Source organism: Pseudomonas sp. GW821-FHT10C09, from assembly GCF_059415465.1.
In genome coordinates this window covers 1-57,363 of the sequence record NZ_JBWKNG010000011.1, presented here as the reverse complement: position 1 = coordinate 57,363, position 57,363 = coordinate 1, and the positions used below count along the sequence as shown (strand labels likewise).

Below are 57,363 nucleotides of genomic sequence, written 5' to 3'. Positions count from 1 at the left end.
TGATCGGCAATCGTGGCCAGGTTAACTACAGTGCTTCCAAGGCCGGTCTGATCGGCGCGGCCAAGGCGCTGGCGATTGAATTGGGCAAACGCAAAATCACCGTCAACTGTGTCGCGCCCGGCCTGATCGACACCGCCATGCTCGACGAAAACGTGCCCGTGGAAGAACTGATGAAAATGATCCCCGCACAACGCATGGGCACTCCTGAAGAGGTGGCCGGCGCGGTGAATTTCCTGATGTCGGCGGAAGCGTCGTACATCACACGGCAGGTTCTGGCCGTCAATGGAGGCCTGTGCTGATGAAGCGCGTTGTCGTCACCGGCATGGCCGGCATCACGTCCCTTGGCAGCGACTGGGCCACCATCGCCAGCCACTTCGCGGCCAACCGCAGCGGCATTCGGCGCATGGACGAGTGGGATCGCTTTACCGAACTCAACACGCGCCTGGCCGGCCCCATCGATGACTTCAAGGTCCCGAGCCACTGGACCCGCAAGCAACTGCGCAGCATGGGCCGGGTGTCACGGCTTGCGGTGGGCGCTGCCGAGCAAGCGCTGGCCGATGCCGGACTGCTGGGCGACGAGTCGATCAAGGACGGGCGCATGGGTGTCGCGTGTGGCTCGTCCACCGGCAGCACCGACGAGATCAAGGCATTTGGCAACATGCTGCTCAACTCGGTAGCCGAAGGCCTGAACGCCAACTCCTACGTGCGGATGATGCCGCACACCACTGCCGCGAATATCAGTATCTTCTTCGGCCTTACCGGTCGTTTAATCCCGACGTCGAGTGCCTGCACCAGCGGCAGCCAGGGCATCGGTTACGCCTACGAATCGATCAAGTTCGGCCGTCTGCCGCTGATGCTGGCGGGCGGCGCCGAAGAGCTGTGCCCGACCGAAGCGATGGTCTTCGACGCGCTCTACGCCACCAGCCTGAAAAACGACGCCCCGCAATCCACCCCTCGCCCTTATGACAAGGGCCGCGATGGCCTAGTGATCGGTGAAGGCGGCGGCATGCTGGTGCTCGAAGAGCTGGAACACGCACTGGCTCGCGGCGCGCGCATCCACGCCGAACTCGTCGGCTTCGGCAGCAACGCCGACGGCCAGCACACCACGCGCCCCGAACAACTGACCATGCGCCGCGCCATGGAGCTCGCGCTGGAAGACGCCGGGCTGCAACCATCGGACATCGGCTACGTAAACGGTCACGGCACCGCTACAGAACAGGGCGACATTGCCGAAACACTGGCAACGAGTGCGTTGTTCGGCGAACACATGCCAATCAGTTCGCAGAAAAGCTTCCTCGGCCACACCCTGGGCGCCTGCGGTGCACTGGAATCCTGGTTCAGCATCGAAATGATGAACCGCGATCTGTATGCACACACGTTGAACCTCGACGAAGTCGATCCGCATTGCGGCAAGCTCGACTACTTGCGCGGCGAGTTTCGGCAGATGAGCAATGAATACGTGATGAACAACAATTTCGCGTTTGGTGGCGTCAACACCTCGTTGATCTTCCGTCGCTGGCACTGACCTGAACTACGTTTGGAGTAAAAGGAATGACTCTGTATCAGCGCATCGGCGCGTTGTTCACCGTGGCCGCTGCGCTGAGCGGTTGCACCGGTAACCCGGTGTACACCGCCAAGGAAACCTTTCCGGCCGACAAGGACCTCACCAACGACCGGATGAGCCGCGCTATCGTCACCTCGCTGATTGAACGCGAATGGACCGTGCAGTCGGCGCAGCCCGGCCTGATCAAAGCGGCCATCACCGTGCGCGGCGAACACCACGCCGAAATCGACATTCCTTACACATCGAATTCATTTGAAATCGATTACCGCGACAGCCGTGGGCTGAATTACAAGGACGGCCGGATCCACGGAACCTACAACCGCTGGATCGGCTATCTGCGTGATGACGTGATCCAGCAACTGGCCACCGACCCGGACCGCGACCAGCTCGTCGCCCTGCAAAATGCCTACGAACCCACCTTCCAGAACTTCCGTGAAGGCGTGAAACGCGCCACCGAAATCGGCTTGCTGGACGGCAGCGTCAAGTTCTACCTGGCCGGAGAAGCGCTGCCGGCCAACGTCAGCAAACTGAGCGCGGTGAGCAGCAGCCGAATTACCCGGAACGAAGAAGTCTCGGACGAAGACGCCTGCTTCCGGGCACTGCAATCGACACTGGCGACGTTGCAGAGCAAGGCGAAAAAGGCCGGGGCCAATGCGGTGATTAATATTGCAGGGGCTGGCAAACGCGATTTGAGGAGCGACAGCGGGAGCTATCAGTGTTTGCCGAAGGTTGAAGTGTCTGGGGTGGCGTTGCGTGGGGAGTTGGTGCGGGTTGAGTGAGGTGGAGAAAGGGCTCAACACACCTCCATTCCGAGAATAGGAATGAAATAAAGGGAAGCCGGAATACATCATTTCGGAAACGTCCGACAACCAGAATTGAGGCTTTGCGCTAGGTTCAATGCCCCGTGATATGTCGGGGCATCACAAGGATGAACGAACCATGACTACAAAAGCCGTTATCGTTTTCAGCGGTGGGCAGGACTCCACCACCTGCTTGATCCACGCGTTGCCGCGCTACGATGAAATCCACTGCATTACGTTCGACTATGGCCAGCGCCACCGCGCAGAAATCGAGGTCGCGCAGCAGCTGTCGAAAGAGCTTGGCGTGACCGTGCACAAGGTGCTGGACACTACCTTGTTGAATGAACTGGCTATCAGTAGTTTGACGCGTGACAACATTCCAGTACCTGGCGTGGGTAGTTCTGGAGATAGCCTGCCAAGCACTTTCGTACCCGGTAGAAATATTCTGTTTTTAACCTTGGCCTCTATTTATGCCTATCAAGTTCGGGCCGAGGCCGTCATCACAGGTGTTTGCGAGACGGATTTCTCTGGCTACCCGGATTGCCGCGACGAATTTGTCAGGGCTCTACATATAGCCATTGAACTGGGCATGGACTACAAGCTGCGCATTGAAACGCCGCTCATGTGGTTGAACAAGGCGGAAACATGGGCTCTCGCGGAGCAGCATGGAAAGCTTGAATTGATTCAGCACCAGACACTGACCTGCTACAACGGAATAATTGGCACTGGATGCGCGAATTGCGACGCGTGCAATCTTCGAGCGAAAGGGCTGAATGAGTTTTTGGAGAACAAGGCTAAGATATTGGAAAGCCTGGAAAACAAACAAAAGATCAAATGGTAAACGTCCAGGGGAAGCCGTGGCACTTCCCCTTTTTCAAGTCTCAGACGTTAACCACATACCTTTTAAATAGGGATCTTGCTCCATAGGCTGGCAAAATATTAAAGACCGCGAAACACATTTTTATAGCAATCTGGACATAAACGATATTAAGTATTTCGGCATTAGTCATTGCTCCGTAAAATGCTATAAAACAAAAAATAAAACTGTCTATTATCACCGCAAAAAACGTACTTAAGAAAACCCGCAAGAATAAAAACCTAGAGCTTGTAAGCTGCTTTATTTTATTCAACAAGTAAGAATTTACATATTCAGAAAAAATAAAGGAAATGGAAGACGCCACCAACACAGACGACACATGAGTCATGACCTCGCTATATGGTTCATCAAGTTTCCAGCCTGACAAACCCGGAAGAAAGCTGGTAGTGCTTAACAAAACAGTAATCAAAGCATTACTCGCAAAAGCAAAAAATATGGCTTTCCTCGCAAGCCTAAGCCCATAAAACTCATTCAACATATCAACTATTAAAAACGTTAACGGATAAATAAAAACCCCTGGAGTGACAACGATATCAAGCCACTGTATGTATACCAGCTTCGTTGCGGCAACATTCGTGAAGATATACAGAGCAAAAAGCAACAAATTAAGAGCGACATAAGTCATCCACGACTTCTCTTGTCGATCATTTATTTCGTACGCTGTCAATGCCGCACCACCTGAATAAAACTTCCTGTACACAGACTTTATTTCTGCTCTGCTTAAATTATCCACTACATCACTTTTCAATAAATCATCCAGCTTGATTTTTATGACCTTCCCCGTTGAAACGATCATGATAACGGCAAGGCCTTTACTATTTTCAAATCCTAGTAATTTGTAGCTACTGTTTTCCAAATGGTTATCCATTGAACCTTTCCTCCACTATCTCTCCTATTACAAGAACATCATCAGAACAACAGCAAGGCTCTCTGGTAATAAATAGATTCTTTGTTATTTTGTCATATGCAAGTTTTTCTTTGTCGCCACTAGAAAAACCTTTCTTCACTATCAATAAGTCCCCCGACTCATTCACGCCGCTGATTTCGCCTTCTAGAAGAACACCAATTAAATTGCAGGCTGTACCGAAAAAATAGGTCAAAGGATGGGTTACTACCAACTCACCAATCCTCTTATCAAGACTTTGCACAAGCAAACTTTCTTTAATTACAGGAACCGCTGCAGGATTCATATTACCCAGCAAAGAAACGCTACTTTCTATCACTTCCATCTCTTCAAAATTTACCGTTTCTATTTCCTTATAGGACACACCAAAAAAATCAGAAATTTTACGAATGGTAGACTGCTGAACATTAACAACCCGCCCCTCCAGAATGTTGTAAATAGTAGTCCTGGTCAACCCAACCGAGTTACACAACGATATCTGTGTTTCTCCTCGACTTTTAATAAGGTATTTAATGTTTTTCTTTAAGTTTTCCGTCTTCTCTATCTTATGCATTAAATATCTTCCAGCCACCCGCAATAAATTCGATCACTTCTAGCAAGTATGTCTATTTGCTTTTGTGATTATCATTCGGTCGCCTGCTTGACGCACAAGCAGACGCATCCAGACTGATTATACATTCATAAAATAGCGTTTATTTCGACGTTTACTTCCACACGCTGTGCAGTAGACGAATCCCACAGAACAAAATGAACTTACTTACAGACGTTTCTAACGAATCATTTAATTACACAAATGTTCACTTATTTGAATAATAAATAGGACGTTTTTAGTTATAAATCTATCGGTATCGCCAGCCCATATATCGCTGCCGATCAATCATGAATAGCTGGAAGGGATACCGCTGTTCTTTTTAAAAACAAGGGAGTTCCACAATGAAAAAAATCAATCCCGATCGTCCGCAATCGCCAGACCAGAAAGAAGCTGACACCCCCGATCTAGCCAAACTCTCCGAAAACACCGAGCGCACCGTCAGCGCCCGCCTGCGCAATCCAAACCGCCCCGACCCCGTCAGCCATGTGTTCAGCATCAACCCGAACGTCGATACGGAGTCCTTGCTCTGTCACGCCACTGAAACCCTTGCCTCGCTGAATGTGATGACCACTGACCTCGCCTGCGAGCTCGAAGGCTCGCTCCGCAACGAGGCATTGGCCATTCAGCAACTGGTCGTGCTGGCCGAGCTGATGGTCAACCGGGCCCTGGATATTCTTGACCCTCCCAGCGGGTTGTCTATGGCGTCATCCAACAGTCACCAATAAGTAATCGCGCTCTCTTACGCAATGGAGGTTTTTTGTCATGGATAGATACATGCCTATCACAGGTATCGATTGCACCATCGCTTCGCTGGTGATCGACACCGAAGCACCGCTGGACGTGTTGCACGAAACAGCGGCTTACCGCATCCGCACTGCGACTCAGCTGCTTGAGAGTTTTGCGTTTGGTGAGGGCGTTTACAGTGAGCTGGCGCGGGTGTTGGTGACGTCATTGCGTGATGGTTGTGATTTGCTGGATGTCGTCGGGCGACGATTGCAGGAGCAAGTTTCGGCGCAGCACAGCAAATCAAGACCAGCGCCGGCCGAGTCGTAACGGCGTTAGCGGTGTGGACGGACGGGTTTCCAACACGTGTGAAAACGGCCCCGGCGCTTGGCGCAGAGGCCGTTCCAACACTTACTGAGCCTGGATCAACTTGCTTTCAGCAACGCCAGCACGACCGGTGTGGTCATCAACCACTTGCAGGCTGTTGCGTGCCTTGATGAAGCCCACTTTCACTTCCTGCCAGACAAAGTAGTTTTTGCCGGCTTCTGCGGTGAGTTTCAGTTCGGAATCGTTTTCCGCCGAGGACACCAGAGTCTGCTGACCGGCCGGAACGGCCAACATCAGGTACGACTTGGCGACGGTCTGGCCGACCGGTTTACCGTTGAGCGTCACCGGCATTTTCACCCCGGCGCCCATGCTCTCGTTGCGATAGACGTAAATATTGGCTTTGTCCGGGGCGACCTGGAAGGTCTTCGCTTGAGCGTCCTGAGTGTCATCCGCCATCTTTACCGAAGCACAACCACCGGTGAGTGCGGCCACGGCCAGCAAAGCGGTGAGGGTTAGCTGCTTGAACATCCTGTATCTCCATTGTTTGTGACGAGTCCGAAACAGTTATCGGCTGATCAGAAAAAAGGCGAAGGGATGTATCAAAAAAACATGGCAAGCCCCAAGGCGTGATTTTGCGCACCACCAGAAATGCTAAAAGCATTAGGGTTCGAAATGGTACTGCGTAGGGATCGGGTACTGTTTGACGGAGGCAGGACAGGCTAAAACGACAAAGGGCGCCTTTCGGCGCCCCTTCACAAACAGGCCGGCTTGTCATCGCCCTGTACCTGTCTGGCTCTGCGATGGCTGGTTGCCCAGGATCCTCAGAGTCTCACAAGCCCCTTTCGGGAACGGGGCGAGTATTGCGCGAAACAGAACTCAGGGCAACGACTGGCCATTCGCCTGACTGCGCCACTTTCGATGCCATCACACGCCCAAAGCACTGCGTACCGCGACTTTGATCGAGTAAAACTCATCTGTTTCCAGTTGTGAAATAACATAAATACGCTTCCCTTGACGGTCTCGACTTCTGATCCGGTCCAGTCTGGAGAGGCTTACTGTCGCAACCATATCGCATTTCGCCCAGCAAACCGCACTGGCACCCTGGAGATGACTTTGCAGCTCCAGATGGTGATCAAGTATGCGATCAGGGGCGGTGGTACTTAGCGGCACAACCGTCACCAGCATGCTGTTGGACTTGTGTTTGCGTATCACAACAACGGGCCTGACCTTGATCATTTCGGGAACTTCGTACCCCCTGAAATCACAAATCAATACGCTACCTTCCTTGGGTTGATATAGAAGCGGCATCCTTGGCACTCATCGAAAGAAATCGATTCTGCTCAATAACCGGGTGAATCCCTAAAGCGGATCCGTTACGCGAAATGTCTTTGCTCTCAAGCCCCTTCAACCTTACGCGTCAACAACTCAACAAACGCCTTGGCCATCGGCGACTTCTGATCCTTGCGCTGCACCAGCCACACCGCTGACACCGCCGCCGGGTCCAGCAATGGTCGATATACCACGCCATCGATGCGCATCCGCTGATACGACGCCGGCAGCACCGACACGCCCAACCCCGCCGCGACCAACCCGATAATGGTCATCGCCTCGCCCGCCTCTTGCGCAAAGTGCGGACTGAAACCGGCATCGCGGGCCAGGCTGAGCAATTGTGCGTAGAGACCGCTGCCGTAGCTGCGAGGGAAGAACACGAAAGGTTCAAGAGCCAGCGCCGACAGGAACAGTCCGTCTTCACTGTCGTTGACCAAGGGATGCTTGGAGCTGAGCACCGCCACCAGTGGTTCGCGCATCAGCTCCACGACGCTGAGCGAGTCCGGCAACCCCAGCGGCCGCATGATGCCGACCTCGATCGACTCGTCGACCAGCGCGTCGGCGACCTGGGTGCTGCTCATCTCCCGCAAATTCAGGTGCACCGCCGGGAAGCGCTGGCGGAACGAAAAAATTGCTTGGGGAATGGTCGAGTTGAACGGTGCCGAGGACGTGAAGCCGATCTTCAATTCACCGAGCTCACCCAGTTGCGCACGGCGCGCCACGTCGGCAGCTTTGTCGACTTGCGCCAGCACCAATCGCGCCTCTTGCAGAAACAAGCGACCGGCTTCGCTGAGTTCGACCCGACGATTGGTTCGCTCGAACAAGCGTGCGCCCACCTCGGCCTCCAGTGCCTGAATCTGTTGGCTTAGCGGCGGCTGAGAGATGCCTAGCACCTGAGCGGCGCGGCCGAAGTGCAGTTCTTCGGCGACGGCGATGAAGTAGCGCAGGTGACGCAATTCCATGAAAACCCCATTAGGTCGTAAAAGCTCTCAAACAGGTCGAACAATATATTGGATTGAATCATTAGGCAGCTATATGATTTTTTCATTGCCTGCCAGGCTGCGCCCCTCCGAGGTCCATCGTGAAAACTGCTGTCGCTCCACTCGCCCATGAAGTTCCGCCTGCTGCGGCGGACGATGTCGTCGCCGAGCTGAAGGAAATTTACATCGAAAAAGGCACGCCGATGTTCATGCGCACGGTGCTGGCGCTGTTCTCCGGCGGCTTCGCGACCTTCGCGTTGCTCTACTGCGTACAACCGATGATGCCGTTACTGTCCCACGAATACTCGATCAACGCGGCGCAGAGCAGCCTGATCCTGTCGGTGGCGACCGGCATGCTCGCCATTGGCCTGCTGATCACCGGCCCGATTTCCGACAGGGTCGGCCGCAAACCGGTGATGGTTGCCGCATTGTTCGCCGCCGCGCTGTGCACCATGGCCAGCGCGATGATGCCGAGCTGGGAAGGCGTGTTGATCATGCGCGCACTGATCGGCTTGTCGTTGAGCGGCCTGGCAGCGGTCGCCATGACGTACCTGAGCGAAGAGATCCACCCACAGCACATCGGCCTGGCCATGGGTTTGTACATCGGCGGCAACGCGATTGGCGGGATGTGCGGACGCTTGATCACCGGCGTGCTGATCGACTTCGTCAGCTGGCACACGGCGATGCTGGTGATCGGCGGCCTGGCCCTGATCGCCGCAGCGGTGTTCTGGAAAATCCTTCCGGAGTCGCGCAACTTCCGCGCCCGCTCGCTGCACCCGCGCAGCTTGCTCGACGGCTTCACCATGCACTTTCGCGATGCCGGTTTACCGCTGTTGTTCCTTGAAGCCTTTGTGCTGATGGGCGCGTTCGTCACGCTGTTCAACTACATCGGTTACCGCTTGCTGGCCGAGCCGTATCACATGGAACAAGCCTTCGTCGGACTGCTCTCGGTGGTGTACCTGTCGGGGATCTACAGCTCGGCGAAGATCGGTTCGCTGGCTGACAAGCTGGGGCGCCGTAAAGTGCTCTGGGCGACGATTGTGCTGATGCTCGCCGGCCTGGCCCTGACCATGTTCACGCCACTGCCGGTGGTGATCATCGGCATGTTGATCTTTACTTTCGGCTTCTTTGCCGCGCACTCCGTGGCCAGCAGCTGGATCGGCCGCCGGGCGATCAAGGCCAAGGGGCAGGCTTCATCGTTGTACCTGTTCAGCTATTACGCCGGATCGAGCATTGCCGGGACGGCGGGCGGGGTGTTCTGGCACTTGGGCGGGTGGAACGGGATTGGGCTGTTTATTGGCGCGTTGCTGGTGATTGCGTTGCTGGTGGCGTTGAAGCTTGCGAAGTTGCCGCCGTTGGGCGGTGTAAAGGCTTAAACACAAATATCCAGTCAGCCATGAACAACTGTGGGAGCGAGTTTGCTCGCGAAGGGGCCGGCACATCCAACAGAGTCGTTGGCTGACAGACCGCCTTCGCGAGCAGGCTCGCTCCCACAGAAAAGCCTAGCGTTTTATCAGTTCACGATCACTCGTGATACTGCGCCGACAACTCATGAACCGCGCGCAGGAAGGCGCCAGCATGTTCCGGATCGACTTCCGGGGTGATGCCATGACCCAGGTTGAACACGTGGCCGCTGCCTTTGCCGTAGCTGGCGAGAATGCGGCCGACTTCGGTGCGGATGGCTTCCGGTTTGGCGTACAACACGGTCGGGTCCATGTTGCCTTGCAGCGCAACTTTGCTGCCGACGCGATCGCGGGCACTGCCGATGTCGCAGGTCCAGTCCAGGCCCAATGCATCAGCGCCAGCGTCGGCGATACTTTCCAGCCACAGGCCACCGTTCTTGGTGAACAGGATGACCGGCACTTTGCGGCCTTCGTGCTCGCGGATCAGGCCGCTGACGATTTTCTTCATGTAGGCCAGGGAGAATTCCTGGTACGCCGCCGCCGAGAGGCTGCCACCCCAGCTGTCGAAGATCTGCACCGCTTGCGCGCCGGCCATAATCTGGCCGTTAAGGTAGCTGGTGACCGTCTGCGCGAGCTTGTCCAGCAGCAGGTGCAAGGCTTGCGGGTTGTCGTAGAGCATGGTTTTGGTCTTGCGGTAGTCTTTCGACGAGCCGCCTTCGACCATGTAGGTGGCCAGGGTCCATGGGCTGCCGGCAAAGCCGATCAGTGGCACGCGGCCGTTCAGTTCGCGGCGGATGGTGCTGACTGCGTCCATGACGTAGCCGAGGTCTTTGTGCGGATCAGGAATCGGCAGCGCTTCGATGTCGGCCATGGTGCTGACGACTTTCTTGAAGCGCGGGCCTTCACCGGTTTCGAAGTACAGGCCCTGGCCCATGGCATCCGGGATGGTCAGGATGTCGGAGAACAGGATCGCTGCGTCCAGTTGCGGATAGCGGTCGAGCGGTTGCATCGTGACTTCGCAAGCGAACTCCGGGTTCATGCACAGGCTCATGAAGTCACCGGCCTTGGCACGGCTGGCGCGGTATTCAGGCAGGTAGCGACCGGCCTGACGCATCATCCACACAGGGGTGACGTCTACGGGTTGCTTGAGCAGGGCGCGAAGGAAACGGTCGTTCTTCAGGGCAGTCATGTCGGCATCCGGAAAAAAAGTGCGGGCATTTTCTCAGAGCGCGACGCAAAAGGCACGGTTGCAGGTCAGCCTTTTGTCTATCGGGTCAATTTGTCGCGGGGGAATGCGCCATTTAGCAACACCCTGAAACCAATGTGGGAGCGAGCCTGCTCGCGAAGAGGGCTTCGCAGTCAACATCTCTGTTGGCTGATCCACCGCTTTCGCGAGCAGGCTCGCTCCCACATTTTGATCGCATTCCAATGTTGGAAAGCGATCAGACCTCCAGGTAATCCAGGATCCCTTCAGCCGCATTGCGGCCTTCGAAGATCGCCGTCACCACCAGGTCAGAACCGCGAACCATGTCGCCACCGGCGAAGATTTTCGGGTTGCTGGTCTGGTGCTTGAACTTGCCTTGTTCCGGAGCCACAACGCGGCCCTGGCTGTCGGTCTGGATGTCGAACTGTTCGAACCACGGCGCCGGGCTTGGACGGAAGCCGAAGGCGATGACCACGGCGTCGGCCGGGATGATCTCTTCGGAGCCCGGGATCGGCTCAGGGCTGCGACGGCCACGGGCGTCCGGTGCGCCGAGACGGGTCTCGACCACTTTCACGCCTTCGACGCGGTCTTCACCGACGATCGCAATTGGCTGGCGGTTGTAGAGGAATTTCACCCCTTCTTCCTTGGCGTTTTTCACTTCCTTACGCGAGCCCGGCATGTTCGCTTCGTCACGACGGTACGCACAGGTCACCGACTTGGCGCCCTGGCGAATCGAAGTACGGTTGCAGTCCATCGCCGTGTCGCCACCGCCGAGTACCACGACCTTCTTGCCTTTCATGTCGACGAAATCTTCCGGCGACTTTTCAAAGCCCAGGTTGCGGTTGACGTTGGCGATCAGGAAGTCGAGCGCGTCGTGCACGCCCGGCAGGTCCTCACCGGCAAAGCCGCCCTTCATGTAGGTGTAGGTGCCCATGCCCATGAACACGGCATCGTATTCTTCGAGCAGTTGCTCGACGGTCACGTCCTTGCCCACTTCGGTGTTCAGGCGGAACTCGATGCCCATGCCGGTGAAGACTTCGCGACGATTGCTCAGCACGGTCTTTTCCAGCTTGAACTCGGGGATGCCGAAGGTCAGCAAGCCACCGATTTCCGGGTTCTTGTCGAACACCACCGGGGACACGCCGCCACGTACCAGCACGTCGGCACAGCCCAGGCCAGCCGGGCCGGCACCGATGATCGCGACACGCTTGCCGGTCGGCTTGACCTTGGACATGTCCGGACGCCAGCCCATGGCGAACGCGGTGTCGGTGATGTACTTCTCGACCGAACCGATAGTCACCGCGCCGAAGCCGTCGTTGAGGGTGCAGGCACCTTCGCACAGACGATCCTGCGGGCACACCCGGCCGCACACTTCCGGCAGGGTGTTGGTTTGGTGCGACAGCTCGGCGGCCTGGAGGATGTTGCCCTCGGCCACCAGCTTCAGCCAGTTCGGAATGAAGTTGTGCACCGGGCACTTCCATTCGCAATACGGGTTACCGCAACCCAGGCAGCGGTGGGCCTGATCGGCCGAATGCTGGGGTTTGAAGGGTTCGTAGATCTCCACGAACTCTTTTTTGCGTTGACGCAACAGTTTCTTCTTCGGATCTTTGCGCCCGACATCGATGAACTGGAAGTCGTTATTCAGACGTTCAGCCATTGTTAAAACCTCATCAAACTCTTCAGGCGCATATCACTGCGGGTTGGCACGGGTGCTGGAAAGCAACGATTTCAGGTTGGCAGCCTTGGGCTTGACCAGCCAGAAACGACGCAGATAGTCATCGAGGTTTTCAGCGAGGTTACGACCCCATTCGCTGTCGGTTTCCTCGACGTATTCGTTCAGCACGCGTTGCAAGTGGCTGCGATAGGCTTCCATCGCCTCACCGCTGATCCGCTGGATTTCCACCAGTTCGTGGTTGACCCGGTCAACGAAGGTGTTGTCCTGGTCGAGCACGTAGGCGAAACCGCCGGTCATGCCTGAGCCGAAGTTGTAACCGGTCTTGCCCAATACACAGACGAAACCACCGGTCATGTACTCGCAGCAGTGATCGCCAGTGCCTTCCACAACCGTGTGGGCACCGGAGTTACGCACGGCAAAACGCTCGCCCGCGGTGCCGGCGGCGAACAGCTTGCCGCCCGTGGCGCCGTACAGGCAGGTGTTGCCGATGATGGCACTGTCCTGAGTCTTGTAGACGCTGCCCTTCGGCGGAACGATGACCAGTTTGCCGCCGGTCATGCCTTTGCCGACGTAGTCGTTGGCGTCGCCTTCCAGGTACATGTTCAGGCCGCCGGCGTTCCACACACCGAAGCTCTGACCGGCCGTCCCTTTGAAGCGGAAGGTGATCGGCGCATTCGCCATGCCTTGGTTGCCGTGCTTGCGCGCGATTTCACCGGAGATCCGAGCGCCGATCGAACGGTCGCAGTTGCAGATGTCCAGGGCGAAATCGGCGCCGCTCATGTCGTTGATGGCCGAGGTGGCCAGGTCGACCATTTTCTCGGCCAGCAGGCCTTTGTCAAACGGCGGGTTGCGGTCCACCTGGCAGAATTGAGGCTTGTCTGCCGGAATGTGATCGCTGCCCAGCAACGGCGTCAGGTCCAGGTGTTGCTGCTTGGCGGTCTGGCCTTCGAGGACTTCCAGCAGATCGGTACGACCGATCAGCTCTTCGAGGGAGCGCACGCCCAGCTTGGCCAGCCACTCACGGGTTTCTTCGGCGACGTAGGTGAAGAAATTCACCACCATGTCGACGGTCCCGATGTAGTGATCCTTGCGCAGCTTCTCGTTCTGAGTCGCGACGCCGGTGGCGCAGTTGTTCAGGTGGCAGATACGCAGGTATTTGCAGCCCAGCGCGATCATTGGCGCGGTGCCGAAGCCGAAGCTTTCAGCGCCGAGGATCGCAGCCTTGATCACGTCGAGGCCGGTTTTCAGGCCGCCGTCGGTTTGTACCCGCACTTTGCCGCGCAGGTCGTTGCCGCGCAGAGTCTGGTGGGTTTCGGCCAGGCCGAGCTCCCACGGAGCGCCCGCGTATTTGATCGAGGTCAGCGGCGATGCGCCGGTGCCGCCGTCGTAGCCGGAGATGGTGATCAAGTCTGCATAGGCTTTGGCCACACCGGCGGCGATGGTGCCGACGCCCGCTTCTGCTACCAGCTTCACCGAGACCAGGGCCTTCGGGTTGACTTGTTTCAGGTCGAAGATCAGCTGCGACAAGTCTTCGATCGAATAGATGTCGTGGTGCGGTGGCGGCGAAATCAGGGTCACGCCCGGCACTGCGTAACGCAGCTTGGCGATCAGACCGTTGACCTTGCCACCTGGCAGTTGACCACCTTCGCCGGGCTTGGCGCCCTGAGCGACTTTGATCTGCAGCACTTCAGCGTTGACCAGGTATTCCGGAGTCACACCAAAGCGGCCAGTCGCAACCTGCTTGATTTTCGAGCTCTTGATGGTGCCGTAACGCGCCGGGTCTTCGCCGCCTTCGCCGGAGTTGGAACGCGCGCCGAGGCGGTTCATGGCTTCGGCCAAGGCTTCGTGGGCTTCCGGCGACAGGGCGCCCAGCGAGATACCGGCGGAGTCAAAGCGCTTGAGCACCGATTCCAGCGGTTCGATTTCGCTGATGTCCAGCGGCGTGTCCAGGGTCTTCACCTTGAACATGTCGCGGATCATCGACACCGGACGGTTGTCCACCAGCGCCGTGTATTCCTTGAACTTGCTGTAGTCGCCCTGCTGCACAGCGGCTTGCAGGGTGTTGACCACATCCGGGTTGTAGGCGTGATATTCGCCACCGTGGACGAACTTCAGCAGGCCGCCTTGCTGGATCGGCTTGCGCGGGCTCCAGGCTTCGGCGGCGAGGGCTTTCTGCTCGGCTTCGATGTCGACGAAACGCGCGCCCTTGATGCGGCTAGGCACACCACGGAAGCTCAGCTCGCAAACTTCTTCGGACAGGCCGATGGCTTCGAACAACTGCGCACCACGGTACGACGTGATGGTCGAAATGCCCATCTTCGACAGGATTTTCAGCAGGCCTTTGGTGATGCCTTTGCGGTAGTTCTTGAACACCTCATAGAGGTCGCCCAGCACTTCACCGGTACGGATCAGGTCGCCCAGCACTTCGTAAGCCAGGAACGGATAAACGGCGGAGGCGCCGAAACCGATCAACACGGCGAAGTGATGCGGGTCGCGAGCGGTCGCGGTTTCCACGAGGATGTTGGAGTCGCAACGCAGGCCTTTTTCGGTCAGGCGGTGGTGTACCGCGCCGGTGGCGAGCGAAGCGTGGATCGGCAACTTGCCCGGGGCAATGTGACGGTCACTCAACACAACCTGGGTACGACCGGCGCGCACGGCTTCTTCAGCCTGATCGGCGACGTTGCGGATTGCCGCTTCGAGGCCGACGCTTTCGTCGTAGTTCAGATCGATGATCGCGCGCTCGAAGCCCGGACGATCGAGGTTCATCAGCGAACGCCACTTGGCCGGGGAAATGACCGGCGAGCTGAGGATCACGCGCGAGGCGTGCTCCGGCGACTCCTGGAAGATGTTGCGCTCGGCACCGAGGCAGATCTCCAGCGACATGACGATGGCTTCACGCAGCGGGTCGATCGGCGGGTTGGTGACCTGCGCGAACTGCTGGCGGAAATAGTCGTACGGCGTGCGCACGCGCTGGGACAGCACGGCCATCGGCGTATCGTCGCCCATCGAGCCGACGGCTTCGTAGCCTTGCTCGCCGAGCGGACGCAGCACCTGATCACGTTCTTCAAAAGTGACCTGGTACATCTTCATGTATTGCTTGAGCTGATCGACGTCGTAGAACGCCGAACCGTGGTCGTTGTCTTCCATGGTCGCCTGGATGCGCAGGGCATTCTTGCGCAGCCATTGCTTGTACGGATGGCGGGACTTCAAGCGGTTGTCGATGGCATCGGTGTCGAGGATCTGACCGGTTTCGGTGTCCACGGCAAAGATCTGGCCCGGGCCAACGCGGCCCTTGGCGATCACGTCTTCAGGCTGGTAGTTCCAGACACCGATTTCGGAGGCCAGGGTAATGAAACCGTTTTTGGTGGTGACCCAACGCGCCGGGCGCAGACCGTTACGGTCGAGCAGGCACACCGCGTAGCGACCATCGGTCATTACCACGCCGGCCGGGCCGTCCCACGGTTCCATGTGCATCGAGTTGTATTCGTAGAACGCACGCAGGTCCGGGTCCATGGTTTCGACGTTCTGCCACGCAGGCGGAATGATCATCCGCACGCCACGGAACAGGTCGATGCCACCGGTCACCATCAGCTCGAGCATGTTGTCCATGCTCGAAGAGTCGGAACCAACGCGGTTGACCAGCGGGCCAAGCTCTTCCAGATCCATCAGATCGTTGGTGAACTTGGTGCGACGGGCCACGGCCCAGTTGCGGTTGCCGGTGATGGTGTTGATCTCGCCGTTGTGCGCCAGGAAGCGGAACGGTTGGGCCAGCGGCCATTTCGGCAGGGTGTTGGTGGAGAAGCGCTGATGGAACACGCAAATCGAGGTTTGCAGGCGCTCATCGCTCAGGTCTGGATAGAAGGCGGTCAAGTCCGCCGGCATCATCAGGCCTTTATAAATGATGGTCTTGTGCGAAAAGCTGCAGACGTAGTGGTCGGCATCGGCGGCGTTGGCCACGGACGAGCGACGACGGGACGTGAACAGTTTGACGGCCATGTCCTGATCGCTCAGGCCTTCACCGCCGATGAACACTTGTTCGATCTGCGGCAGGCGCTCAAGGGCCAGACGGCCGAGGACGCTGGTGTCGATCGGCACTTTGCGCCAGCCGACGAGGGTCAGGCCGGCCGCCAGGATTTCGCGGTTCATGTTCTCGCGAGCGGCTTCGGCTTTCACCAGGTCCTGGTTGAAGAAGACCATGCCCACGGCATATTGCTTGGGCAGTGCGACGCCGAAGGTTTCCTGGGCGATGGCACGCAGGAACACGTCCGGCTTTTGAATCAGCAGACCGCAACCGTCACCGGTCTTGCCGTCGGCATTAATCCCACCGCGGTGGGTCATGCAGGTCAGGGCCTCGATGGCCGTTTGCAAAAGGGTATGACTGGGCTCGCCCTGCATATGGGCTATCAGGCCGAAACCGCAGTTATCCTTGAATTCATCTGGTTGGTACAGACCTGCTTTCATAGACACTTTCTCACCAGGCTGCCCCTTGTCGAGGCAAATTTCTTTTCAATTCAATCAGTTACCTTCCGCGCCGAACGTATGCCGGCTTTGCGGGGGCAAAAGGGAGGTCATTGTACACACCGACACTTACGCTCACAAATTTGACGACGAACTGTCGCAAATCTATGTCGCATTTGTGAAAGGTTTAAAGCGATCTGCTGTGCTAGTCAAAACTTTTTTTAATTTTGACTGCAACGACTCAAAGACTACTGTGACGCAGACACCACAAGGCACGCGGCCTGTAGAGGCGGCATGCACTTGTAGAAATTTTGAGGTGCCGGGAGAGGCGGCCTGGGTAAGGCCGCCGAATCTTCAGCGAGTTGTTGCCAGTTCCTGTTGGACGCTGGCGACAGTGCGAGGCCAAGGTTTACCAGCCTGAACCTTCGCTGGCAAGGCCTTGATGGCGGTAACGGCTGCATCGCGGTTGGCGAAGTTACCGTAGGTGATGACGTAAAGCGGCTTGCCGTTGAGGACTTTCTTGAAATAACGGTACTCGCCGCCCTGCTCTTTCACGAAGTTTTGTGCAGTCGTTTCGGAGCTGGTACCGAGGATCTGCACCACGTAGTTGCTGGTCGGTTGACCGGCGTACCACGTGCCGCCAGCGGCCTTGGCGGCAGGCGCTGGCTTCTCGGCAGGCTTGGCAGCAGCCACAGCGGCTGGCTTGGCTGGCGCGGGAGCCGGCTTCACGGCAGGCGCAGCCGGGGCAGGCTTGGCGGTGGCTACCTGAGTCGGTGCTGGAACCGGTTTAGCGGCTGGCGTCGGCGCAGGGCCTGGCTGAATGCCGGCAGGCGGTGCGACGGTGGTCACGGTTGGCGGTGTCGCGCTGGAACCCTCGACCGGCACGCCATCGTCGCCTTCGGTGATGCCACCGGCCGCTTCAGCCAACGGACCGCGCATGACCGGTTGCGAATTGCCGACCAACGGCAATGGCATCGGCTGCGAGTTGCCGGCGAATTCGACGGAGGGTGCACCGCCGTTAGGCTGTGGCGAACCCTGGCCGAGCGGCAGTTGTGCCTGTTCATTGGCAGGTGCGCCGGTGGTCGGTGCTTTGCTGCGACCCGGCATCAACCAGGCGGCGGCTACCGCGACCACGACTACGGCGGAAATCGCCAATACGTGTTTCTTCGGCATGTTAAACCCCATACTTGGACGCTTCACCGCTGAGCGGCTGGCAATCATGGCTTCGATCATTGCATCGCGGGCGACCTGGTTGATGTTGCCAGGCCAGCCGTCGGAGCTTTCGTGAATATCAGAGATCTGATCCGCGGTGAAAAGTTCGATACCCCGACCGGCGCCTTCGAGGCGCTGATCCAGATATTCGCGGGTTTCTTCTTCGGTGTAAGGCTGCAGTTCGATCACGTGGAAGCGCTCTTCCTCAAGGCTCAGCGCCTCAAGCTGAGCGATCAGCGACGACTCGCCAAACAGGAACACGTGCGGACGACCTTCCGGTGCGCCGGCCGCCAGGGCCATCAGGGCTTCCAGCGCGGACTCGTCGAGTTGCTCGGCGTCATCCACCAGCAAATAGACTTCCTGACCGGTCAGCGCGAGTTGCACCACTTGCGCCAGAATCGCGCCGATCTCAGCCTGTTCGACGTTCAGCGATTGAGCGACCTGGCGCAAGATGCCGGCCGAATCGCCCGCGCCGCGAGCGGATACCACCACGCTCTGCACCGACTGCTTGTTGGTGCTGGCCACCAGAGCCTGGCGCAACAGGGTCTTGCCACTGCCTTGCGGGCCCGTGACCACCAGCAACAACTGGCTATAGCGCGCCAGGTGATGCAGTTGCCCCAGCACCGGTTTGCGCTGGGCCGGGAAAAATTTGAAGCCAGGTACCCGTGGAGCAAAAGGGTCATGACTTAACTGGTAATGGCCGAGGAAAGCCTCGTCGGCATGCAAACTAGTCATCGGGATCTTATTAACCTTTCAGCTGAGCCAGGGCGCGGTAATCCGCTCCCAGCGTGGCCTGTAAAATCTCTTTTGGATAATCGTCGGTCACCACCGCTTCGCCCATGTGGCGCAGCAGCACCAGGCGCAAACGACCGTCGATCACTTTCTTGTCAATTGCCATGTGTTCAAGGAAATCGGCTTCGGTCATCTCTTCAGGCGGGATGACTGGCAGGCCGGCACGCTGGAACAGGCGAATACCGCGATCACGCTCTTGCTCGCTGATCCAGCCCAGGCGCGCCGACATCTCCAAAGCCATTACGGTGCCAGCAGCAACCGCTTCACCATGAAGCCAGACACCATAGCCCATGTGGGTTTCGATGGCGTGGCCGAACGTATGACCGAGGTTCAATGTGGCACGTACACCGGTCTCTTTTTCGTCGGCGCCGACCACTGCAGCCTTGGCGGCGCAGGAGCGTTCGATGGCGTAGGTCAGGGCGACCTGGTCCAGGGCGCGCAGGCGATCAACGTTCTCTTCGAGCCAGGTCAGAAACGGCTCGTCGCAGATCAGTCCGTACTTGATGACTTCAGCCAGGCCAGCGGACAGTTCGCGGGCCGGCAAGGTATTGAGGGTCGCGGTATCGATCAGCACCACGTTCGGCTGATAGAACGCGCCGACCATGTTCTTGCCCATCGGATGGTTGATACCGGTCTTGCCGCCCACCGAAGAGTCGACTTGCGACAGCAACGTGGTCGGCACTTGAATGAAATCAACGCCGCGCTGGTAGCAAGCGGCGGCAAAACCGGCCATGTCACCAATCACGCCGCCACCGAGGGCGATCACGGTGGTGCGGCGGTCGTGCCGTGCGGTCAGCAGGCCGTCGAAAATCAGTTGCAGGGTTTCCCAGGTCTTGAAGGCCTCGCCGTCAGGCAACACCACGGAAATCACCGAGAACTGCGCCAGGCTGCGGGTCAGACGTTCGAGGTAGAGCGGTGCAACGGTCTCGTTGGAGATGATCGCTACTTGCCGTCCGCGAATATGCGGGGCCAGCAGCTCAGGCTGATCCAACAAACCTTCGCCAATGTGAATCGGGTAGCTGCGCTCGCCTAGATCGACCTTGAGTGTCTGCATGTGTCCCCACAGTGAAGATGAATCAGGCGTCCTGCCTTGAGTTATCGAATGTCCACGGCGTCTGCTGGTGTGACGTCGTTCGGTAGCCATCTGCCATAACCTTGAGCGGTCATGACCGGACGCCGAGGATAGCGCATTTCGCGCTGCGCATTAACGGGGCGGTAGCTGCTGCAAGCGTTCGAGGATGTCGAGCACTACCATTCGCGGCGGCCGCTCATCGGTTTCAACCACCAGGTCGGCGATTTCCCGATACAGCGGATCGCGGATCGCCAATAGATCCCGCAGGGTCTTGGCCGGATCGGCGGTGCGCAACAGGGGTCGATTGCGGTCACGGGCAGTTCGGCCCACTTGTTGCTCGACAGAAGCATGCAAGTAGACCACCCGACCACCGGCATGCAGTGCCCGACGATTGGCTTCGCGCATGACTGCGCCGCCACCGGTCGCCAACACCACGCCATCGCAGCCACACAGCTCGGCAATCATCGCCTGCTCGCGGTCACGAAAGCCCGGTTCGCCTTCTTTATCGAAAATCCACGGGATATTGGCGCCCGTGCGCAATTCAATTTCCTTATCGGAATCTTTGAACGGCAGGCGCAGCTCTTTGGCCAGCAACCGGCCGATGGTGCTTTTACCAGCGCCCATCGGTCCAACAAGAATCAAATTTCGCACAGAATCAATGACTCACAGCAATCGCCTGGTTGTTCATGATACGCGGAGTGAGAAATACCAGCAGCTCGGATTTTTTCTCCGAAACCACGTCACGCCGGAAAAGGCGGCCAAGATACGGCACATCGCCGAGAAATGGCACCTTATCTACAACCTTGCTCTGAGTATTTGAGAAAACCCCGCCAATGACGATGGTCTCGCCATCGTTGACCAGGACCTTGGCATTGACCTCGTTTTTCTTGATCGGCGGCACATCCTGCACCTTGTTCAGGTAGTCCGGTTCGTCCTTGGTGACCTTGACCTCCATGATGATCCGGTTGTCCGGGGTGATCTGCGGTGTCACTTCCAGCGACAGCGAGGCTTCCTTGAAAGACACCGACGTCGCGCCACTGGAACTGGCTTCCTGGTAGGGAATCTCCGTGCCCTTGAGAATCTTTGCGGTTTCCTTGTCGGACGTGACCACCTTGGGCTGCGAGACGATTTCGCCGTTGCCGGTTTTCTCCATCGCCGTCAGTTCCAGATCCAGCAACACGTTGTCGGTGATGAAGGCGATGCCGATGCCCGAGGTGCTGCCCGCTGCGCCCATGTCGACAAACGACGAGTTGGTACTGGTGCTTTCCGGTGTGCCGATGGTCCTCCCATCGCTGGCCCCGGACGTATTCCAGTTGCCCTTGTTGCGCACCGAACCGCCCCAGCGCACGCCGAGGCTTTTGTCGTAGTCGACGTTGGCTTCGACGATTCGCGCTTCGATCATCACCTGGCGAACCGGGATGTCCAGTTGCGTGACAATGCGCCGAAGCTCATCGAGGCGATCCTGAGTCTGGTAGGCAATGATGTTGTTGGTACGATCATCCACCGTGATCGACCCCCGCTCGTCGGCTTTCGCCTCGGCGCTGGTCACTGAAGTGAACAGCTTGGCAATGTCCGCAGCCTTGGCGTAGTTGACCTGCAACAGTTCGCGCCGCAGTGGTGCCAGTTCGGAGATCTGCTTCTGCGATTCCAGTTCCTGGCGTTCCCGGGCAGCGATTTCATCGGCCGGCGCCACCAACAGCACGTTGCCGATCTTGCGTTTGTCCAGGCCCTTGGTTTTCAGCACCAGGTCCAGCGCCTGATCCCACGGCACGTTCTGCAACCGCAACGTGATGCCGCCCTGCACGGTGTCGCTGGCCACCAGATTGAGGTTGGTGAAATCGGCGATCAGTTGCAGCACCGAGCGCACGTCGATGTCCTGGAAATTCAGCGAGAGTTTTTCGCCGGTGTAGGCGAAGCGCTCTGCGTTGCGCTTTTGCAGATCGTCGACCGTCATCGGTCGGATACTGACGGTCAGCTTGTTGTCGGTCTGATAGGTCGAATAGTCGAAGGCGCCGCCGGGCTCGATGGTGATGGTTGCCCGGTCACCGGTGGCGACGGCGTTGACGAATTGCACCGGGGTGGCGAAATCCTTGACGTCGAGGCGCACGCGCAACTTTTCGGGCAATTGGGTCCTGGCGAAACCGAGGATGATCTTGCCTTCGTGTTCCTGGATGTCCGGTGCGATGGAAGGATCCGACAGGTCGATGACCACGTTGCCTTCGCCCTGGGTGCCGCGCTGGAAGTCGACGCCGCGAATGGACTTGCTCGAAGGGGCGTAGTTTTTAGCCGGCGCCGGTGTTGCAACCGCAGCGCGAGGCGCCGGTTTCGAGGCCTTGCTGTTGGCCCCCTGCCCGACCACCACCAACAGGTTGTTGCCTTCGACCCTCGCGTTATACGGAGTCAACTGCGTCAGGTTAATGATCAGCCGCGTGCGGTCGTTGGCCTCGACCACTGTGGCACTGCGGGCATTGCCGCCTCCCAGGTCGCGAGTCTTGCTCTTCAACTGACTGACCACGCCGGGCAGGTCCAGCGCAATCCGCGCCGGCTGTTCGGTGGTGTAACCGTCGGGCACCGGTGGCGGCCCATCGAAAGACAACTTCAACTCGACGCGATCACCCGGCAGCGCGGCAACATCCAGCGCTTTGAGGTTGGCCGCCAGCACCATCGGAGACACCAACGCTATCCATAGCGAAATGCCGAGGGTTGAGAAAGTCCTGTTCATTATTCGAGTTCCACTATGAGTGCTCTTTCAAAGGAAGGGTCCGTGGCCGCTCCAGCCAGGCACCCTCGCCATCGGGAACGATTTCGACCACATCGACTTGCGAGCCGCTGATGGCGACGATCCGGCCATCGTTACGCCCCAGGTAATCACCGACTTTCAGCCGATGCACCCCGCCGGCCCCGCGCAACAGCGCGAAGGAGCCGGAGGCATTGGAGATCGTGCCGACCATTTCAAACTGCTCGATGTTGAATCCTTCGAGGTACTGCTTGACCCGATTGAGGTCGGGTTTGACGTTGCGCGAGCCACGCTTCTGGCCCGCAAGATCCACTCTGACCTGCCGGGAAAACGGGCTGCGCAGGTTGACGGCGTTGTAGGTGAACGTTGGGTAAGACCGAAACGTCGGCGTTGGTTCAATTTTGCCCGGGGCCCGCAGGCGCACCTCGTTCATGTAGGCATCCAGGTCACCGACGTCGTTGTCGCTGCCGCACGCGGTCAAGCTGGCGAACAACACCACCATCGATACACAACGAAGCGGGCTCATTTCTGCGCCCCGCTACCGTTGTAGCGATAGGTCTTGGCAAGGATGCTCATGCGCAACTTCGGTCCGCCTTCAGGGCTGGCGGGCGCAATGTCGAAATCATGCAGTGTCACGATCCGGGGCAGGCCGGCCACACCACTGACGAAGGTCGCCAGGTCGTGATAGGCGCCAGTCACCGTGATCTGGATCGGCAATTCGATGTAGAACTGCTGGGTGACTTCCGGCAGCAGTTTGATCTCTTCAAACTCCAGCCCGCTGCCGAGGCCCGTGCGGGTAATGTCCTCCAGCAGACCGGGAACCTCGGTGTCGCTGGGCAATTGCCGCAGCAGCACGCCAAAGGAGGTTTCCATCTCCTTCATTTGCTGGGTGTACAGCTCCAGATTCGCCGCCATGTGGGCTTTGGTCGCGAACTGCTCCTTGAGGGTCGACTCTTCCTCGCGCTTGAGGTTGAGCTGGTCTTCGAGGTCACTGAGGTAAAAGGTGTACCCCAGCGCCAACACCAGCAGCATCAGCAGCCCCCCCACCACAGCCTTGATCGCTGGCGGCCAGGAACCCATGTTGTTGGTGTCCAGATCGCCCAGATCAACATTGCGCAACCCTTCCAGCCATTGGGACGGACTCATTTATCGTCCTCCACGGCAGCGGGTTGTGTCTGACGAACGGTCAGTTGAAAGACATTGGCCTGGTCCAGTTGGCCAGCGGTCGTCGCCTTGACCTCGGTAAGGCTCGGAGCATCGAACCAGTCGGACGCATCCAGATTGCGCATCAGGTCCGACACGCGATTGTTCGACTCCGCCGCTCCAGTGATGGACAAGGTTTTGCCGACCATTTTCACTTCGGTGAAATACACGCCGTCCGGCAACGTGCGCGCCAGTTGATCGAAGATCCGGCCGCTGATCGGCCGGTTGCCTTGCAGGTCCTGGATAATGCGCATGCGCTCGACCAGTTGCTGGCGACGGGCTTTCAGCTCACTGATCTGGGCGATCCGCTCGTCGACCACGGCGATCTGCTTGCCGATGTAGGCGTTACGGGCAGCCTGCCGATCGATGGCGCCGCTGATGAGCTGATCCGCGATCAGTACGCCCCCCACAGAACACAGCAGCACGCCGACCAACGCCAGCAAGAAGCGTTTGCGGCGTTCTTCCCGCAGCTCTTCACGCCAGGGTAAAAGGTTGATCCGCGCCATCAGTCGAAACTCCTGAGGGCGAGCCCGCACGCAATCATCAAGGCCGGCGCATCGCTGGCCAGGGCGCCGGCGTTGACCTTGCTGCTCAGCGCCATGTTGGAGAACGGGTTGGCCACTTGGGTCGGCGTGCCCAGCCGCTGTTCGATCAACCGGTCCAGCCCCGACACCGACGCCGTGCCACCGGCCAGCAGAATGTGATCGACCGCGTTGTACTGGCCAGAGGCAAAGAAGAACTGCAACGAGCGCGAAACCTGTTGCACCAGCGCCTCGCGAAACGGCTGCAGGACTTCGCTGACGTAGTCGTCGGGCAAACCGCCCTGCTTCTTCGCCAGCCCGGCCTGTTCGACCGTCAGGCCATAGCGCCGCTGAATTTCTTCGGTCAGTTGCCGACCGCCGAACAGTTGCTCGCGGGTGTAGATGATCTTGCCGTTGTGCAGCACGCTGAGGGTGGTCATGGTCGCGCCAATGTCCACCACCGCGACCGTCAGGCGCTCCTGGGAGGCGGCCAGTTGTGTCGAGAGCAAGCCGAAGGAGCGTTCCAGCGCGTAAGCCTCGACATCGACCACACGCGCGGTCAGGCCGGCCAGGGCGAGGGCCGCTTCACGGACTTCGACATTTTCCTTGCGACAGGCCGCCAGCAGCACATTGACCCGCTCCGGGTTACGCGCGGACACGCCCTGGACTTCGAAGTCGATGGCGACTTCATCCAAAGGATAGGGAATGTACTGATCGGCTTCGATCTTGAGCTGGTTTTCCATCTCGTCGTCGGAAAGACCGCCGTCCATCTCGATGGTCTTGGTGATCACCGCCGAGCCGGCCACTGCCACCGCCACGCTCTTGAGGCTGGTTCTGGCCTTGAGCAGCACACGAGAGAGCGCCTGCCCGACACCCTCGAGCTCAGCGATGTTTTTTTCGACTACCGCATTGGCCGGTAACGGCTCTACTGCGTAGGCCTCGACCCGATAACGGTCACCCTGACGACTCAGTTCCAGAAGCTTTACCGACGTGGAACTGATGTCTATCCCCAACAGCGCGTTGGCTTTTTTATTGAAGAGTCCTAGCACTACCCATTCCCTATGACTATCCGTGTCTTACGGACTCTGTAATATCCGTTGCGTTCATTACCTCCCGTCTTGACAGAAGCGCCAATGACGCTCCCCGCGGAAAAATGCTTATAATGCCCAGCGTTTTTTTCCGGTTTTTACTTCAAGCGCGGGTTGTTCCCTGTTTATCCGAACCCTGATGCCTCATTCATTCTTTGCCCTGGATGTCCAAAAGCCTTGATTCGTCTGCTGAAATTTTTCGGTTGGTCCATCGTCGCCGTTTTCTGCGGACTGCTTCTGGGTCTCAGTGGCGCCTTCCTTTACCTTAGTCCCGGATTGCCGTCCGTGGAGGCGCTGAGAAGCATCCAGTTGCAGATTCCTTTGCGGGTCTACAGCAGCGATAACAAGTTGATCGCAGAATTTGGCGAAATGCGTCGTACACCGATCCGTTTCGCCGACATTCCGCCCAATTTCATTAATGCGTTACTAAGTGCTGAAGACGACAATTTCGCCAACCACTACGGTGTCGATCCCAGCAGCCTGATGCGTGCCGCGACCCAGCTGGTCAAAAGCGGACACATTCAGTCCGGCGGCAGCACCATCACCATGCAGGTGGCGAAGAACTTCTTCCTGACCAGCGAACGCAGCTTCTCGCGCAAAACCACCGAAATTCTCCTGGCCTTGCAGATCGAACGGCAGCTGACCAAGGACGAGATCCTTGAGCTGTACGTCAACAAGATCTACCTGGGCAACCGCGCCTACGGCATCGAAGCCGCCGCGCAGGTTTACTACGGCAAATCGATTCGTGACGTCAGCCTCGCCCAGATGGCGATGATCGCCGGCTTGCCAAAAGCCCCGTCGCGCTTCAACCCGCTGGCCAACCCGGCCCGCAGCAAAGAGCGCCGCGACTGGATTCTGGGGCGCATGTACAAGCTCGGGAAAATCACCGAAGCCGACTACACCACGGCGATCAACGAACCGCTGAACGCCAGCTATCACGTGCCGACGCCGGAAGTGAATGCACCGTACATCGCTGAAATGGCCCGGGCCGAAATGGTCGGGCGTTATGGCAGCGACGCCTACACCGAAGGTTTCCGCGTGACCACGACCGTGCCGAGCAATCTGCAGGAAATGGCCAACACCGCGGTTCACGAAGGCTTGATGACGTATGACCAGCGCCATGGTTATCGCGGCCCCGAGTCGCGCCTGCCGGGCAAGACGCGCGAAGCCTGGGCCACCGAACTGACCAAGCAACGCACCATCAGCAGCCTTGAACCCGCCATCGTGACTCAGGTCGACAAGAATGGCCTGCAAGTGATGACCCGCACCGGTGACGAACACGTCGGCTGGGACAGCATGAAGTGGGCACGTCCGTTCCTGAACACCAACAGCATGGGCGCCAATCCAAAGCAGCCTGCGGATGTCGCGCAAGTCGGCGATCTGATTCGCGTGCAGCGTCAGCCGGACAACTCGCTGAAATTCAGCCAGATCCCGCAGGCGCAAGGCGCATTGGTGTCGCTTGATCCGCAGAACGGCGCCATTCGTTCGCTGGTTGGCGGTTTTGCCTTCGAGCAGAGCAACTACAACCGTGCCTTGCAGGCCAAGCGCCAGCCAGGCTCGAGCTTCAAACCGTTCGTCTACAGTGCGGCGCTGGATAACGGCTACACCGCCTCCAGCCTGGTGAACGACGCGCCGATCGTGTTTGTCGACGAATACCTGGACAAGGTCTGGCGTCCGAAGAACGACACCAACACCTTCCTCGGTCCGATCCGCCTGCGCGAGGCGCTGTACAAGTCGCGTAACCTGGTGTCGATCCGCTTGCTGCAAGCGATGGGCGTCGGCAAGACGATCGACTACATCACCCGCTTTGGCTTCAACAAGCAGGACCTGCCGCCCAACCTGTCGCTGGCACTAGGCACCGCGACCCTGACGCCGATGGAGATCGCCACGGGCTGGAGCACCTTCGCCAACGGCGGCTTCAAGATCACCCCGTACATCATCGACAAGATCGAGAGCCGCAACGGCGACACGCTGTTCGTCGCCAACCCGCCGAGCGTTCCTCAGGGCGATGCAGCGACCAGCGGCATTGCTGCTCCGGCCGCACAGACGTTTACGGTCAACGCGACACCGGGTGAGGCGCCAGCCGCGCCGGGCACTGCACCGCAAACACCGGCGGTGGCCGAACGCATCGTCGATGGCCGCACGACTTACATCCTCAACAGCATGTTGGAGGACGTGATCAAGCTCGGTACCGGCCGTCGTGCGCTGGCCCTGGGACGTGGCGACATTGCGGGCAAGACCGGTACGACCAACGAATCCAAGGATGCGTGGTTCTCCGGCTATAACGCCGATTACGTGACCACTGTCTGGACCGGTTTCGACCAGCCAGAAAGCCTCGGTCGCAAGGAGTTCGGCGGCACCGTCGCGCTGCCAATCTGGATGAACTACATGGGCGCCGCCCTCAAAGACAAGCCGCCGCATACGCAGCCAGAGCCGGAAGGCATCCTGAGCCTGCGAGTCGACCCGGTCAGCGGTCGTGCCGCCAGCCCGGGCACGCCAGGCGCGTACTTTGAACTGTTCAAGGCCGAAGACACGCCACCGTCGGTGAATGAGCTGGGTAACGGCACAGCGCCGGGCAGCCCGCTACCAGCGGATGAAGCGGCACCGATCGATTTGTTCTGATCGGGTAGCGCAACGCAAAAGCCCCGCCTTCGAGAGAAGCGCGGGGCTTTTTTGTATCTGTAACTTCTACACCGTCTGTAACGGCCTCTTCGTCGGAACGCCGCCCACAACCCCGCAGACATAAAAAAGCCCCGACTCATACGAGCCGGGGCTTTTGGGTTGAAGCGCTACAACGGCTTAGCCGTTGAACACGTCATCCACGCTTTTCAGCGGGTAGTTCTTCGGATACGGCAGGGTCGCTACGCCGGTCTCGATGGCGGCTTTAGCCACAGCATCAGAGATCAGGGTAATCAAGCGGGCATCCATTGGTTTCGGAATGATGTACTCACGACCGAATTCCAGCTTGATACCGCCGTAGGCGTCGCACACTTCCTGAGGAACCGGCAGCTTGGCCAGTTCACGCAGGGCATTGGCCGCCGCTACTTTCATTTCTTCGTTGATGCGCTTGGCGCGAACGTCCAGGGCACCACGGAAGATGAACGGGAAGCCCAGAACGTTGTTGACCTGGTTCGGGTAGTCTGAACGGCCGGTGGCCATGATCACGTCGTCACGGGTGGCGTGAGCCAGTTCCGGGGAGATTTCCGGATCCGGGTTGGAGCACGCGAACACGATCGGGTTAGGCGCCATCGACAGCAGGCCTTCAGCGCTCAGCAGGTTCGGGCCGGACAGGCCGACGAACACGTCTGCGCCTTGCAGGGCATCTGCCAGGGTGCGTTTTTCAGTCGCGTGAGCGAAGACAGCCTTGTACTGGTTCAGGTCGTCACGGCCGGAGTGGATCACGCCGGTACGGTCAACCATGAAGATGTTTTCGATGTTGGCGCCCATGCTTACCAGCAATTTCATGCAGGAGATGGCGGCCGCACCGGCGCCCAGGCAGACGATCTTGGCGTCAGCGAGGGTTTTGCCAGCAATTTCCAGGGCGTTGATCATGCCGGCCGCGGTTACGATCGCGGTGCCGTGCTGGTCATCGTGGAACACTGGAATGTCGCACTGCTCGATCAGAGCGCGTTCGATCTCAAAGCACTCAGGTGCCTTGATGTCTTCCAGGTTGATGCCACCGAAGGTGATGGAGATGCGCTTGACGGTGTCGATGAAGGCTTGCGGGCTTTCGGAGTCGACTTCGATGTCGAAAACGTCGATGCCGGCGAAGCGCTTGAACAGCACGCCTTTACCTTCCATCACAGGCTTGGAAGCCAGTGGGCCGAGGTTACCCAGGCCGAGAATCGCGGTGCCATCGGAAATGACTGCAACCAGGTTGCCTTTGCCGGTGTATTTGTAGGCCAGTTCAGGATCGCGGGCGATTTCGCGTACTGGTTCGGCTACGCCGGGGCTGTAGGCCAGCGACAGGTCGCGGGCGGTAGCGGTGGCCTTGGTGAGCTCGACGCTCAGCTTACCTGGACGAGGATGGGCATGATATTCGAGAGCGGCAGTTTTCAAATCAGACATGGGGGCATTCCGCTTTTACTGTTGGACAGACTGGTCAGCGAGGATACGCGCCTCGCAAAATCCCCACAAGACTGACCGGTCACCCCTGTCAAGCGCCCTGCCCTACGACTTTGGGCCAAGAGCCGCGGAACACAAGGGATAGACTGTTCACAATTGACAGTAAAAATGTCTACAATTTTTTCTTATCGCGCAATTTGCAGCATCGACGGATCGGTGAGCGGCAGAAGCCAGCGCGCCTGACCGGGTTTCAAGCCGCCGCGACGGGAACGGTCCAGCACCCAGCCTCGCGCCTCGATCTGCCTGCCTTCCAGGTTTTCCAGCGCCGGAACATCGAACTGCCCGAGCAGATTGGGTGCAACACGCAATACAACTGAATCCTGCAACTCGATCCAAACCCCGCCGCGATTGCGCTGAACCTTGCTCACACGACCGTTGAGCACAGCGAAACCGGACGCGTTGATCTGCTCCGCTTTCAGTACAGGAGATTGCCGCCAAACCCCAAGCCCGGCCTGTCGGGCACTGTGTTCGGCAGCTTGCTGGCAACCGACCAGATCGACATTGGGGGCGACCGCCACCTGAAAGCCGAGGCCTTCGGCGAGCATCTGCGCCTCAAGGTTGGCACCGTTGGCGCCATAGACATGGGCCAGCGTGCGGCCGTAGTGATCTTTGCCTTCTTTACCCGGCAGCAAACCGACCCTTGCATCGCTGGCTGCTACCAGCGCTTCAAGCCGTTTGCGCGCGACCACGGCAAACGGCTCGTCGGAACGGCCCTGCTTGCCCAGCTCAGGCGTATTCAAGCCGATCATGCGCACACTGCGGCCATCGCTCAGGCGCAAGGTGTCGCCATCCACTACCCGCTGCACGGTGACCGACTCCAGCCCGCTCGGCGTCGGGCAGAATGCCTGGGCGCCGGAAAGCCAAATCGCGGACACAAAAAAGGCGCCCGCGAGGGACGCCTTTTTCAACAGCAAGGAAAAGCCCATCGGGCCCTTCAACCTTACTCTGCAGCAGCTGGAGCTTTCTTGCCGAAAGCGCCAAAACGGTCTGCGAAGCGCTGTACACGACCGCCAGTATCCAGAGTCTTCTGCTTACCGGTGTAGAACGGGTGGCACTCGTTGCATACGTCGATCGCCAGAGGCTTGGCCAGGTTCGAACGAGTTTCGAACTTGTTGCCACAGCTGCAGGTAACTGCGGTGACTTCGTATGTTGGATGGATATCGGCTTTCATGATGATTCCTCAGGCTAGCGTGCCGCCACTCAACACTATTGTTGAATACCGCACGTAATTAGGCCGCGGATTCTACCAGACCTTTGCAATCGCGCAAGCTGTCCCTTCTACCGACCGTCTGCTAGGCTCCCGACCCTGAACGCCGTCCCTGTGGGAGCGAGCCTGCTCGCGAATGTGGTGTGTCAGACGACGAAAATGTTGACTGATATACCGCATTCGCGAGCAGGCTCGCTCCCACAGGTCGTAGACCTGCTGGTTATTTTCCGCTGATCGAGATCCCCCCGCGTGCCCGACGCCATTTTGCGCCTCGCCCTGCCTTCGCCGCTGCGCCGCCTGTTCGATTACCGTGCCCCGGCCGGAGTCCTGCGCGCCCAGTTGCAACCGGGCATGCGCCTGCGGGTGCCGTTCGGTCGGCGGGAAATGATCGGGATTCTGGTGGAGATCACCGACACCAGCGAAGTGCCGGTGGAAAAGCTCAAGCCGGCGCTGGCCCTGCTCGACGCCACGCCGCCACTGCCGCCCGCATTATTCAAGCTGTGCCTGTGGACGTCCCAGTATTACCAGCACAGCCTCGGCGACACCTTGAGTTGGGCGCTGCCGGTGTTGTTGCGTCAGGGCGAACTGGCCGAAGCGCGCCAGGAGCGCTTCTGGTCCGCCGCGCCGGGTGCCAGCCTTGATGATCCGCGCATTGCCCGCGCGCCACGCCAGCGCGAAGCCTTGGCGACACTGGCCCAGCATCCCCACGGCGTTGCTCATCAATTGCTGAGCAAACTGATGCTGAGCAAGGACAGCCTGGACTTGTTGCTGGCCAAAGACCTGGTCCAGGTAGAAATCCGCAAACACGCCCCCGGCGCGCGTCACGAGCACTGGCTGGCGCAGCCGGAACTGCCACTCAACCCGGAACAACGCGCCGCCTATGAAGCGATTCGCGCCGGGTTCGACAGCTATCACGCATTTCTGCTGGCCGGCGTCACCGGCAGCGGCAAGACCGAAGTCTATTTACAGCTGATCCGCGAAACCCTCGAAGCCGGCAAGCAGGCGCTGGTGCTGATCCCGGAGATCAACCTCGGCCCGCAGACCCTGGCGCGTTTCGAGCAACGCTTCAATGCACGCATCGCGCTGATTCACTCGGCGGTTAACGACCGCGAACGCCTCGAAGCCTGGCTTGCCGCGCGGGACGGTGACGCCGACATCATTATCGGCACCCGCTCGGCGCTGTTCACGCCGATGAAAAACCCCGGCCTGATCATCATCGATGAAGAGCACGACGGTTCCTATAAACAGCAGGAAGGCTTGCGTTACCACGCCCGCGACCTGGCACTGGTCCGCGCCCGGCAGGAAAACATCCCGATTGTCCTCGGCTCCGCCACGCCGTCGCTGGAAAGCCTGCACAACGCCTACACCGGTCGTTACGGCCTCCTGCGGCTGAACGAGCGAGCGGGCGGCGCCAAGCAGCCACGCTTCCTGCGCCTGGATGTAAAAAGCCGTCCGCTGGACAGCGGCATTTCCGGGCCGATGCAGCAAGCCATCGGCCAAACACTGGCCGCCGGTCAGCAAGTGTTGGTGTTCCTCAATCGTCGCGGTTTTGCGCCGACGCTGTTGTGTCATGACTGCGGCTGGATGTCCGAATGCCAACGCTGCGATGCGCGGATGACTGTGCACCAGCGCTCCGGCGAGTTGCGCTGCCATCACTGCGGCTATGTCGAACGCGTGCCACGGCGCTGCCCGAAATGCAGCAAAGTCGATTTGCGCCCGGTAGGCGCCGGCACCGAGCGCGCCGAGGAGCGGCTGGCGATTCTGTTCCCGGACGTACCGGTGTTGCGGGTCGACCGTGACAGTACGTCGCGCAAGGACGCGATGAATCAGCTGTTCGCCACCATTCAGAAAGGCCAGCCGTGCATTTTGGTCGGCACGCAAATGCTCGCCAAAGGGCATCACTTTCCACGGGTGACGCTGGTGTCGATTCTCGACGCCGACGGCGGGCTGTTCTCCGGCGACTTCCGCGCCAGCGAGCGCATGGCGCAGTTGATTGTTCAGGTGGCCGGGCGCGCCGGACGGGCCGAAGAGCCGGGCAGAGTGATTATCCAGACGCACCTGGCGGACCATCCGCTGCTGGTGCAACTGACCGAGCAAGGGTATTTCGCCTTTGCCGAACAGGCGTTGAGCGAACGCCGCTCCGCTGGACTGCCACCGTTTGCGCATTTGGCGCTGCTGCGGGCTGAAGCGCACAAACCGGGGCAGGCTGAAGGCTTCCTGGATGAAGCGTGTAGCGAGGCCGAACGTTTGCTGGCCGAGCAGAATCTGGGCGGGATCGAGTTGTTGGGGCCAGTGCCCGCGCCGATGGAGCGTCGCGCCGGGCGTTATCGCGCGCAATTGTTGTTGCAGGCCACGGCTCGGGCGCCGCTGCATCGGTTGTTGAGCAGTTGGTTGCTGGTGCTGGAGCAGATGCCGAGCGGGCGGGCGGTGCGTTGGTCGCTGGATGTCGATCCGGTGGATTTGTATTGAGTTAGAGACCGCTTTCGCGAGCAGGCTCCGTGCGGCGTTCCAACGAAGGCTGACTATTTGTCACCACATATCCATAACCTGCCCGCTATAGTTGGCAAGCCCGTCTTCGCAACGGATAATGCCCAGTTTTTCCACCAGCGCATCGAAGCGCGCACCGCGCTTGCGGTCGAAAGAGACCACCATGAAAGACACCATTCGCCAGCTGATCCAACAAGCCATCACCCAACTCGTCAACGAAGGTGTGTTGCCTGAAGGCCTGTCGCCGGCGATCCAGGTGGAAAACTCCCGAGACAAGAAGAACGGCGACTTCGCCAGCAACATCGCCATGATGCTGGCCAAACCGGCCGGCATGAAGCCGCGTGACCTGGCCGAAAAGATCATCGCTGCACTGCCGGCTGATGAAAACGTCAGCAAGACCGAAATCGCCGGCCCGGGCTTCCTGAACTTCTTCCAGAACACCGATGCCCTGGCCACTCGCCTCGACGCCGCCCTGGCCGACGCACACATCGGCGTGCGCAAGGCCGGCCCGGTGCAACGCACGGTGGTCGACCTGTCGGCACCGAACCTCGCCAAAGAAATGCACGTCGGCCATTTGCGCTCGACGATCATCGGTGACGGCGTGGCGCGCGTTCTGGAGTTCCTCGGCGACGAAGTGATCCGTCAGAACCACGTGGGCGACTGGGGCACCCAGTTCGGCATGCTGATGGCGTACCTGCAGGAAAACCCGATCACCAGCGACGAGCTGTCGGACCTGGAAAACTTCTACCGTGCGGCCAAGCAGCGCTTCGACGAATCCGAAGAGTTTGCCGATCGTGCCCGTGGCCTGGTGGTCAAGCTGCAAGCCGGCGACCCGGACTGCCTGGCGCTGTGGACCAAGTTCAAGGACATCTCGCTGTCGCACTGCCAGAAAATCTACGAACTGCTGAACGTCAAACTGACCATGGCCGACGTGATGGGCGAAAGTGCCTACAACGACGACCTGATCAACGTGGTCAACGACCTCAAGGCCGCCGGCATGCTGGTCGAGAGCAATGGCGCCCAGTGCGTGTTCCTCGATGAGTTCAAGAACGCCGACGGCGACCCGCTGCCGGTGATCATCGTCAAGGCTGACGGTGGCTACCTCTACGCCACCACCGACCTGGCGGCCGTGCGTTATCGCAGCGGCAAGCTCAAGGCTGATCGCGCGCTGTACTTCGTCGACCAGCGCCAGGCCCTGCACTTCCAGCAAGTGTTCGCCGTGGCGCGCAAGGCCGGCTTCGTGACGCACCCGATGGAAATGGAACACATGGGCTTCGGCACCATGAACGGTAAAGATGGCCGTCCGTTCAAGACCCGTGACGGCGGCACCGTGAAGCTGATCGACTTGCTGACCGAAGCCCAGGAACGCGCCTACACCCTGGTGAAGGACAAGAATCCAGAGCTGGCTGACGACGAATTGCGCAACATCGCCAAGGTGGTGGGCATTGGCGCGGTGAAATACGCCGACCTGTCCAAGCACCGCACCAGCGACTACAGCTTCAACTTCGACCTGATGCTCAATTTCGAAGGCAACACTGCGCCGTACTTGCTGTACGCCTACACCCGTGTTGCCGGCGTGTTCCGCAAACTGGGCAAGGACTTCACGGAAGTCGAAGGCCAGATCGTGCTGGACGCGGAGCACGAACTCGAACTGGCGGCCAAACTGGCGCAGTTCGGTGAAATCCTCAACAACGTCTCCGACAAAGGCACGCCGCACATCCTCTGCACCTACCTGTACGATGTGGCCGGCCTGTTCTCCAGTTTCTACGAGAACTGCCCGATCCTCAGCGCCGACACCCCGGCGCAAATGCAAAGCCGTCTGCGCCTCGCCGCGCTGACCGGCCGCACTCTCAAGCAAGGCCTGGAACTCTTGGGTCTGGAAACTCTGGAGCGTATGTAAGTTGGCTGCCAAGAAAAAACCTGCACCCAAGCGTGGCGCCAGCCGTTACCAAGCTCCTGCAAAACAGCCGATCCCGGGCTGGCTGTGGATGGCCATCGGCCTGACGGTCGGCGCGTTCATCGTTTTCCTGATGAAGCTGGAACCCGGCAAGGGCAGCGACACGGTCAAGCGCGAGAAGGTGGAACAGCAACAGAAAGCCAAGATCGCCGAGGCCAACAAGACCCCGCCGAGCCCGACGCAACCGGTGAAGCCGAAGTACGACTTCTACACCTTGCTGCCGGAATCGGAAGTGATCGTGCCGCCGGATGCCGTGCCGGAGAAAACCCTGCCAACGCCACAAGTGCCGGCCATTCCGACCACGCCGGTGACACCGGCCGAAGCAGCGAAGATCGACACGGCGCGCGCACAGGCCGCTCTGGCCGGGATTACGCCGCCACCGGCGCCACCCGTCACCAAAGCGGCGCCCGTGACCAAGTTCTTCCTGCAGGCCGGTTCGTTCCGCAAGGAGACTGATGCAGACAAGGTTCGCGCGCAGATCATTCTGCTGGGGCAGGCGGTGGCGGTTGAGTCCGGCACGGTGAAGGATGAGACGTGGTATCGCGTGTTGGTCGGGCCGTTCAGCAATCGCGAACAGCTGACCACGGCACAGAAACAATTGGCCGGCGCAGGGTTTAGCAACCTGTTGTTACAACAACGCCAAAGCCGCTGAGTCCATTAGCAATACCGAGTCATCGTTCTTCGCGAGCCGGCTCGCTCCCACAGGGTTAGCGTAAATCCTGTGGGAGCGAGCCTGCTCGCGAAGGCGTCCTCATTATCACCAAAGCCATTTCTGTCTCACACCGCCCGTCCCCTCTCCCGCCCAACAGTTGAAAAACGCTCCACCACCCCCATATGAGTTGGCATAAGGCATTTTCGCCCCGCTGCGTGGAGACTCTCCCTTGACCACCATCGTTTCAGTTCGCCGCCACGGCAAAGTCGTCATGGGCGGCGACGGCCAGGTTTCTCTCGGCAATACCGTGATGAAAGGCAACGCGAAGAAAGTTCGCCGCCTGTACCACGGCCAGGTTATCGCCGGTTTTGCCGGGGCCACCGCTGACGCCTTCACCCTCTTCGAGCGTTTCGAAGGCCAGCTTGAGAAACACCAGGGTCACCTGGTTCGCGCTGCCGTCGAGCTCGCCAAAGAATGGCGCACCGACCGCTCCCTCAGCCGCCTCGAAGCCATGCTCGCAGTCGCCAACAAAGACGCGTCCCTGATCATCACCGGCAACGGCGATGTGGTTGAACCCGAAGAAGGCCTGATCGCCATGGGTTCCGGCGGCGGGTACGCCCAGGCCGCTGCCAGCGCACTGCTGAAGAAGACCGATCTGTCGGCCCGGGAAATCGTCGAAACCGCCCTCGGCATCGCCGGCGACATCTGTGTATTCACCAACCACACCTTCACCATTGAGGAGCAGGACCTCGCTGAGTAAGCCTGTTTTGGCCACCACGCCACGGCTCACTTTTACCTGAGGACCGCCAATTACTATGTCCATGACTCCCCGTGAAATCGTCCACGAACTCAATCGCCATATCATCGGCCAGGACGATGCCAAGCGCGCCGTCGCCATCGCGCTGCGTAACCGCTGGCGCCGGATGCAGCTGCCTGAAGAGCTGCGCGTTGAGGTAACCCCCAAGAACATCCTGATGATCGGCCCGACCGGTGTCGGTAAAACCGAGATCGCTCGCCGCCTGGCCAAACTCGCCAACGCACCGTTCATCAAAGTCGAAGCGACCAAGTTCACCGAAGTCGGCTACGTCGGCCGCGACGTTGAATCGATCATTCGTGACCTGGCTGACGCAGCGATCAAGCTGCTGCGCGAACAGGAAATGACCAAGGTTCGCCACCGCGCCGAAGACGCTGCCGAAGATCGTATCCTCGACGCCCTGCTGCCACCGGCTCGCATGGGTTTCAGTAACGAAGACGCCGGATCGGCAACCGATTCCAACACCCGCCAGCTGTTCCGCAAGCGCCTGCGCGAAGGTCAGCTGGATGACAAGGAGATCGAAATCGAAGTCGCCGACGTGGCTGGCGTCGACATCTCCGCGCCACCGGGCATGGAAGAAATGACCAACCAGTTGCAGAGCCTGTTCGCCAACATGGGCAAGGGCAAAAAGAAAAGCCGCAAGCTCAAGGTCAAGGAAGCACTGAAACTGGTGCGAGACGAAGAAGCCGGCCGCCTGGTCAATGAAGAAGAGTTGAAGGCCAAGGCGCTGGAAGCGGTCGAGCAGCACGGTATCGTGTTCATCGACGAAATCGACAAGGTCGCCAAGCGTGGCAACTCCGGCGGCGTCGACGTGTCCCGTGAAGGCGTGCAGCGTGACTTGCTGCCGCTGATCGAAGGCTGCACCGTCAACACCAAGCTGGGCATGGTCAAGACCGACCACATTCTGTTCATTGCCTCCGGTGCATTCCACCTGAGCAAGCCGAGCGACCTGGTGCCTGAACTGCAAGGCCGTCTGCCGATTCGTGTCGAGCTCAAGGCACTGACACCGGAAGACTTCGAACGCATTCTCAGCGAACCGCACGCGTCGCTCACCGAGCAGTATTGCGCCTTGCTGAAAACCGAAGGCCTGGGCATCGAGTTCCAGCCAAGCGGCATCAAGCGCATTGCCGAGATCGCCTGGCAGGTCAACGAGAAGACCGAGAACATCGGTGCCCGTCGCCTGCACACCTTGCTCGAGCGCCTGCTTGAAGAGGTGTCGTTCAGCGCCGGTGACCTGGCCAGCGCCCATGACGGCAAGGTGATCATGATCGACGCCGACTACGTCAACAGCCACTTGGGCGAATTGGCGCAAAACGAAGACCTGTCCCGTTATATCCTGTAGGTCTCATTCTGTGAGGGCGGGCTTCTGTGGCGAGGGAGCTTGCTCCCGCTGGGTCGCGGAGCGGCCCCAAAATCGGCGAATGCGGTTTATCAGCAAGACCCATTCGCTGGATTTACGACTGCTGCGCAGCCGAGCGGGAGCAAGCTCCCTCGCCACAGGAATACCCGTCAGCACAGGGCCTACATAACGACGGAAGATCGGCCCCATGACGACCCAACTCCCCACCGACATCAAACTGCACAAAGCCTCGAAAACCCTGTCGCTGAAATACGCTTCCGGCGAGGAGTATCACCTGCGCGCCGAGTTCCTGCGCGTGCACTCTCCCTCCGCCGAGGTCCAGGGCCACGGCAAACCCATCCTGCAATTTGGCAAGATCAACGTAGGACTGACCAAGGTAGAACCGGCCGGTCAGTACGCATTGAAATTGACCTTCGACGACGGCCACGACAGCGGCCTGTTCACCTGGGAATACCTCTACGAACTGGCGCGACGTTATGACGCACTTTGGGACGACTATCTTGCCGAGCTCAAAGCCGCCGGAAAAACCCGCGACCCGAACGAATCCGTGGTCAAGCTGATGCTCTAGGTCAAGCCTCTTGCTCATTAGAGGGCATTTTCTAATTTCATCTGTTTGAATGCTCCGCCTCAGGGCCAATGATTGGCCCGCTTGCGAAAAAAATTAAACTCGGGTAACCAATGGATCTGGCAAGTTCCCTGCAGTGCTCTCTGAACTAAAAAGCAGCGATGCAGAATTAACGGTCACCCGAGCAGTAGTACCTGGCATTGGCTGTATGACTACACAGTCAGGCTCAGGTACTCGTCTCAGGACAATGGAGCGTCGTAGATGAGTAACAAGAATAACGATGACTTGAAATCTCAAGCCTCGGAAAACACTTTGGGGCTGAATCCTGTCGTTGGGCTGCGTGGTAAAGATCTACTGGCTTCTGCTCGCATGGTGCTCAGGCAGGCCATCAAACAACCGGTCCACAGTGCAAAGCATGTTGCCCATTTCGGCCTTGAACTGAAGAACGTGTTGTTCGGTAAATCCGAACTTCTTCCGACTCCCGAAGACCGTCGCTTCGCCGATCCGGCGTGGAGTCAGAACCCGCTCTATAAACGTTATCTGCAAACTTACCTGGCGTGGCGCAAGGAGCTCCACGACTGGATCGACGAGAGCAATCTGACGCCCAAGGATGTCGCGCGCGGGCACTTCGTGATCAACCTCATGACCGAAGCCATGGCCCCGACCAACACGGCGGCCAACCCGGCGGCAGTCAAGCGCTTCTTCGAAACCGGCGGCAAAAGCCTGCTCGATGGCCTTTCGCATCTGGCCAAGGACATGGTGCACAACGGCGGCATGCCGAGCCAGGTCAACATGGGCGCCTTCGAAGTCGGCAAGAGCCTGGGCGTGACCGAAGGCGCTGTGGTGTTCCGCAACGACGTGCTGGAACTGATCCAGTACAAGCCGACCACCGAACAAGTCTTCGAGCGCCCACTGCTGGTGGTGCCGCCACAGATCAATAAATTCTACGTATTCGACCTGAGCCCGGAAAAAAGCTTGGCGCGCTACTGCCTGCGCAGCAATGTGCAGACCTTTATCGTCAGCTGGCGCAACCCGACCAAGGAACAGCGCGAGTGGGGCCTGTCGACTTACATCGAAGCGCTCAAGGAAGCGGTCGATGTGGTCAGCGCCATCACTGGCAGCAAAGACATCAACATGCTTGGCGCCTGCTCCGGCGGCATCACCTGCACCGCGCTGCTGGGCCATTACGCGGCACTCGGCGAGAAAAAGGTCAACGCCCTGACGCTGCTGGTCAGCGTGCTGGACACCACCCTGGACAGCGACGTCGCCCTGTTCGTCGACGAGCAAACCCTGGAATCCGCCAAGCGCCAGTCCTATCAGGCCGGTGTGCTGGAAGGCCGCGACATGGCGAAAGTCTTCGCCTGGATGCGCCCCAACGATTTGATCTGGAACTACTGGGTCAACAACTACCTGCTGGGTAACGAACCGCCGGTGTTCGACATCCTGTTCTGGAACAATGACACCACACGGTTGCCCGCCGCGTTCCACGGCGACCTGATCGAGATGTTCAAAAGTAATCCACTGATCCGTCCCGATGCACTGGAAGTGTGCGGTACGCCAATCGACCTGAAACAAGTCACCGCTGACATTTACAGCCTGGCCGGCACCACCGACCACATCACCCCGTGGAAGTCCTGCTACAAGTCGGCGCAACTGTTTGGCGGCAAGGTTGAATTCGTGCTGTCGAGCAGTGGGCATATCCAGAGCATCCTGAACCCGCCAGGCAACCCGAAATCGCGCTACATGACCAGCAGCGACATGCCGGTCAAGGCCGAAGACTGGCAAGAAAACTCCACCAAGCACACCGATTCCTGGTGGCTGCACTGGCAGGCATGGCTGGGCGAACGTTCGGGCAAATTGAAGAAGGCCCCAACGGTTTATGGCAACAAAACCTTCACCGCCGGCGAAGCAGCGCCGGGCACTTATGTACATGAGCGGTAACTGACACACCCCACCCAGTGTGGGAGCGAGCTTGCTCGCGGAAGCGGTCCATCAGCGCAGCCTTTTTGGATGCGCTACCGCTATCGCGAGCAGGCTCACTCCTACAGGGGATCGGGGATGAATTCACCCACAGGGCCTTGAAGCATGCCGCAACCGTTCATATTCCGTACCGTCGACCTGGATGGCCAGACCCTCCGCACGGCGGTACGCCCCGGCAAGCCTCACTTGACGCCCTTGCTGATTTTCAACGGCATCGGCGCCAACCTGGAGCTGGTGTTTCCGTTCGTCGCGGCATTGGACCCGGACCTGGAAGTCATTGCGTTCGACGTCCCCGGTGTCGGCGGCTCGTCGACGCCGAATCGGCCGTACCGCTTTCCCGGCCTGGCGAAACTCACGGCACGGATGCTCGACTATCTCGACTACGGTCAAGTCAACGTGATCGGCGTGTCCTGGGGCGGCGCCCTCGCCCAGCAGTTTGCGTATGACTACCCCGAACGCTGCAAGAAACTCGTGTTGGCGGCCACCGCGGCCGGCGCAGTCATGGTGCCGGGCAAACCGAAAGTGCTGTGGATGATGGCCAGCCCACGACGCTACATCCAGCCGTCACACGTGATCCGCATCGCCCCGATGATCTATGGCGGCGCGTTCCGTCGCGACCCCACCCTGGCGGCCAGCCACGCGGCGAAAGTCCGTTCGGCGGGCAAGCTCGGTTATTACTGGCAGCTGTTTGCCGGCCTGGGCTGGACCAGCATTCACTGGCTGCACAAGATCAACCAGCCGACGCTGGTACTGGCCGGTGACGACGATCCACTGATCCCGTTGGTCAACATGCGCCTGTTGGCCTGGCGAATTCCCAACGCCCAGTTGCACATCATCGATGACGGGCATCTGTTCCTGATCACCCGCGCCGAAGCCGTGGCACCGATCATCATGAAATTCCTCGAGGAAGAACGTCAGCGCGCCGTGATGCATCCGCATCCATCGCCGTTGGGCAGTTAGTCGCTTCATCGGCCGGCAGGACGCCGCGCCGCGCAACAACCCACAACAGCGTCTATGGTGATCTGGTTCAGTGAGTTTGTTTTTGGCTTGAAACGAAGGAGTGTTGAGACATGCGCGACAAACCAGCGAGAGACGCTTTACCCACTCCCGCCGCGTTCATCAACGCACAGAGTGCGATTACCGGCCTGCGTGGCCGGGATCTGATTTCGACCTTGCGCAGCGTGGCGGCCCACGGCTTGCGCAACCCGGTGCACAGCGCCCGACACGCCTTGAAACTGGGCGGTCAGTTGGGCCGTGTCTTATTGGGTGAAACCTTGCACGCGACCAACCCGCAGGACACTCGTTTCACCGACCCGGCGTGGAGTCTCAACCCGTTTTATCGTCGCAGCCTGCAGGCCTATCTGAGCTGGCAGAAACAGGTCAAAAGCTGGATCGACGACAGCGCCATGTCCCCCGACGATCGTGCCCGCGCGCACTTTGCGTTTGCCTTGCTCAATGACGCCGTGTCGCCGTCCAACACCCTGCTCAATCCGCTGGCGATCAAGGAGATCTTCAATTCCGGCGGCAACAGCCTGGTGCGCGGTATAAGCCATCTGGTCGACGACTTCCTGCACAACGACGGCCTGCCCCGGCAAGTCACCAAGCAAGCGTTCGAAGTGGGCAGAACCGTTGCCAGCACCACCGGCTCGGTGGTGTTTCGCAACGAGCTGCTGGAGCTGATCCAGTACAAGCCGATGAGCGAAAAACAATATTCCAAACCGCTGCTGGTGGTGCCACCGCAGATCAACAAGTACTACATTTTCGACCTGAGCCCGCATAACAGCTTCGTCCAGTTCGCCCTGAAAAACGGCCTGCAGACCTTCATGATCAGTTGGCGCAATCCGGATGTGCGCCATCGCGAATGGGGGCTGTCGACCTACGTTGAAGCCGTGGAAGAAGCGATGAATGTCTGCCGGGCGATCACCGGCGCGCGCGAGGTAAACCTGATGGGCGCCTGCGCCGGCGGGCTGACCATCGCCGCGCTGCAAGGTCACTTGCAGGCCAAGCGACAGCTGCGCCGCGTGTCGAGTGCGACCTATCTGGTGAGCCTGCTCGACAGTCAGATGGACTCCCCGGCGACGCTGTTCGCCGACGAGCAGACCCTTGAAGCGGCCAAGCGCAAGTCGTATCAGAAAGGTGTGCTGGATGGTCGCGACATGGCCAAGGTGTTCGCCTGGATGCGCCCCAACGACTTGATCTGGAGTTATTTCGTCAATAACTACCTGCTCGGCAAAGAACCGCCAGCGTTCGACATCCTCTACTGGAACAACGACAACACGCGGCTGCCGGCGGCCTTTCATGGCGATCTGCTGGACTTCTTCAAACACAACCCGCTGAGCCATCCGGGCGGCCTTGAAGTGTGCGGCACGCCCATCGACTTGCAGAAAGTCACCGTCGACAGCTTCAGCGTCGCGGGCATCAACGACCACATTACGCCGTGGGACGCGGTGTACCGCTCGACGCTGTTGCTGGGTGGCGAGCGACGCTTCGTGCTGTCCAACAGTGGTCACGTGCAGAGCATTCTCAACCCGCCGAGCAACCCGAAAGCCAACTACGTCGAAGGCGCAAAACTGAGCAGCGATCCACGGGCCTGGTATTACGACGCGAAGCAGGTCGACGGCAGTTGGTGGACGCAATGGCTGGAGTGGATTCAGCAACGGTCCGGCGCGCTGAAAGAAACCCACATGGCCCTCGGCAATCAGAATTATCCACCGCAGGAGGCAGCACCCGGTACTTACGTGCGTGTGCGCTGACGTTCAACCCACCACGGCCGACGCTGGCCGTGGCACTGACTCGACCATTAAGAAGACTGGATGAAAACCCGCGACCGGATTCTCGAATGTGCTTTGCAGTTGTTCAATCAGAAAGGCGAACCGAACGTCTCCACCATGGAAGTTGCCAACGAGATGGGCATCAGCCCCGGCAACCTCTACTACCACTTTCACGGCAAGGAGCCGTTGATTCTCGGGTTGTTCGAGCGCTTCCAGGCTGAACTGGCGCCGCTGCTCGACCCTCCTGCCGATGTGGAACTGGCACCGGACGATTACTGGCTGTTCCTGCACCTGATCGTCGAACGGCTGTCGCATTACCGGTTTCTGTTCCAGGACCTGTCGAACCTCGCCGGACGCCTGCCCAAACTGGCGAAGGGCATCCGCAACCTGCTCAATGCGCTGAAGCGCACCTTGGCGTCATTGTTGGCGCGGTTGAAGGCTCAGGGGCAATTGGTCAGTGATACGCAGGCGTTGGGGCAGTTGGTGGAGCAGATCACCATGACGCTGCTGTTCTCGCTGGACTACCAGCGGATTCTTGATCGTGAGGGTGAGGTGAGGCTGGTGGTGTACCAGATCATGATGCTGGTGGCGCCGCACTTGCTGCCGCCGATCAAGGTGGCGACCGAGCAGATGGCCCTCCAATACCTGGAAGAACACGAATAGTCCTGACTACAAATAACCCTGTGGGAGCGAGCCTGCTCGCGAAAGCGGCATATCATTCAACATTGATGGCGACTGATATACCGCTTTCGCGAGCAGGCTCGCTCCCACATTTGATCTGCGGCGTTTGCGAAACCGCTCACAAACAAAAACGCCCGACCTTGGCAGGCCGGGCGTTTTTTTGAGCCCTGAAAATCAGGACTGACTGGTTGGCGTCGTTGCTGGCGCTACAGTCGGGGTTACAGCAGGGGTCGGCGCGGTAGCAGAGTTCGATGCGCTGACCGGGGCGGCCGGGGTTGCCGGTTTGGCAACAGCCGCCACTGCTGGTTTTGGTGCGGCGGCTTTCGGCGCAGCCGGTTTTTTCACCGCTGGCTTCTTCGCTGCAGCAGGTTTTGCTGCTGGCTTGGCGGCCGGTTTGGCAGCTGCGGTTTTGGCAACTGGCTTGGCGGCTGGTTTTGCTGCTGGCTTGGCGGCTGCTTTGGCGGCAACCGGTTTAGCCGCTGGCTTGGCTGCAGCAGGTTTTGCTGCGGCAGTTTTGGCGGCAGGCTTGGCCGCTGCTTTCGCAGCTGGTTTGGCTGCCGGTTTAGCGGCTGCTTTGGCCAGTGGCTTGGCAGCGGTTTTAGCCGCTGGTTTGGCCGCTGCGGTTTTCGCCGCAACAGGCGCAACCTTGGCACCGGTGAGTTTTTCGATTTGCTTGGTCAGGGTATCGACCTTGCTGTGCAGTGCTTTCACTTCGTTGCGGCTCGGGACACCAAGGCGCGAAATGGCACTGTTCAGACGCTTGTCGAAAGCCCCTTCCAGCTCATCCCATTTGCCCAGTGCACGATCTTTAACGCCAGTGATGCGCGACTTGGCCGACGAAGCGGAATCCTTGACGTCATCGACTTTCTTGCCAACAGCGCTCTTGGTGAGCTTCTCGGCTTTCTCGCCGTCTTTGACCAATGTATCGAAGAGCTTGCTGCCGTCAGTGTCGATCTTCGAGTACACGCCTAAACCAGCCAGCCAGATTTTGCGGGAGTAGTCTTCGACTTTCCCGATCCACGAGCTGCCTTCTTTTGCGGTGTTCTTTTTAACAGCCATCCCGTTCTCCTTAAGATTTACGCGCGACGCGTTCGAGCAATGCCGTCAGCTCATCGAGCTTAGCAGAGAGTGTCTCAACGTCATGTTTAGACGGAATGCCGATACGATTCAAGGCACTTGCGACACGCGAGTCAAAAGCCTTCTCGACCTTGTCGAGTTGAACTTCGACCTTGCCTTTGAAAGTACTCACTTCACTCTTGGCTTCAACGATCTCGGCGTTAGCGGCTTCAAGCTTTTCAGCCACTACTTTTTTGCCTTTCTTTTCAACAGTTTGACCAGCCTTGATCAACTCTTGAAAGTATTCGCTACCCTCTTGCCCGACCTTGGCGTAGGCACCCAGGCCTGCCAGCCAGATCTTGCGGGCATAGGATTTGACGTCGCCCAGAGCTGTAGTCGAAGCGTCGATTTTTTTCTTCAAAATAACTTTGGCCATGGTGCACCTCACGCGCAGAAGGTTTGAGGAACTGCCCGGACAAGTGTCGGGCTCAGGCACAAAGTAGGGAGAAAAATTAGAAACGGCACCCTAACAACTGACATAAACCTTCGGAGGCACCGCAATAAAAATGTGGGAGCGAGCCTGCTCGCGAAAGCGTCAGATCACCAACATCAATGCTGAATGACACACCGTCTTCGCGAGCAGGCTCGCTCCCACATTTGATTTTCATTCCAACCGGAGATCAGACGAGGGCTTTATCCAGCGCCTTCTCGATTTCCGATTTGATCATGCCGCTCATGGCCGACATCATCAGGCCCAATTCCACATCGACGCGGATCGAATCGTCGCTGACATGCACCGCGCCTTTCACTCCGGAGCGCTTGAGATTCAGCGTGTCGCCGGACCACTGCGACTCCAGGCCATATTGCTCGGACAGTTTCTGCGCCAGCTTGTCAGCCTTCTCGCGGGCCGCTTCCTTGCCCAGGCCGTGGGCACGCTCAACACTAATACGGGCCATCGAATGACTCCTGCGTTATGGATACGTTCCTGAAGCATCTTGACCATTACTGCGTCAAAACGTCCCGGTGGTTGCCCATCTTACCTTCAGCCTTGCCAAGACAAAGCATGCCTTGGGGATTAGAATGTCCCGCATTCTCTTCTGGTGACAGCGATATGACTGATCAGCGCAAAGGCAGCGATGCCGAACCCACCACACACTTCGGTTTCAAAAACGTTCCGGAAAGCCAAAAAGCGGAAAAAGTCGCTGAGGTTTTCCATTCGGTAGCCGCCAAGTACGACTTGATGAACGACCTCCTGTCGGGCGGCATGCACCGTTTGTGGAAGCGTTTCGCAATCGAGCTTTCGGGCGTGCGCACCGGCAATCGCGTGCTGGACATCGCCGGCGGTACGGGCGACCTGACCAAGAAATTCTCGCACCTCGTCGGCCCGACCGGCCAGGTGGTATTGGCCGACATCAACGAATCCATGCTCAAGGTCGGTCGTGACCGCCTGCTGGACCTCGGTGTCGCCGGCAACGTCGAATTCGTTCAGGCTGACGCCGAAAAGCTGCCGTTCCCGGACAACCATTTCGACTGCGTGACCATCGCTTTCGGCCTGCGCAACGTTACCCATAAAGAAGACGCCCTGCGTTCGATGCTGCGCGTGCTGAAACCGGGCGGCCGTTTGCTGGTACTGGAGTTCTCCAAGCCGACCAATGCGCTGATGTCCAAAGCCTACGACGCCTACTCGTTCGCCTTCATGCCGCTGATGGGCAAGCTGATCACCAACGACTCGGAAAGCTATCGCTACCTGGCCGAATCGATCCGCATGCACCCGAATCAGGAAACCCTGAAGTCGATGATGGTCGAGGCCGGTTTCGACCGCGTGACCTACCACAACATGACCGCAGGCATCGTCGCCCTGCACCGCGGCATCAAACCCTGATGTTGCTGGCCGGCCTGCTCGCCAGCGTTGAACTCGGCCTTAACCGGGTGCTGCGTCTCGACAGCACGGCGCTGCCGCGGCTGGCGCATTTGAGCGGTCGGGTGATTGCCGTCGACTGCCGCAGCCCGGCATTGCAGCTGTTCATCCTGCCCAGCGACGAAGGCCTGATGCTCGCTTCCCACTGGGAAACCGGCGCCGACTGCACCCTGCGTGCACCGGCCTCTAGCCTGTTGAAACTGGCGATGAGCAAGGACAAGACCTCGGTCCTGCATGGCCCTGAAGTCGAACTCGACGGTGACAGCGGCGTGCTGCTGGAGCTGGCGGCGATCCTTCAGGACCTCGAACTGGACTGGGAGTACGAACTCTCGCGCTGGCTGGGACCGGTGGCCACGCAACTGGTTGGCGGTCACCTGCGAAGTCGCGCTCGCTGGTATCAGCAAGGGTTCGTCAGCCTGGGGCAGAACCTCGGCGAATACCTGGCTGAAGAGTCGCGCACCCTCGTCGGCCAGCGCGAGGCCGAAGCCCGTTTCAGTGAATTGGACCAGATCAAACTCGATCTGGAACGTCTCGAGGCGCGTTTCGAGCGCCTTTCCCGATCCCTCGACCCAAGCGATAACGCATGAAGCTGCTTGCCGTCCGCCGTTTGTTGCGCATCCAGCGCGTTGTGATTCGTTACCGCCTCGATGACCTGCTGTTTGCCCTGCCGCTGCCCTGGTTTCTGCTGGCGCTGCGTTACGCCTTGCCGTGGCGCTGGTTCCCGCGCAAGACGCTGGACCTGAGCCGTGGTGCGCGATTGCGCCTGGCGTTGCAGGACCTTGGGCCGATTTTCATCAAGTTCGGGCAGATTTTGTCCACCCGCCGCGACCTGTTGCCGGAAGACATCGCCGATGAGCTGATGAAGCTGCAGGACCGCGTGCCGCCGTTCGACTCGCAAGTCTCGGTGAGGTTGATCGAAGAGCAGCTCGGCAAGAAGATCAGCGAAGTGTTCAGCCGTTTCGACGTCGAGCCGCTGGCTTCCGCCTCGGTAGCGCAGGTGCATGCCGCGCAGTTGAAAACCGGCGAAGAAGTGGTGGTCAAGGTGATCCGCCCGGGCCTCAAGCCGATCATCGCCCAGGATCTGGCGTGGTTGTTCATCCTCGCTCGCGCCGCTGAAAAGCTCTCGGCCGACGCGCGCCTGCTGCACCCGGTGGACGTGGTCCAGGACTACGAAAAGACCATCTACGACGAACTCGACCTGCTGCGCGAAGCGGCCAACGCCAGCCAGTTGAAACGCAACTTCGAAGGCTCGCCGCTGCTGTATGTGCCGCAAGTCTATTGGGACTGGTGCCGGCCGAAAGTGTTGGTGATGGAGCGCATCTACGGCATCCAGGTCACCGACCTGGCCACCCTGGCCGACCAGCGCACCGACATGAAAATGCTCGCCGAACGCGGCGTGGAAATTTTCTTCACCCAGGTGTTCCGCGACAGCTTCTTCCACGCCGACATGCACCCCGGCAACATCTTCGTCAGCACCGTCAACCCGTGGAGCCCGCAGTACATCGCGATCGACTGCGGCATCGTCGGCAGCCTGACCCCGGAAGACCAAGACTATCTCGCCCGCAACCTGTTCGCTTTCTTCAAACGTGACTACCGCCGTGTGGCGCAATTGCACATCGATTCGGGCTGGGTGCCGGCGGAAACCAAACTCAACGAATTCGAAGCGGCGATCCGCACCGTGTGCGAACCGATCTTCGAAAAACCGTTAAAAGATATTTCCTTCGGCCAGGTGCTGATGCGCCTGTTCCAGACCGCTCGACGCTTCAATATGGAAGTGCAACCGCAGCTCGTGCTGCTGCAAAAAACCTTGTTGAACATCGAAGGCCTGGGCCGTCAGCTGTACCCGGACCTGGACTTGTGGAACACCGCGCAGCCGTTCCTTGAGCGCTGGATGCGCGAGCGTGTCAGCCCCAAAGCCTTGATCGGCAACGTGCAGAGCCAGTTCGAACAGCTGCCGCACCTGGCCAACATGGCCCGCGACCTGCTCGAACGCATGTCTCAACCCCACGCCTATGACCCACCACCGCCCTGGCATAAACGCAAGGATGACTGGTTCTTGCGCCTGCTCGGCTGCGCACACCTGGCGGGCGGCGTTATTCTGCTGGCCGGCGGACCGCTGAACGAACTGGGTCATTGGCCCGGGGGAATCATGGTGGCCGTAGGTTTGTATCTGGTCGTTCGCCGATAGCCAGTTGTGTGATCCACTGGCACACTGTTTGAACGTTGGGCCTGGCTAATGAAGTGCGAAGCCCGCTGTCGGAGTCGAAGATGAAAAACTGGCTGGACGAGATCAAGTGGGACGCTGATGGCCTGGTGCCGGCGATTGCCCAGGATCACAAGACCGGGCGCGTCCTGATGATGGCCTGGATGAACCGTGAAGCGCTGGAACTGACCGCTGCCGAGAACCGTGCCATTTACTGGTCGCGTTCCCGTGGCAAGCTGTGGCGCAAGGGCGAAGAGTCCGGCCACGTGCAAACCCTGCATGAGATGCGCCTGGACTGCGACGCCGACGTGATCATCCTGATGGTCGAGCAAATCGGCGACATCGCCTGCCATACCGGCCGCCAGAGCTGCTTCTACCGCGTCTATGAGAACGCCGACTGGACAACCGTCGACCCGGTCCTGAAAGACCCGCACGCCATCTATTCCGCAGGACACAAACATGAGTGACACGCTGACCCGCCTGGCCCAAGTGCTGGAAGAGCGCAAAGGCGCCGCCGCCGACAGCTCGTATGTCGCCAGCCTGTACCACAAGGGCTTGAACAAGATTCTGGAAAAAGTCGGCGAAGAGTCGGTCGAAACCATCATTGCTGCCAAGGATGCCGCCATCAGCGGCGACTGCAGCGATGTGATCTACGAGACCGCCGATTTGTGGTTCCACAGCATGGTCATGCTCGCCCAACTGGGGCAGCATCCGCAGGCTGTACTTGATGAACTGGACCGTCGCTTCGGTCTGTCCGGACACGCCGAGAAAGCCTCGCGCCCGTCCGCCTGAACAATTATTAGAGAGGAGCAGCAACATGGGCATTTTTGACTGGAAACACTGGATCGTCATCCTGGTTGTTGTCGTATTGGTATTCGGCACCAAGAAACTGAAAAACCTCGGCACGGACGTGGGCGAATCGATCAAGGGCTTCAAGAAAGCCATGAACGATGACGAAAAACCGGCCGATCCGACCGTGACCCCGGCGCAACCGGTTCCGCCTGTTCAGCCGCAGACCACGCAGTCCGTGAACCAGCCGCACACCATCGACGTGCAGGCACAAAAAGTCGAAGAGCCGATCCGCAAAGACGTGTGAGCACTGACTAATGTTTGGTATCAGCTTCTCTGAACTGCTGCTCGTCGGCCTCGTTGCCCTGCTGGTGCTGGGCCCCGAGCGCTTGCCGGGTGCTGCGCGCACCGCCGGCCTGTGGGTCGGGCGCTTGAAGCGCAGCTTCAACGCGATCAAACAGGAAGTTGAACGTGAAATCGGTGCCGACGAGATTCGTCGGCAGTTGCACAACGAGCACATTCTGTCGCTGGAGCAGGAGGCGCGGAAGATTTTCTCGCCGACCCAGCAGGAGCCGACGCCAGTGGAGCACGTGGGGGAACAGACGATTCACGCGCCTGTCGCCGCCACTGAACCAACGCCTGCGCCAGCGCCTGTTGTAGCGACTACGCAACCTGAGCCCGTTGTATCAGCAACACCGGTTGAACCGGTTGCTCCTGCCGCCGCGCCGACAGCGCCGGCCCCTCATGACCCAACACTGCCGCCGCGAGCCCCATGAGCGATCTCCCCGAAAACGACCAGCACATGCCGCTGGTTTCGCACCTCACCGAGTTGCGTACCCGCCTGCTGCGCTGTGTAGCGGCGATTTTCATCATCTTCGCCGGGTTGTTTGCCTTCACCCAGCAGATCTACACCTTCGTCTCCACGCCGCTGCGCGCGTACCTGCCCGCCGGCGCGACGATGATTGCCACCGACGTATCGTCGCCGTTCCTGACGCCGCTGAAGCTGACCATGATGGTCTCGCTGTTCCTGGCGATCCCGGTGATCCTGCACCAGATCTGGGGCTTCATCGCACCGGGCCTGTACAAGCATGAAAAGCGCATTGCCGTGCCGTTGCTGATGTCCAGCATCGTGCTGTTCTACACCGGCATGGCGTTCGCCTATTACCTGGTGTTCCCGTTGATCTTCAAGTTCTTCGCCGCCGCCACCCCGGCCGGCGTGGAAATGATGACCGACATCACCAGCTACCTCGATTTCGTCATGACGCTGTTCTTCGCCTTTGGCGTGGCGTTTGAAATCCCGGTGGCCGTGGTGCTGCTGGTGTGGATCGGCGTGGTCGACGTCAAATACCTGAAGAAAATCCGCCCGTACGTGGTCATCGGCTGCTTCGTGGTTGGCATGATCCTGACGCCGCCGGACATCTTCTCGCAGACGCTGTTGGCGGTTCCGATGTGGCTGCTGTTCGAGATCGGCATCCTGTTTGGCAGCCTGATCAGCAAACGTGGCGAGCATCCGGACGATCAACCGGTTGACGATCACAACGACCAGCCGCCAGCGACCCAACCGTGAACCTGCTGCTGCTCGAAGAAGCCGATTTCATTGCGGCCGACCGGGTGATCCTGCGTGATCGCCGGTTGACGCACATGCAGGAAGTTCATCGCTGCGAAGTCGGTGACAGCATGCGCGTCGGCAAGATCGGCGGGTTGATGGGCGCTGCCGAGGTGCTGCGCCTGGACGCCGCTGAAGCCGAATTGCGCGTCACCCTCGACCAACCGCCCCCGAGCAAGCTGCCGTTGACCCTGGTGTTGGCCCTGCCACGCCCGAAAATGCTCCGTAGGGTGTTTCAGACCGTGGCCGCCATGGGTGTGCCGCGCGTCGTGCTGGTGAACAGCTATCGCGTCGAGAAGAGCTTCTGGCAAACCCCGTTCCTAGAACCCGAGGCGATTCGCGAGCAATTGATCCTCGGCCTCGAACAGGCCCGGGACAGCGTGCTGCCCGAGATCGTTATCGAGAAGCGCTTCAAACCCTTCGTTGAGGACCGTCTGCCGGCAATCACCGAGGGCACCCTCGGCCTTGTCGGCCATCCCGGCAATTACCCGCCCTGCCCTCGCGGTCTGGACGAACCGGTGACCCTGGCCATCGGCCCTGAAGGTGGCTGGATTCCTTACGAGATCGACCTGCTGGGCAAGTCCGGCCTGCAACCGGTGCAACTCGGCGAGCGCATCCTGCGCGTCGAAACCGCCGTCACCGCCCTGCTCGCCCGCCTGTTCTGACTCGGTCCCCTGTGGTGAGGGGGCTTGCCCCCTCGCCACAGGTATTTATTCCCCGCCTTCAGATTCTCTTCCGCCTGCCGATACAGTTCCCACAAAACCAATCAGTGGTCCAGGGAGTTGCAGCATGTACCAATGGCTAGCCGAGAATCTGGGGAACATCAGCGTCAATCGCAAACTGGGAATCGGTTTCGGTCTGGTGCTGTTGCTTACCCTGTTGATCACCTTCACCGGCTGGACTGGCCTGAGCGACGTGACGAGCCGTGGCGACAAGCTCGGGTTCATCGCCAGCCTCAATGACCTGACCAAAGACCTGCGCCTGGCCCGCCTGGACTATGAAATGCGCCGGGGCGAACAAGGCCCGGGGGCAGTCAACGACAAGCTTGCGCAACTCGATACTGGCCTGCAAACCGCTCGCAAACTGATTGAGCAACCGGCCGACGCGGCGATGGTTGATCAGCAACTGGCTGCCGTCAGCCAGTACCAACAAGCATTCAGCGCGATGATCCAGGCCGGCGCCAACCGCGAAGATGCCCGCAGCAAACTCGGGGCCACGGCCGATAACGCTGTCGCCCGTGTCGCTGAAGTCGAAAAATCCCTACTGCAAGGTGAGAGCGTCGCCCAGTTCAACAGCGTGATCGACTTGAGCAAACTGATTCAGCAAGCGCGCTTCCAGGTTCGCGGCTACACCTACAGCGCCAAGCCTGAAGCCGAACAGCCTGCGCTGGACGCCATCGACAACGCCCTGAAAAACCTCGAAAGCCTGACATCCAAACTACCGGAAGAGCACGCCGCCAACCTGCAACAGGCCAGTGACTCGCTCAAGGCCTACCGTGCCGCCGTCAGCCAGTACCGTGATTCCCAGGTCGCCAGTGCTGCTGCGCTCGTGCGCATGGCCGCGCAAGGCGACATCCTGCTCGACGTCAGCAAAAAACTCACCGTCTCGCAAACCATCGTCCGCGACACCGATGCGGCACACGCCAAGAACATGCTGCTGATGGCCACCGCCCTGGCCCTGGCCTTCGGTATGGTCGCGGCCTGGGCGATCACGCGCCAGATCGTCATCCCGCTGAACCAGACCCTGAAAGTGGCTGAACGCGTGGCGGCCGGCGACCTGACTCACAACCTGACATCCAAGCGTCGCGACGAACTCGGCCAGCTCCAGCGCGCCATGCAGAGCATGACCTTGGGCTTGCGTGAATTGATCGGTGGCATCAGCGACGGCGTCACGCAAATCGCCAGCGCCGCCGAAGAGTTGTCGGCGGTTACCGAGCAGACCAGTGTCGGGGTCAACAGCCAGAAGGTCGAGACCGATCAAGTGGCCACCGCCATGAACGAAATGACCGCGACCGTGCAGGAAGTCGCGCGCAATGCCGAAGAAGCCTCCGAAGCCGCCGTCGCCGCCGATCAGCAAGCCCGCGAAGGTGACAAAGTGGTCGGCGAAGCCATCGCCCAGATCGAGCGCTTGGCCCTCGAAGTCGGCAATTCCACCGCGGCGATGGGCGATCTCAAGCGCGAAAGCGACAAGATCGGCAGCGTGCTCGATGTGATCAAATCCGTGGCCCAGCAAACCAACTTGCTGGCCCTCAACGCCGCCATCGAAGCCGCCCGTGCCGGTGAGGCCGGACGGGGTTTCGCGGTGGTGGCCGATGAAGTCCGCAGCCTGGCGCAACGGACCCAGAAGTCCACCGAGGAAATCGAAGAGCTGATCGTCGGTTTGCAAAACGGCACCCAGCAAGTCGCCACGATCATGGACAACAGCCGCGTCCTGACCGACAGCAGCGTTGAACTGACCCGCCGCGCCGGGGGCTCACTGGAAAGCATCACCCGCACCGTGTCGGCGATTCAGTCGATGAACCAGCAGATCGCCGCCGCTGCCGAGCAGCAAACGGCGGTGGCCGAGGAGATCAACCGGAGCGTGCTCAACGTGCGTGACGTGTCCGAGCAGACCTCGGCAGCCAGTGAAGAAACGGCGGCCTCCAGTATTGAGCTGGCGCGGCTGGGGACGCATCTGCAGATGCTGGTGGGCAGGTTCAAGGTTTGAGGTGATTCAATGGCCTCGGTTCGCTTGGGACCGAGGTGAAGCATTCGCGAGCAGGCTCGCTCCCACATTTAACCGGGTTTCAATTCGGTAACGCTGTCAAAATGTGGGAGCGAGCCTGCTCGCGAAAGCGGTTCGACAGGCACCGAAGTTAGAGAACCTGCCGCAAAAACGCCTGCGCCCGCGGATCCTTCGGCGCATCAAAGAACTCCGCCGGCGAAGCATCCTCCAGCAATTTGCCGTGATCGAAGAACAACACCCGATCCGCCACTTCCCGCGCAAAGCCCATTTCATGGGTCACACAAACCATGGTCATGCCTTCCACAGCCAGGGTTTTCATCACGTCCAGCACTTCGCCGACCATTTCCGGGTCGAGCGCCGAAGTCGGTTCATCAAACAGCATGACCTTGGGTTCCATGGCCAACGCCCGGGCAATCGCAACGCGCTGTTGTTGGCCGCCGGACAGGCGCGACGGAAACTCGTTGGCCTTCTGTGCAATGCCAACCTTTTCCAGCAACGCCAGGGCCTTGGCCTCGCGTTCCTTCTTGCCGCGCTTGCGCACGACTTTCTGTGCCAGGCAGAGGTTTTCCAGCACGGTCATGTGCGGGAACAGGTTGAAGTGCTGAAACACCATGCCGACTTCGCGGCGGTAGGCGTTGACGTCGGTTTTCGGGTCGGCCAGTTGCAGGCCGTCGATGCTCACCGAGCCCGAATCAAACTCTTCCAGGCCATTGAGGCAGCGCAGGAAGGTCGACTTGCCGGAGCCGGACGGGCCGATCACCACCAGCACTTCACCCTTGGCCACGTGCGTGGTGACGTTATCCACCGCGCGAACCACCTGGCCACGGGTGTCGAAGACTTTTACCAGATCGCGGACTTCAATCACTTTGCGCGAGCCTCCGCTCAAGCCGGCTGGCGATTTTCGACAGTGGCAGGTTGATCAACAGGTACAACCCGGCCACACAGAACAGGATTTCGAATGGCGAGAACGAGGTGGTGATGACTTCGCGGCCGCTTTTCAGCAGTTCGGTAATCGCGATCACCGAAACCAGCGACGTGTCCTTGACCAGGCTGATGAATTGCCCAGCCAGGGGCGGCAGCACCCGCTTCAAGGCTTGCGGCATCACCACGTGGCGCATCGACTGGCCAGCGCTCAGGCCCAATGAACGTGCGGCCTCGTTCTGGCCACGGGCAATGGACTGCACGCCGGAACGGATGATTTCCGCAACGTAGGCGCCCGTGAACAGCGACAACGCCGCGATCCCGGCGAATTCCCGGGACAGGTTCATCACGGTGCCAATGAAGAAGTAGAAAATGAAGATCTGCACCAGCAGCGGCGTGCCACGGACCAGTTCAACGTAAATCGTCGAGAGATCACGCAGGGTCGGGTTGTTCGACAGCCGGCACAGGCCGGTGACGAGACCAATCAACAGGCCAAGTACGCCGGACACCACGGACAACCACAACGTGGTCCACAGTCCCCAAAGCAGTGGACCGGCAGCCCAATGGCGGGTCACGCCGATCACATCGCCTTCGGCCACATCATCGCCTTGGGCGACTTGCAGACTGTCGTCGTCGACGGTCACACGCTGCTCATCACCCGCATCGTTGCGCAGGGTGACTTTGGCTTTATCGCCCTTGCGCACCAGTTCGCTGACGGTGGAGATGTCGGCGGCGCGCTGGGATTCTTCGGCGTGGTAGGCGAAGTATTGCGGCACGCGGTTCCAGCGCCATTCGTAGGACATCAGCGAGGTGGCGTAATACAACGCGCCGGCCAGGCCGATCAGTACCAGCACGGTTAAAACGTGCCAGGGCCATTGGGATTTTTTTTGTTTCATTGAGTTTGAAGCTTCCGAATTCTGTGTCGCGAAGGAGGCCGTCTTCGCGAGCAGGCTCGCTCCCACAGGGGAACGCATTCCAATGTGTGCGAGCCTGCTCGCGAATGGGGCGACGCGGTCTGTCTGGCCGAGCCCTTATTCCATGTCTTTCTGCCAAGCGGTGTCTTTGAACCACTTGTCATGGATGCGATCGTAGGTGCCGTCTTCATGGATCTGGTGCAGGAAGTTGTTGATGAAGTTGATGCTGTCGTAATCACCCTTCTTCAGACCGAAGGCCAGCGGCTCGTAGGTGAACGGCTTGTCGAGGAACACCAGTTTGCCGGCACCAACCTTGTTCACGGCCACCACGTTGTACGGCGCATCGTAGATGAAGGCGTCAGCCTTGCCATTGACCACGTCCAGCACTGCTTCCTGTTCGTTGTCGTAGCCGTGGTACTTGGCTTTGGAGATCAACTTCCTGGCGACCATCTCGCCGGTGGTGCCGAGCTTTGAAGTGATGCGGTAGTCGGCGGTGTTCAGGTCTTTATAGGACTTGATGGAGCCTTCCAGCTCCTTGCGGATCAGCAGAGTCTGGCCGACGACGATGAACGGTTCGCTGAAGTTCAGGCGCAGGTTGCGTTCCTGAGTCAGGGTCATGCCGCTGCCGATCATGTCGAACTTATCGGTCATCAGGGCCGGGATGATGCCGTCGTAACCGGTGGACACCAGCTCCAGCTTGACGCCCATGGCTTTGGCCATGGCCTTTAGAATGTCGACTTCGAAACCGATGATCTCACCGCGCTTGTTGGTCATCTCGAACGGCATGTAGGTCGGGTCCATGCCGACTTTCAGCGTGCCGCGCTTGACCGCGTCATCGATGGCACCGGCCTGCGCCGCGCTGACTGCAACCAATGCCGTGACGCCGACCAGCAGCATCGAGAGATACTTCTTCATCATCATGTCCCCAAAACCATTGCGGTGTGAGGCGCGCAAAAACGGCGGTTTCCCTCGGGAAACACACCCCTACGGATAAAAATTATCCGGGCGCACCAATTCGGGGACGGATCCTAAACTACTCGCCCGTTTGCACAAGGGCTGGCAAACGATCAGGCAAAAAAAACCCCGCTGCATGAGCGTAATGCTGTTCACTTAAGCGGAGCAGCCTTACGGTCCACTGGAAACCGGGTCTTTGAGATCTTCACCGTCCTTGG

The 57,363-nt window shown here is 59.3% G+C and carries 54 protein-coding genes and 1 pseudogene (1 of these 55 only partly in view); 29 read left to right on the top strand and 26 right to left on the bottom strand.

The window, feature by feature from the left end:
- The 4 genes from fabG to queC all read left to right on the top strand — a co-directional run.
- Positions 1–299, top strand: the final stretch of a protein-coding gene (gene fabG / locus AC07N8_RS13210; protein ID WP_493143956.1) for a 3-oxoacyl-ACP reductase FabG. It extends 430 nt beyond the left edge of the window; 299 of the gene's 729 nt are visible here — the last part of the coding sequence; its start codon lies beyond the left edge, outside the window; its stop codon occupies positions 297–299.
- On the top strand, positions 299–1,525 hold the full coding sequence (locus AC07N8_RS13205; protein WP_493143955.1) for a beta-ketoacyl-ACP synthase: 1,227 nt from the start codon (positions 299–301) through the stop codon (positions 1,523–1,525). Before fabG ends, AC07N8_RS13205 begins: the two co-directional genes overlap by 1 nt.
- Positions 1,526–1,551: 26 nt before the next feature.
- Positions 1,552–2,343: a hypothetical protein gene (locus AC07N8_RS13200; protein WP_493143953.1), complete on the top strand. Its 792-nt coding sequence runs from the start codon at positions 1,552–1,554 to the stop codon at positions 2,341–2,343.
- Between the two features lie 160 nt (positions 2,344–2,503).
- Entirely contained in the window at positions 2,504–3,205 is a 702-nt protein-coding gene (queC, locus tag AC07N8_RS13195) for a 7-cyano-7-deazaguanine synthase QueC (RefSeq protein ID WP_493143952.1), read from the top strand.
- 40 nt (positions 3,206–3,245) lie between these two features.
- On the opposite strand, the gene AC07N8_RS13190 is transcribed toward queC, so the two are convergent.
- Positions 3,246–4,109 (bottom strand): queuosine precursor transporter, encoded by an 864-nt coding sequence (locus AC07N8_RS13190; RefSeq protein WP_493143950.1) that lies wholly within the window; start codon positions 4,107–4,109, stop codon positions 3,246–3,248.
- Positions 4,102–4,698, bottom strand: a complete 597-nt coding sequence (locus AC07N8_RS13185) for a helix-turn-helix transcriptional regulator (protein WP_493143948.1) — start codon at positions 4,696–4,698, stop codon at positions 4,102–4,104. Before AC07N8_RS13185 ends, AC07N8_RS13190 begins: the two co-directional genes overlap by 8 nt.
- Positions 4,699–5,078: 380 nt before the next feature.
- On the opposite strand from AC07N8_RS13185, the gene AC07N8_RS13180 reads away from it, so the two are divergent.
- Both AC07N8_RS13180 and AC07N8_RS13175 read left to right on the top strand, forming a co-directional pair.
- Positions 5,079–5,462 carry a DUF6124 family protein gene (locus AC07N8_RS13180; protein ID WP_493143947.1) on the top strand — a complete coding sequence of 128 codons (384 nt, stop codon included), beginning with the start codon at positions 5,079–5,081 and terminating at the stop codon, positions 5,460–5,462.
- Between the two features lie 37 nt (positions 5,463–5,499).
- Positions 5,500–5,790 carry a hypothetical protein gene (locus tag AC07N8_RS13175; RefSeq protein WP_460163243.1) on the top strand — a complete coding sequence of 97 codons (291 nt, stop codon included), beginning with the start codon at positions 5,500–5,502 and terminating at the stop codon, positions 5,788–5,790.
- 81 nt (positions 5,791–5,871) lie between these two features.
- Here the strand turns inward: AC07N8_RS13175 and AC07N8_RS13170 are convergent, their stop codons facing one another.
- The 3 genes from AC07N8_RS13170 to AC07N8_RS13160 form a co-directional block, all read right to left on the bottom strand.
- On the bottom strand, positions 5,872–6,315 hold the full coding sequence (locus AC07N8_RS13170) for a DUF2846 domain-containing protein (protein WP_046031158.1): 444 nt from the start codon (positions 6,313–6,315) through the stop codon (positions 5,872–5,874).
- A 396-nt stretch (positions 6,316–6,711) separates the two neighbouring features.
- Positions 6,712–7,095: a type II toxin-antitoxin system PemK/MazF family toxin gene (locus AC07N8_RS13165; RefSeq protein WP_493143942.1), complete on the bottom strand. Its 384-nt coding sequence runs from the start codon at positions 7,093–7,095 to the stop codon at positions 6,712–6,714.
- An 86-nt stretch (positions 7,096–7,181) separates the two neighbouring features.
- Complete coding sequence (locus tag AC07N8_RS13160; RefSeq protein WP_483841009.1) at positions 7,182–8,078, bottom strand: LysR family transcriptional regulator; 897 nt, start codon at positions 8,076–8,078, stop codon at positions 7,182–7,184.
- 119 nt (positions 8,079–8,197) lie between these two features.
- Between AC07N8_RS13160 and AC07N8_RS13155 the strand changes: the two genes are divergently transcribed.
- A complete protein-coding gene (locus tag AC07N8_RS13155) occupies positions 8,198–9,472 on the top strand; it encodes an MFS transporter (protein ID WP_483841008.1) in 1,275 nt (424 codons plus the stop codon).
- 148 nt (positions 9,473–9,620) lie between these two features.
- Here the strand turns inward: AC07N8_RS13155 and hemE are convergent, their stop codons facing one another.
- From hemE to AC07N8_RS13100, 11 genes are all read right to left on the bottom strand, one after another.
- Entirely contained in the window at positions 9,621–10,688 is a 1,068-nt protein-coding gene (gene hemE, locus AC07N8_RS13150; RefSeq protein WP_046031163.1) for a uroporphyrinogen decarboxylase, read from the bottom strand.
- Positions 10,689–10,941: 253 nt separating this feature from the next.
- A complete protein-coding gene (locus AC07N8_RS13145) occupies positions 10,942–12,360 on the bottom strand; it encodes an FAD-dependent oxidoreductase (RefSeq protein ID WP_493143939.1) in 1,419 nt (472 codons plus the stop codon).
- 33 nt (positions 12,361–12,393) lie between these two features.
- Positions 12,394–16,839 carry a glutamate synthase large subunit gene (gene gltB / locus AC07N8_RS13140; protein WP_493143937.1) on the bottom strand — a complete coding sequence of 1,482 codons (4,446 nt, stop codon included), beginning with the start codon at positions 16,837–16,839 and terminating at the stop codon, positions 12,394–12,396.
- A 351-nt stretch (positions 16,840–17,190) separates the two neighbouring features.
- Positions 17,191–18,783: an SPOR domain-containing protein gene (locus AC07N8_RS13135; RefSeq protein ID WP_310266645.1), complete on the bottom strand. Its 1,593-nt coding sequence runs from the start codon at positions 18,781–18,783 to the stop codon at positions 17,191–17,193.
- 10 nt (positions 18,784–18,793) lie between these two features.
- Positions 18,794–19,894: a 3-dehydroquinate synthase gene (aroB, locus tag AC07N8_RS13130; RefSeq protein ID WP_483841005.1), complete on the bottom strand. Its 1,101-nt coding sequence runs from the start codon at positions 19,892–19,894 to the stop codon at positions 18,794–18,796.
- A 150-nt stretch (positions 19,895–20,044) separates the two neighbouring features.
- Positions 20,045–20,563, bottom strand: coding sequence for a shikimate kinase AroK (gene aroK, locus AC07N8_RS13125; protein ID WP_027922095.1), 519 nt, complete (start codon positions 20,561–20,563; stop codon positions 20,045–20,047).
- Between the two features lie 4 nt (positions 20,564–20,567).
- Entirely contained in the window at positions 20,568–22,634 is a 2,067-nt protein-coding gene (locus AC07N8_RS13120) for a type IV pilus secretin PilQ (protein ID WP_483841004.1), read from the bottom strand.
- 13 nt (positions 22,635–22,647) lie between these two features.
- Complete coding sequence (locus AC07N8_RS13115) at positions 22,648–23,175, bottom strand: pilus assembly protein PilP (protein ID WP_483841003.1); 528 nt, start codon at positions 23,173–23,175, stop codon at positions 22,648–22,650.
- Positions 23,172–23,795, bottom strand: coding sequence for a type 4a pilus biogenesis protein PilO (pilO, locus tag AC07N8_RS13110; protein WP_493143934.1), 624 nt, complete (start codon positions 23,793–23,795; stop codon positions 23,172–23,174). Before pilO ends, AC07N8_RS13115 begins: the two co-directional genes overlap by 4 nt.
- Positions 23,792–24,358 (bottom strand): PilN domain-containing protein, encoded by a 567-nt coding sequence (locus tag AC07N8_RS13105; RefSeq protein WP_493143932.1) that lies wholly within the window; start codon positions 24,356–24,358, stop codon positions 23,792–23,794. The genes pilO and AC07N8_RS13105 overlap by 4 nt, the downstream gene beginning before the upstream one ends.
- Positions 24,358–25,422, bottom strand: a complete 1,065-nt coding sequence (locus tag AC07N8_RS13100) for a pilus assembly protein PilM (RefSeq protein WP_493143930.1) — start codon at positions 25,420–25,422, stop codon at positions 24,358–24,360. Before AC07N8_RS13100 ends, AC07N8_RS13105 begins: the two co-directional genes overlap by 1 nt.
- Positions 25,423–25,641: 219 nt before the next feature.
- Here AC07N8_RS13100 and AC07N8_RS13095 point away from each other — a divergent pair, with 219 nt between their 5' ends.
- Positions 25,642–28,083 (top strand): penicillin-binding protein 1A, encoded by a 2,442-nt coding sequence (locus AC07N8_RS13095; RefSeq protein ID WP_483841187.1) that lies wholly within the window; start codon positions 25,642–25,644, stop codon positions 28,081–28,083.
- Positions 28,084–28,260: 177 nt separating this feature from the next.
- Here the strand turns inward: AC07N8_RS13095 and AC07N8_RS13090 are convergent, their stop codons facing one another.
- The 3 genes from AC07N8_RS13090 to rpmE all read right to left on the bottom strand — a co-directional run bounded on the left by AC07N8_RS13090 (position 28,261) and on the right by rpmE (position 30,757).
- A complete protein-coding gene (locus tag AC07N8_RS13090; RefSeq protein WP_483840999.1) occupies positions 28,261–29,529 on the bottom strand; it encodes a malic enzyme-like NAD(P)-binding protein in 1,269 nt (422 codons plus the stop codon).
- Between the two features lie 182 nt (positions 29,530–29,711).
- Positions 29,712–30,512 carry a thermonuclease family protein gene (locus AC07N8_RS13085; RefSeq protein WP_493143927.1) on the bottom strand — a complete coding sequence of 267 codons (801 nt, stop codon included), beginning with the start codon at positions 30,510–30,512 and terminating at the stop codon, positions 29,712–29,714.
- 14 nt (positions 30,513–30,526) lie between these two features.
- The gene (gene rpmE / locus AC07N8_RS13080) at positions 30,527–30,757 is read right to left on the bottom strand and encodes a 50S ribosomal protein L31 (RefSeq protein WP_059181778.1); all 231 of its coding nucleotides are present in this window, start codon (positions 30,755–30,757) and stop codon (positions 30,527–30,529) included.
- 285 nt (positions 30,758–31,042) lie between these two features.
- Here rpmE and AC07N8_RS13075 point away from each other — a divergent pair, with 285 nt between their 5' ends.
- Positions 31,043–33,262: a primosomal protein N' gene (locus AC07N8_RS13075; protein WP_493143925.1), complete on the top strand. Its 2,220-nt coding sequence runs from the start codon at positions 31,043–31,045 to the stop codon at positions 33,260–33,262.
- Positions 33,263–33,322: 60 nt separating this feature from the next.
- Here AC07N8_RS13075 and AC07N8_RS13070 read toward each other — a convergent pair whose 3' ends face one another.
- Entirely contained in the window at positions 33,323–33,445 is a 123-nt protein-coding gene (locus AC07N8_RS13070) for a hypothetical protein (protein ID WP_256218298.1), read from the bottom strand.
- Between AC07N8_RS13070 and argS the strand changes: the two genes are divergently transcribed.
- From argS to AC07N8_RS13025, 9 genes are all read left to right on the top strand, one after another.
- Complete coding sequence (gene argS, locus AC07N8_RS13065) at positions 33,444–35,180, top strand: arginine--tRNA ligase (RefSeq protein ID WP_493143922.1); 1,737 nt, start codon at positions 33,444–33,446, stop codon at positions 35,178–35,180. The genes AC07N8_RS13070 and argS overlap by 2 nt on opposite strands.
- A 1-nt stretch (position 35,181) precedes the next feature.
- Positions 35,182–35,889, top strand: coding sequence for an SPOR domain-containing protein (locus tag AC07N8_RS13060; protein WP_123435494.1), 708 nt, complete (start codon positions 35,182–35,184; stop codon positions 35,887–35,889).
- Positions 35,890–36,118: 229 nt separating this feature from the next.
- Positions 36,119–36,649: an ATP-dependent protease subunit HslV gene (gene hslV, locus AC07N8_RS13055; protein WP_007899242.1), complete on the top strand. Its 531-nt coding sequence runs from the start codon at positions 36,119–36,121 to the stop codon at positions 36,647–36,649.
- A gap of 55 nt (positions 36,650–36,704) precedes the next feature.
- On the top strand, positions 36,705–38,045 hold the full coding sequence (hslU, locus tag AC07N8_RS13050) for an ATP-dependent protease ATPase subunit HslU (RefSeq protein WP_483840995.1): 1,341 nt from the start codon (positions 36,705–36,707) through the stop codon (positions 38,043–38,045).
- A 205-nt stretch (positions 38,046–38,250) separates the two neighbouring features.
- Positions 38,251–38,631 carry a gamma-butyrobetaine hydroxylase family protein gene (locus tag AC07N8_RS13045; protein WP_483840994.1) on the top strand — a complete coding sequence of 127 codons (381 nt, stop codon included), beginning with the start codon at positions 38,251–38,253 and terminating at the stop codon, positions 38,629–38,631.
- Positions 38,632–38,889: 258 nt separating this feature from the next.
- Positions 38,890–40,569 carry a class II poly(R)-hydroxyalkanoic acid synthase gene (gene phaC / locus AC07N8_RS13040; RefSeq protein WP_493143918.1) on the top strand — a complete coding sequence of 560 codons (1,680 nt, stop codon included), beginning with the start codon at positions 38,890–38,892 and terminating at the stop codon, positions 40,567–40,569.
- Positions 40,570–40,713: 144 nt separating this feature from the next.
- Complete coding sequence (gene phaZ / locus AC07N8_RS13035; RefSeq protein WP_123435489.1) at positions 40,714–41,568, top strand: poly(3-hydroxyalkanoate) depolymerase; 855 nt, start codon at positions 40,714–40,716, stop codon at positions 41,566–41,568.
- Between the two features lie 110 nt (positions 41,569–41,678).
- A complete protein-coding gene (gene phaC / locus AC07N8_RS13030; protein ID WP_493143916.1) occupies positions 41,679–43,361 on the top strand; it encodes a class II poly(R)-hydroxyalkanoic acid synthase in 1,683 nt (560 codons plus the stop codon).
- 60 nt (positions 43,362–43,421) lie between these two features.
- Complete coding sequence (locus AC07N8_RS13025; protein ID WP_483840991.1) at positions 43,422–44,042, top strand: TetR/AcrR family transcriptional regulator; 621 nt, start codon at positions 43,422–43,424, stop codon at positions 44,040–44,042.
- Positions 44,043–44,234: 192 nt separating this feature from the next.
- Here the strand turns inward: AC07N8_RS13025 and AC07N8_RS13020 are convergent, their stop codons facing one another.
- The 3 genes from AC07N8_RS13020 to AC07N8_RS13010 form a co-directional block, all read right to left on the bottom strand.
- On the bottom strand, positions 44,235–45,119 hold the full coding sequence (locus tag AC07N8_RS13020) for a phasin family protein (protein WP_493143914.1): 885 nt from the start codon (positions 45,117–45,119) through the stop codon (positions 44,235–44,237).
- 10 nt (positions 45,120–45,129) lie between these two features.
- Positions 45,130–45,552: a phasin family protein gene (locus tag AC07N8_RS13015; protein WP_027922115.1), complete on the bottom strand. Its 423-nt coding sequence runs from the start codon at positions 45,550–45,552 to the stop codon at positions 45,130–45,132.
- Between the two features lie 244 nt (positions 45,553–45,796).
- The gene (locus AC07N8_RS13010) at positions 45,797–46,072 is read right to left on the bottom strand and encodes a polyhydroxyalkanoic acid system family protein (RefSeq protein WP_493143912.1); all 276 of its coding nucleotides are present in this window, start codon (positions 46,070–46,072) and stop codon (positions 45,797–45,799) included.
- Between the two features lie 155 nt (positions 46,073–46,227).
- Between AC07N8_RS13010 and ubiE the strand changes: the two genes are divergently transcribed.
- The 11 genes and pseudogenes from ubiE to AC07N8_RS12955 all read left to right on the top strand — a co-directional run bounded on the left by ubiE (position 46,228) and on the right by AC07N8_RS12955 (position 54,338).
- A complete protein-coding gene (ubiE, locus tag AC07N8_RS13005) occupies positions 46,228–46,998 on the top strand; it encodes a bifunctional demethylmenaquinone methyltransferase/2-methoxy-6-polyprenyl-1,4-benzoquinol methylase UbiE (RefSeq protein WP_007948968.1) in 771 nt (256 codons plus the stop codon).
- A complete protein-coding gene (locus AC07N8_RS13000; protein WP_077432308.1) occupies positions 46,998–47,621 on the top strand; it encodes a ubiquinone biosynthesis accessory factor UbiJ in 624 nt (207 codons plus the stop codon). Before ubiE ends, AC07N8_RS13000 begins: the two co-directional genes overlap by 1 nt.
- Positions 47,618–49,222, top strand: coding sequence for a ubiquinone biosynthesis regulatory protein kinase UbiB (gene ubiB, locus AC07N8_RS12995; protein ID WP_483840988.1), 1,605 nt, complete (start codon positions 47,618–47,620; stop codon positions 49,220–49,222). The genes AC07N8_RS13000 and ubiB overlap by 4 nt, the downstream gene beginning before the upstream one ends.
- An 80-nt stretch (positions 49,223–49,302) precedes the next feature.
- The gene (gene hisI / locus AC07N8_RS12990; protein WP_493143909.1) at positions 49,303–49,704 is read left to right on the top strand and encodes a phosphoribosyl-AMP cyclohydrolase; all 402 of its coding nucleotides are present in this window, start codon (positions 49,303–49,305) and stop codon (positions 49,702–49,704) included.
- The gene (locus AC07N8_RS12985) at positions 49,697–50,029 is read left to right on the top strand and encodes a phosphoribosyl-ATP diphosphatase (protein WP_007899279.1); all 333 of its coding nucleotides are present in this window, start codon (positions 49,697–49,699) and stop codon (positions 50,027–50,029) included. The genes hisI and AC07N8_RS12985 overlap by 8 nt, the downstream gene beginning before the upstream one ends.
- Before the next feature lie 25 nt (positions 50,030–50,054).
- Positions 50,055–50,333 carry a twin-arginine translocase TatA/TatE family subunit gene (locus tag AC07N8_RS12980; protein WP_010464483.1) on the top strand — a complete coding sequence of 93 codons (279 nt, stop codon included), beginning with the start codon at positions 50,055–50,057 and terminating at the stop codon, positions 50,331–50,333.
- A gap of 10 nt (positions 50,334–50,343) precedes the next feature.
- A complete protein-coding gene (gene tatB / locus AC07N8_RS12975; protein ID WP_493143906.1) occupies positions 50,344–50,802 on the top strand; it encodes a Sec-independent protein translocase protein TatB in 459 nt (152 codons plus the stop codon).
- On the top strand, positions 50,799–51,593 hold the full coding sequence (gene tatC, locus AC07N8_RS12970; RefSeq protein WP_027922121.1) for a twin-arginine translocase subunit TatC: 795 nt from the start codon (positions 50,799–50,801) through the stop codon (positions 51,591–51,593). Before tatB ends, tatC begins: the two co-directional genes overlap by 4 nt.
- Positions 51,590–52,297, top strand: coding sequence for a 16S rRNA (uracil(1498)-N(3))-methyltransferase (locus AC07N8_RS12965; RefSeq protein WP_483840987.1), 708 nt, complete (start codon positions 51,590–51,592; stop codon positions 52,295–52,297). The genes tatC and AC07N8_RS12965 overlap by 4 nt, the downstream gene beginning before the upstream one ends.
- A 124-nt stretch (positions 52,298–52,421) precedes the next feature.
- Positions 52,422–53,480, top strand: a pseudogene (locus AC07N8_RS12960) (methyl-accepting chemotaxis protein); the annotation flags it as partial.
- On the top strand, positions 53,466–54,338 hold the full coding sequence (locus AC07N8_RS12955) for a methyl-accepting chemotaxis protein (RefSeq protein ID WP_493144086.1): 873 nt from the start codon (positions 53,466–53,468) through the stop codon (positions 54,336–54,338). The pseudogene AC07N8_RS12960 and the gene AC07N8_RS12955, both read left to right, overlap by 15 nt.
- A gap of 148 nt (positions 54,339–54,486) precedes the next feature.
- Here AC07N8_RS12955 and AC07N8_RS12950 read toward each other — a convergent pair whose 3' ends face one another.
- The 3 genes from AC07N8_RS12950 to AC07N8_RS12940 all read right to left on the bottom strand — a co-directional run bounded on the left by AC07N8_RS12950 (position 54,487) and on the right by AC07N8_RS12940 (position 57,106).
- Entirely contained in the window at positions 54,487–55,221 is a 735-nt protein-coding gene (locus AC07N8_RS12950; RefSeq protein ID WP_109627537.1) for an amino acid ABC transporter ATP-binding protein, read from the bottom strand.
- The gene (locus tag AC07N8_RS12945) at positions 55,214–56,173 is read right to left on the bottom strand and encodes an amino acid ABC transporter permease (RefSeq protein WP_483840986.1); all 960 of its coding nucleotides are present in this window, start codon (positions 56,171–56,173) and stop codon (positions 55,214–55,216) included. The genes AC07N8_RS12950 and AC07N8_RS12945 overlap by 8 nt, the downstream gene beginning before the upstream one ends.
- Before the next feature lie 135 nt (positions 56,174–56,308).
- Positions 56,309–57,106: a transporter substrate-binding domain-containing protein gene (locus tag AC07N8_RS12940; protein WP_483840985.1), complete on the bottom strand. Its 798-nt coding sequence runs from the start codon at positions 57,104–57,106 to the stop codon at positions 56,309–56,311.
- Positions 57,107–57,363 lie beyond the last annotated feature (257 nt).

Coding starts and splice junctions, on each gene's coding strand:
- AC07N8_RS13085 (WP_493143927.1), bottom strand. CDS start 30,512: ATGGGCTTTTCCTTGCTGTTGAAAAAGGCGTCCCTCGCGGGCGCCTTT.
- queC (WP_493143952.1), top strand. CDS start 2,504: ATGACTACAAAAGCCGTTATCGTTTTCAGCGGTGGGCAGGACTCCACC.
- AC07N8_RS12955 (WP_493144086.1), top strand. CDS start 53,466: ATGCAGAGCATGACCTTGGGCTTGCGTGAATTGATCGGTGGCATCAGC.
- AC07N8_RS13070 (WP_256218298.1), bottom strand. CDS start 33,445: ATGGTGGTCTCTTTCGACCGCAAGCGCGGTGCGCGCTTCGATGCGCTG.
- tatB (WP_493143906.1), top strand. CDS start 50,344: ATGTTTGGTATCAGCTTCTCTGAACTGCTGCTCGTCGGCCTCGTTGCC.
- AC07N8_RS13180 (WP_493143947.1), top strand. CDS start 5,079: ATGAAAAAAATCAATCCCGATCGTCCGCAATCGCCAGACCAGAAAGAA.
- AC07N8_RS13190 (WP_493143950.1), bottom strand. CDS start 4,109: ATGGATAACCATTTGGAAAACAGTAGCTACAAATTACTAGGATTTGAA.
- AC07N8_RS12980 (WP_010464483.1), top strand. CDS start 50,055: ATGGGCATTTTTGACTGGAAACACTGGATCGTCATCCTGGTTGTTGTC.
- hemE (WP_046031163.1), bottom strand. CDS start 10,688: ATGACTGCCCTGAAGAACGACCGTTTCCTTCGCGCCCTGCTCAAGCAA.
- AC07N8_RS13185 (WP_493143948.1), bottom strand. CDS start 4,698: ATGCATAAGATAGAGAAGACGGAAAACTTAAAGAAAAACATTAAATAC.
- phaC (WP_493143916.1), top strand. CDS start 41,679: ATGCGCGACAAACCAGCGAGAGACGCTTTACCCACTCCCGCCGCGTTC.
- ubiE (WP_007948968.1), top strand. CDS start 46,228: ATGACTGATCAGCGCAAAGGCAGCGATGCCGAACCCACCACACACTTC.
- gltB (WP_493143937.1), bottom strand. CDS start 16,839: ATGAAAGCAGGTCTGTACCAACCAGATGAATTCAAGGATAACTGCGGT.
- AC07N8_RS13015 (WP_027922115.1), bottom strand. CDS start 45,552: ATGGCCAAAGTTATTTTGAAGAAAAAAATCGACGCTTCGACTACAGCT.
- hslU (WP_483840995.1), top strand. CDS start 36,705: ATGTCCATGACTCCCCGTGAAATCGTCCACGAACTCAATCGCCATATC.
- AC07N8_RS13115 (WP_483841003.1), bottom strand. CDS start 23,175: ATGAGCCCGCTTCGTTGTGTATCGATGGTGGTGTTGTTCGCCAGCTTG.
- AC07N8_RS13090 (WP_483840999.1), bottom strand. CDS start 29,529: ATGTCTGATTTGAAAACTGCCGCTCTCGAATATCATGCCCATCCTCGT.
- AC07N8_RS13105 (WP_493143932.1), bottom strand. CDS start 24,358: ATGGCGCGGATCAACCTTTTACCCTGGCGTGAAGAGCTGCGGGAAGAA.
- AC07N8_RS13205 (WP_493143955.1), top strand. CDS start 299: ATGAAGCGCGTTGTCGTCACCGGCATGGCCGGCATCACGTCCCTTGGC.
- ubiB (WP_483840988.1), top strand. CDS start 47,618: ATGAAGCTGCTTGCCGTCCGCCGTTTGTTGCGCATCCAGCGCGTTGTG.
- AC07N8_RS13025 (WP_483840991.1), top strand. CDS start 43,422: ATGAAAACCCGCGACCGGATTCTCGAATGTGCTTTGCAGTTGTTCAAT.
- aroB (WP_483841005.1), bottom strand. CDS start 19,894: ATGCAGACACTCAAGGTCGATCTAGGCGAGCGCAGCTACCCGATTCAC.
- AC07N8_RS13165 (WP_493143942.1), bottom strand. CDS start 7,095: ATGCCGCTTCTATATCAACCCAAGGAAGGTAGCGTATTGATTTGTGAT.
- AC07N8_RS12940 (WP_483840985.1), bottom strand. CDS start 57,106: ATGAAGAAGTATCTCTCGATGCTGCTGGTCGGCGTCACGGCATTGGTT.
- AC07N8_RS12985 (WP_007899279.1), top strand. CDS start 49,697: ATGAGTGACACGCTGACCCGCCTGGCCCAAGTGCTGGAAGAGCGCAAA.
- AC07N8_RS13020 (WP_493143914.1), bottom strand. CDS start 45,119: ATGGCTGTTAAAAAGAACACCGCAAAAGAAGGCAGCTCGTGGATCGGG.
- argS (WP_493143922.1), top strand. CDS start 33,444: ATGAAAGACACCATTCGCCAGCTGATCCAACAAGCCATCACCCAACTC.
- AC07N8_RS13000 (WP_077432308.1), top strand. CDS start 46,998: ATGTTGCTGGCCGGCCTGCTCGCCAGCGTTGAACTCGGCCTTAACCGG.
- AC07N8_RS13010 (WP_493143912.1), bottom strand. CDS start 46,072: ATGGCCCGTATTAGTGTTGAGCGTGCCCACGGCCTGGGCAAGGAAGCG.
- AC07N8_RS13045 (WP_483840994.1), top strand. CDS start 38,251: ATGACGACCCAACTCCCCACCGACATCAAACTGCACAAAGCCTCGAAA.
- phaC (WP_493143918.1), top strand. CDS start 38,890: ATGAGTAACAAGAATAACGATGACTTGAAATCTCAAGCCTCGGAAAAC.
- AC07N8_RS13160 (WP_483841009.1), bottom strand. CDS start 8,078: ATGGAATTGCGTCACCTGCGCTACTTCATCGCCGTCGCCGAAGAACTG.
- AC07N8_RS13135 (WP_310266645.1), bottom strand. CDS start 18,783: ATGACTAGTTTGCATGCCGACGAGGCTTTCCTCGGCCATTACCAGTTA.
- AC07N8_RS12945 (WP_483840986.1), bottom strand. CDS start 56,173: ATGAAACAAAAAAAATCCCAATGGCCCTGGCACGTTTTAACCGTGCTG.
- AC07N8_RS13200 (WP_493143953.1), top strand. CDS start 1,552: ATGACTCTGTATCAGCGCATCGGCGCGTTGTTCACCGTGGCCGCTGCG.
- AC07N8_RS13170 (WP_046031158.1), bottom strand. CDS start 6,315: ATGTTCAAGCAGCTAACCCTCACCGCTTTGCTGGCCGTGGCCGCACTC.
- phaZ (WP_123435489.1), top strand. CDS start 40,714: ATGCCGCAACCGTTCATATTCCGTACCGTCGACCTGGATGGCCAGACC.
- hisI (WP_493143909.1), top strand. CDS start 49,303: ATGAAAAACTGGCTGGACGAGATCAAGTGGGACGCTGATGGCCTGGTG.
- pilO (WP_493143934.1), bottom strand. CDS start 23,795: ATGAGTCCGTCCCAATGGCTGGAAGGGTTGCGCAATGTTGATCTGGGC.
- tatC (WP_027922121.1), top strand. CDS start 50,799: ATGAGCGATCTCCCCGAAAACGACCAGCACATGCCGCTGGTTTCGCAC.
- AC07N8_RS13145 (WP_493143939.1), bottom strand. CDS start 12,360: ATGGCTGAACGTCTGAATAACGACTTCCAGTTCATCGATGTCGGGCGC.
- AC07N8_RS13120 (WP_483841004.1), bottom strand. CDS start 22,634: ATGAACAGGACTTTCTCAACCCTCGGCATTTCGCTATGGATAGCGTTG.
- rpmE (WP_059181778.1), bottom strand. CDS start 30,757: ATGAAAGCCGATATCCATCCAACATACGAAGTCACCGCAGTTACCTGC.
- AC07N8_RS13175 (WP_460163243.1), top strand. CDS start 5,500: ATGGATAGATACATGCCTATCACAGGTATCGATTGCACCATCGCTTCG.